Source organism: Bradyrhizobium sp. LA6.8, assembly GCF_040547935.1.
Classification (GTDB): domain Bacteria; phylum Pseudomonadota; class Alphaproteobacteria; order Rhizobiales; family Xanthobacteraceae; genus Bradyrhizobium; species Bradyrhizobium barranii.
Genome location: NZ_JBEPQQ010000003.1, coordinates 729,949 through 785,280 on the forward strand (window position 1 = coordinate 729,949; position 55,332 = coordinate 785,280).

56 protein-coding genes and 1 tRNA gene (2 of these 57 cut by a window edge) are annotated in these 55,332 nt (G+C 64.4%); 23 read left to right on the top strand and 34 right to left on the bottom strand.

Features of this window, described 5'->3' with window-relative positions; all coding sequences use genetic code 11:
- The 4 genes from ABIA90_RS17100 to ABIA90_RS17115 form a co-directional block, all read left to right on the top strand.
- On the top strand, window positions 1–207 hold the final stretch of the coding sequence (locus ABIA90_RS17100; protein WP_354118004.1) for an enoyl-CoA hydratase. The gene continues 618 nt to the left of window position 1, outside the view; 207 of the gene's 825 nt are visible here — the last part of the coding sequence; its start codon lies off the left edge, out of view; it ends in the stop codon at window positions 205–207.
- A 123-nt stretch (window positions 208–330) separates the two neighbouring features.
- The gene (locus ABIA90_RS17105) at window positions 331–915 is read left to right on the top strand and encodes a CoA-binding protein (RefSeq protein ID WP_354118003.1); all 585 of its coding nucleotides are present in this window, start codon (window positions 331–333) and stop codon (window positions 913–915) included.
- Between the two features lie 138 nt (window positions 916–1,053).
- Window positions 1,054–2,334 carry an O-acetylhomoserine aminocarboxypropyltransferase gene (locus ABIA90_RS17110; RefSeq protein WP_354118002.1) on the top strand — a complete coding sequence of 427 codons (1,281 nt, stop codon included), beginning with the start codon at window positions 1,054–1,056 and terminating at the stop codon, window positions 2,332–2,334.
- A 201-nt stretch (window positions 2,335–2,535) separates the two neighbouring features.
- On the top strand, window positions 2,536–2,880 hold the full coding sequence (locus ABIA90_RS17115) for a hypothetical protein (protein ID WP_063982941.1): 345 nt from the start codon (window positions 2,536–2,538) through the stop codon (window positions 2,878–2,880).
- Window positions 2,881–2,885: 5 nt separating this feature from the next.
- On the opposite strand, the gene ABIA90_RS17120 is transcribed toward ABIA90_RS17115, so the two are convergent.
- The gene (locus tag ABIA90_RS17120) at window positions 2,886–3,962 is read right to left on the bottom strand and encodes a COX15/CtaA family protein (protein ID WP_354118001.1); all 1,077 of its coding nucleotides are present in this window, start codon (window positions 3,960–3,962) and stop codon (window positions 2,886–2,888) included.
- A gap of 110 nt (window positions 3,963–4,072) precedes the next feature.
- Here ABIA90_RS17120 and ABIA90_RS17125 point away from each other — a divergent pair, with 110 nt between their 5' ends.
- Window positions 4,073–4,288: a DUF2842 domain-containing protein gene (locus ABIA90_RS17125; protein WP_014494810.1), complete on the top strand. Its 216-nt coding sequence runs from the start codon at window positions 4,073–4,075 to the stop codon at window positions 4,286–4,288.
- Here ABIA90_RS17125 and ABIA90_RS17130 read toward each other — a convergent pair.
- The gene (locus ABIA90_RS17130) at window positions 4,285–5,328 is read right to left on the bottom strand and encodes a polysaccharide deacetylase family protein (protein WP_354118000.1); all 1,044 of its coding nucleotides are present in this window, start codon (window positions 5,326–5,328) and stop codon (window positions 4,285–4,287) included. The two genes, ABIA90_RS17125 and ABIA90_RS17130, sit on opposite strands and share 4 nt — an antisense overlap.
- Before the next feature lie 112 nt (window positions 5,329–5,440).
- Between ABIA90_RS17130 and ABIA90_RS17135 the strand changes: the two genes are divergently transcribed.
- Entirely contained in the window at window positions 5,441–6,622 is a 1,182-nt protein-coding gene (locus ABIA90_RS17135; RefSeq protein WP_354117999.1) for a GNAT family N-acetyltransferase, read from the top strand.
- A gap of 195 nt (window positions 6,623–6,817) precedes the next feature.
- Here the strand turns inward: ABIA90_RS17135 and ABIA90_RS17140 are convergent, their stop codons facing one another.
- Window positions 6,818–9,100, bottom strand: coding sequence for a GumC family protein (locus ABIA90_RS17140; protein WP_354117998.1), 2,283 nt, complete (start codon window positions 9,098–9,100; stop codon window positions 6,818–6,820).
- Window positions 9,101–9,301: 201 nt separating this feature from the next.
- On the opposite strand from ABIA90_RS17140, the gene ABIA90_RS17145 reads away from it, so the two are divergent.
- The 3 genes from ABIA90_RS17145 to ABIA90_RS17155 all read left to right on the top strand — a co-directional run bounded on the left by ABIA90_RS17145 (window position 9,302) and on the right by ABIA90_RS17155 (window position 13,527).
- Window positions 9,302–10,435, top strand: coding sequence for a glycosyltransferase family 4 protein (locus tag ABIA90_RS17145; protein ID WP_166097027.1), 1,134 nt, complete (start codon window positions 9,302–9,304; stop codon window positions 10,433–10,435).
- Window positions 10,436–10,555: 120 nt separating this feature from the next.
- The gene (locus tag ABIA90_RS17150; protein ID WP_247302022.1) at window positions 10,556–12,106 is read left to right on the top strand and encodes an undecaprenyl-phosphate glucose phosphotransferase; all 1,551 of its coding nucleotides are present in this window, start codon (window positions 10,556–10,558) and stop codon (window positions 12,104–12,106) included.
- A 164-nt stretch (window positions 12,107–12,270) separates the two neighbouring features.
- Window positions 12,271–13,527, top strand: coding sequence for an O-antigen ligase family protein (locus ABIA90_RS17155; RefSeq protein WP_354117997.1), 1,257 nt, complete (start codon window positions 12,271–12,273; stop codon window positions 13,525–13,527).
- On the opposite strand, the gene ABIA90_RS17160 is transcribed toward ABIA90_RS17155, so the two are convergent.
- Entirely contained in the window at window positions 13,496–13,972 is a 477-nt protein-coding gene (locus tag ABIA90_RS17160; RefSeq protein WP_166105847.1) for a MarR family winged helix-turn-helix transcriptional regulator, read from the bottom strand. The genes ABIA90_RS17155 and ABIA90_RS17160 overlap by 32 nt on opposite strands.
- A gap of 147 nt (window positions 13,973–14,119) precedes the next feature.
- Here ABIA90_RS17160 and ABIA90_RS17165 point away from each other — a divergent pair, with 147 nt between their 5' ends.
- On the top strand, window positions 14,120–15,316 hold the full coding sequence (locus tag ABIA90_RS17165) for an FAD-dependent monooxygenase (protein ID WP_354117996.1): 1,197 nt from the start codon (window positions 14,120–14,122) through the stop codon (window positions 15,314–15,316).
- 140 nt (window positions 15,317–15,456) lie between these two features.
- Here the strand turns inward: ABIA90_RS17165 and ABIA90_RS17170 are convergent, their stop codons facing one another.
- The 4 genes from ABIA90_RS17170 to ABIA90_RS17185 are packed head-to-tail and all read right to left on the bottom strand — an operon-like array spanning window position 15,457 to window position 19,408.
- On the bottom strand, window positions 15,457–16,632 hold the full coding sequence (locus ABIA90_RS17170) for a saccharopine dehydrogenase family protein (protein ID WP_354117995.1): 1,176 nt from the start codon (window positions 16,630–16,632) through the stop codon (window positions 15,457–15,459).
- 28 nt (window positions 16,633–16,660) lie between these two features.
- Window positions 16,661–17,839 (bottom strand): saccharopine dehydrogenase family protein, encoded by a 1,179-nt coding sequence (locus ABIA90_RS17175; protein WP_354117994.1) that lies wholly within the window; start codon window positions 17,837–17,839, stop codon window positions 16,661–16,663.
- A gap of 9 nt (window positions 17,840–17,848) precedes the next feature.
- Complete coding sequence (locus ABIA90_RS17180; RefSeq protein ID WP_166342045.1) at window positions 17,849–18,631, bottom strand: DUF169 domain-containing protein; 783 nt, start codon at window positions 18,629–18,631, stop codon at window positions 17,849–17,851.
- 60 nt (window positions 18,632–18,691) lie between these two features.
- The gene (locus tag ABIA90_RS17185; protein WP_354117993.1) at window positions 18,692–19,408 is read right to left on the bottom strand and encodes a YdcF family protein; all 717 of its coding nucleotides are present in this window, start codon (window positions 19,406–19,408) and stop codon (window positions 18,692–18,694) included.
- Between the two features lie 232 nt (window positions 19,409–19,640).
- Here ABIA90_RS17185 and ABIA90_RS17190 point away from each other — a divergent pair, with 232 nt between their 5' ends.
- From ABIA90_RS17190 to ABIA90_RS17200, 3 genes are all read left to right on the top strand, one after another.
- On the top strand, window positions 19,641–20,582 hold the full coding sequence (locus ABIA90_RS17190; protein WP_354117992.1) for an acetamidase/formamidase family protein: 942 nt from the start codon (window positions 19,641–19,643) through the stop codon (window positions 20,580–20,582).
- A 200-nt stretch (window positions 20,583–20,782) separates the two neighbouring features.
- A complete protein-coding gene (locus ABIA90_RS17195; protein ID WP_007603456.1) occupies window positions 20,783–20,980 on the top strand; it encodes a hypothetical protein in 198 nt (65 codons plus the stop codon).
- A 72-nt stretch (window positions 20,981–21,052) separates the two neighbouring features.
- Complete coding sequence (locus ABIA90_RS17200; RefSeq protein WP_063982926.1) at window positions 21,053–21,556, top strand: GcrA family cell cycle regulator; 504 nt, start codon at window positions 21,053–21,055, stop codon at window positions 21,554–21,556.
- Window positions 21,557–21,824: 268 nt separating this feature from the next.
- Here the strand turns inward: ABIA90_RS17200 and ABIA90_RS17205 are convergent, their stop codons facing one another.
- Window positions 21,825–23,354, bottom strand: a complete 1,530-nt coding sequence (locus tag ABIA90_RS17205) for a porin (RefSeq protein ID WP_063982925.1) — start codon at window positions 23,352–23,354, stop codon at window positions 21,825–21,827.
- Between the two features lie 407 nt (window positions 23,355–23,761).
- Here ABIA90_RS17205 and ABIA90_RS17210 point away from each other — a divergent pair, with 407 nt between their 5' ends.
- Window positions 23,762–24,268 (top strand): MarR family winged helix-turn-helix transcriptional regulator, encoded by a 507-nt coding sequence (locus tag ABIA90_RS17210; protein ID WP_028152624.1) that lies wholly within the window; start codon window positions 23,762–23,764, stop codon window positions 24,266–24,268.
- Window positions 24,269–24,384: 116 nt separating this feature from the next.
- Here the strand turns inward: ABIA90_RS17210 and ABIA90_RS17215 are convergent, their stop codons facing one another.
- The 3 genes from ABIA90_RS17215 to ABIA90_RS17225 form a co-directional block, all read right to left on the bottom strand.
- A complete protein-coding gene (locus ABIA90_RS17215) occupies window positions 24,385–25,503 on the bottom strand; it encodes an alpha/beta hydrolase family protein (RefSeq protein ID WP_063982924.1) in 1,119 nt (372 codons plus the stop codon).
- Between the two features lie 309 nt (window positions 25,504–25,812).
- Window positions 25,813–26,784 (bottom strand): SDR family NAD(P)-dependent oxidoreductase, encoded by a 972-nt coding sequence (locus tag ABIA90_RS17220; RefSeq protein ID WP_063982923.1) that lies wholly within the window; start codon window positions 26,782–26,784, stop codon window positions 25,813–25,815.
- A 144-nt stretch (window positions 26,785–26,928) separates the two neighbouring features.
- On the bottom strand, window positions 26,929–27,837 hold the full coding sequence (locus ABIA90_RS17225) for a dihydrodipicolinate synthase family protein (protein WP_028152627.1): 909 nt from the start codon (window positions 27,835–27,837) through the stop codon (window positions 26,929–26,931).
- Window positions 27,838–28,180: 343 nt separating this feature from the next.
- On the opposite strand from ABIA90_RS17225, the gene ABIA90_RS17230 reads away from it, so the two are divergent.
- A complete protein-coding gene (locus ABIA90_RS17230; RefSeq protein ID WP_028152628.1) occupies window positions 28,181–28,420 on the top strand; it encodes a hypothetical protein in 240 nt (79 codons plus the stop codon).
- Between the two features lie 122 nt (window positions 28,421–28,542).
- On the opposite strand, the gene ABIA90_RS17235 is transcribed toward ABIA90_RS17230, so the two are convergent.
- A complete protein-coding gene (locus tag ABIA90_RS17235) occupies window positions 28,543–29,517 on the bottom strand; it encodes an alpha/beta fold hydrolase (RefSeq protein WP_354117991.1) in 975 nt (324 codons plus the stop codon).
- A 164-nt stretch (window positions 29,518–29,681) separates the two neighbouring features.
- Between ABIA90_RS17235 and ABIA90_RS17240 the strand changes: the two genes are divergently transcribed.
- Complete coding sequence (locus ABIA90_RS17240; RefSeq protein ID WP_223154007.1) at window positions 29,682–30,266, top strand: TetR/AcrR family transcriptional regulator; 585 nt, start codon at window positions 29,682–29,684, stop codon at window positions 30,264–30,266.
- Window positions 30,267–30,360: 94 nt separating this feature from the next.
- The gene (locus ABIA90_RS17245; RefSeq protein ID WP_223154006.1) at window positions 30,361–30,636 is read left to right on the top strand and encodes a hypothetical protein; all 276 of its coding nucleotides are present in this window, start codon (window positions 30,361–30,363) and stop codon (window positions 30,634–30,636) included.
- 1,372 nt (window positions 30,637–32,008) lie between these two features.
- Here ABIA90_RS17245 and ABIA90_RS17250 read toward each other — a convergent pair.
- The 7 genes from ABIA90_RS17250 to ABIA90_RS17280 form a co-directional block, all read right to left on the bottom strand.
- Window positions 32,009–32,086 (bottom strand) — tRNA-Pro (locus ABIA90_RS17250).
- Window positions 32,087–32,196: 110 nt separating this feature from the next.
- Window positions 32,197–32,781, bottom strand: a complete 585-nt coding sequence (locus ABIA90_RS17255; RefSeq protein WP_071913245.1) for a MerR family transcriptional regulator — start codon at window positions 32,779–32,781, stop codon at window positions 32,197–32,199.
- A gap of 24 nt (window positions 32,782–32,805) precedes the next feature.
- The gene (locus tag ABIA90_RS17260) at window positions 32,806–33,147 is read right to left on the bottom strand and encodes an integration host factor subunit alpha (protein WP_028152484.1); all 342 of its coding nucleotides are present in this window, start codon (window positions 33,145–33,147) and stop codon (window positions 32,806–32,808) included.
- A 134-nt stretch (window positions 33,148–33,281) separates the two neighbouring features.
- Window positions 33,282–34,262, bottom strand: coding sequence for a beta-ketoacyl-ACP synthase III (locus ABIA90_RS17265; protein WP_354117990.1), 981 nt, complete (start codon window positions 34,260–34,262; stop codon window positions 33,282–33,284).
- On the bottom strand, window positions 34,259–35,320 hold the full coding sequence (gene plsX / locus ABIA90_RS17270) for a phosphate acyltransferase PlsX (RefSeq protein ID WP_354117989.1): 1,062 nt from the start codon (window positions 35,318–35,320) through the stop codon (window positions 34,259–34,261). The genes ABIA90_RS17265 and plsX overlap by 4 nt, the downstream gene beginning before the upstream one ends.
- A 298-nt stretch (window positions 35,321–35,618) precedes the next feature.
- Window positions 35,619–36,188, bottom strand: coding sequence for a YceD family protein (locus ABIA90_RS17275; protein WP_354117988.1), 570 nt, complete (start codon window positions 36,186–36,188; stop codon window positions 35,619–35,621).
- A complete protein-coding gene (locus ABIA90_RS17280) occupies window positions 36,185–36,766 on the bottom strand; it encodes a ubiquinol-cytochrome C chaperone family protein (protein ID WP_354117987.1) in 582 nt (193 codons plus the stop codon). The genes ABIA90_RS17275 and ABIA90_RS17280 overlap by 4 nt, the downstream gene beginning before the upstream one ends.
- 98 nt (window positions 36,767–36,864) lie before the next feature.
- Between ABIA90_RS17280 and ABIA90_RS17285 the strand changes: the two genes are divergently transcribed.
- Together ABIA90_RS17285 and ABIA90_RS17290 are read left to right on the top strand one after the other, a co-directional pair.
- Entirely contained in the window at window positions 36,865–37,350 is a 486-nt protein-coding gene (locus ABIA90_RS17285) for an outer membrane protein assembly factor BamE (RefSeq protein WP_063982860.1), read from the top strand.
- Between the two features lie 117 nt (window positions 37,351–37,467).
- Window positions 37,468–38,469, top strand: coding sequence for a Bug family tripartite tricarboxylate transporter substrate binding protein (locus ABIA90_RS17290; RefSeq protein ID WP_063982859.1), 1,002 nt, complete (start codon window positions 37,468–37,470; stop codon window positions 38,467–38,469).
- 258 nt (window positions 38,470–38,727) lie between these two features.
- On the opposite strand, the gene ABIA90_RS17295 is transcribed toward ABIA90_RS17290, so the two are convergent.
- From ABIA90_RS17295 to ABIA90_RS17355, 13 genes are all read right to left on the bottom strand, one after another.
- A complete protein-coding gene (locus ABIA90_RS17295; RefSeq protein ID WP_071913231.1) occupies window positions 38,728–40,848 on the bottom strand; it encodes a sodium-translocating pyrophosphatase in 2,121 nt (706 codons plus the stop codon).
- A gap of 282 nt (window positions 40,849–41,130) precedes the next feature.
- Window positions 41,131–41,739, bottom strand: coding sequence for a hypothetical protein (locus ABIA90_RS17300; protein ID WP_166097064.1), 609 nt, complete (start codon window positions 41,737–41,739; stop codon window positions 41,131–41,133).
- Window positions 41,740–41,864: 125 nt separating this feature from the next.
- The gene (gene thiL / locus ABIA90_RS17305; protein ID WP_354117986.1) at window positions 41,865–42,863 is read right to left on the bottom strand and encodes a thiamine-phosphate kinase; all 999 of its coding nucleotides are present in this window, start codon (window positions 42,861–42,863) and stop codon (window positions 41,865–41,867) included.
- 202 nt (window positions 42,864–43,065) lie between these two features.
- Window positions 43,066–43,563, bottom strand: a complete 498-nt coding sequence (gene nusB, locus ABIA90_RS17310) for a transcription antitermination factor NusB (RefSeq protein ID WP_063982855.1) — start codon at window positions 43,561–43,563, stop codon at window positions 43,066–43,068.
- 2 nt (window positions 43,564–43,565) lie between these two features.
- On the bottom strand, window positions 43,566–44,057 hold the full coding sequence (gene ribH, locus ABIA90_RS17315) for a 6,7-dimethyl-8-ribityllumazine synthase (protein ID WP_354117985.1): 492 nt from the start codon (window positions 44,055–44,057) through the stop codon (window positions 43,566–43,568).
- A gap of 184 nt (window positions 44,058–44,241) precedes the next feature.
- A complete protein-coding gene (locus tag ABIA90_RS17320; protein ID WP_166342076.1) occupies window positions 44,242–44,850 on the bottom strand; it encodes a riboflavin synthase in 609 nt (202 codons plus the stop codon).
- On the bottom strand, window positions 44,850–45,998 hold the full coding sequence (gene ribD, locus ABIA90_RS17325) for a bifunctional diaminohydroxyphosphoribosylaminopyrimidine deaminase/5-amino-6-(5-phosphoribosylamino)uracil reductase RibD (protein WP_354117984.1): 1,149 nt from the start codon (window positions 45,996–45,998) through the stop codon (window positions 44,850–44,852). Before ribD ends, ABIA90_RS17320 begins: the two co-directional genes overlap by 1 nt.
- Window positions 45,995–46,477: a transcriptional regulator NrdR gene (gene nrdR, locus ABIA90_RS17330; protein WP_007603426.1), complete on the bottom strand. Its 483-nt coding sequence runs from the start codon at window positions 46,475–46,477 to the stop codon at window positions 45,995–45,997. Before nrdR ends, ribD begins: the two co-directional genes overlap by 4 nt.
- Before the next feature lie 16 nt (window positions 46,478–46,493).
- Window positions 46,494–47,792 carry a serine hydroxymethyltransferase gene (glyA, locus tag ABIA90_RS17335; protein ID WP_028152497.1) on the bottom strand — a complete coding sequence of 433 codons (1,299 nt, stop codon included), beginning with the start codon at window positions 47,790–47,792 and terminating at the stop codon, window positions 46,494–46,496.
- Between the two features lie 253 nt (window positions 47,793–48,045).
- Window positions 48,046–48,267, bottom strand: coding sequence for a hypothetical protein (locus ABIA90_RS17340; protein ID WP_008131709.1), 222 nt, complete (start codon window positions 48,265–48,267; stop codon window positions 48,046–48,048).
- Between the two features lie 37 nt (window positions 48,268–48,304).
- Window positions 48,305–48,541: a hypothetical protein gene (locus ABIA90_RS17345; RefSeq protein ID WP_028152498.1), complete on the bottom strand. Its 237-nt coding sequence runs from the start codon at window positions 48,539–48,541 to the stop codon at window positions 48,305–48,307.
- A gap of 199 nt (window positions 48,542–48,740) precedes the next feature.
- The gene (gene ldtR, locus ABIA90_RS17350; RefSeq protein ID WP_011087797.1) at window positions 48,741–49,259 is read right to left on the bottom strand and encodes a transcriptional regulator LdtR; all 519 of its coding nucleotides are present in this window, start codon (window positions 49,257–49,259) and stop codon (window positions 48,741–48,743) included.
- Window positions 49,260–49,786: 527 nt separating this feature from the next.
- Window positions 49,787–50,290 (bottom strand): DUF6163 family protein, encoded by a 504-nt coding sequence (locus ABIA90_RS17355; RefSeq protein WP_028155097.1) that lies wholly within the window; start codon window positions 50,288–50,290, stop codon window positions 49,787–49,789.
- Between the two features lie 138 nt (window positions 50,291–50,428).
- Here ABIA90_RS17355 and hemB point away from each other — a divergent pair, with 138 nt between their 5' ends.
- The 3 genes from hemB to ABIA90_RS17370 all read left to right on the top strand — a co-directional run bounded on the left by hemB (window position 50,429) and on the right by ABIA90_RS17370 (window position 53,212).
- Window positions 50,429–51,490 carry a porphobilinogen synthase gene (gene hemB, locus ABIA90_RS17360; RefSeq protein ID WP_247302108.1) on the top strand — a complete coding sequence of 354 codons (1,062 nt, stop codon included), beginning with the start codon at window positions 50,429–50,431 and terminating at the stop codon, window positions 51,488–51,490.
- Window positions 51,491–51,765: 275 nt separating this feature from the next.
- Window positions 51,766–52,305, top strand: a complete 540-nt coding sequence (locus tag ABIA90_RS17365; protein ID WP_063982851.1) for an RDD family protein — start codon at window positions 51,766–51,768, stop codon at window positions 52,303–52,305.
- 130 nt (window positions 52,306–52,435) lie between these two features.
- On the top strand, window positions 52,436–53,212 hold the full coding sequence (locus tag ABIA90_RS17370; RefSeq protein ID WP_014494765.1) for an arginyltransferase: 777 nt from the start codon (window positions 52,436–52,438) through the stop codon (window positions 53,210–53,212).
- 130 nt (window positions 53,213–53,342) lie between these two features.
- Here the strand turns inward: ABIA90_RS17370 and ABIA90_RS17375 are convergent, their stop codons facing one another.
- Window positions 53,343–54,695 carry an Nramp family divalent metal transporter gene (locus ABIA90_RS17375; protein WP_063982850.1) on the bottom strand — a complete coding sequence of 451 codons (1,353 nt, stop codon included), beginning with the start codon at window positions 54,693–54,695 and terminating at the stop codon, window positions 53,343–53,345.
- A gap of 166 nt (window positions 54,696–54,861) precedes the next feature.
- Here ABIA90_RS17375 and ABIA90_RS17380 point away from each other — a divergent pair, with 166 nt between their 5' ends.
- Window positions 54,862–55,332, top strand: partial view of an MFS transporter gene (locus ABIA90_RS17380; protein WP_354117983.1) — the beginning only. Its footprint extends 774 nt past the window's final position; the window shows 471 of its 1,245 coding nt (coding positions 1–471); it begins with the start codon at window positions 54,862–54,864; its stop codon lies off the right edge, out of view.

The window sequence follows — 55,332 nt, forward strand, 5'->3', positions numbered from 1 at the left end:
ATTGCCCTCGCCGAACAGGTCGCGCTGAAGTCGGCCTACACCGTCAAGCTCGGCAAGGAGGCGTTCTATCGCCAGGCCGAGATGAGCCTTGCGGACGCCTATCGCTATGCGGCAGAGGTGATGACCGAGAACATGATGGCGCGCGACGCCGAGGAAGGCATCGGCGCGTTCATCGAGAAGCGCACGCCGACATGGCGGGATGAATAGTCAACTCCTCATCCTGAGGAGCCGCGGAACGCGGCGTCTCGAAGGATGGAGGCCCGACTGTGGCCTCATGGTTCGAGACGCGCGGGCCGCGCTCCTCACCATGAGGGTCAGAGAAAGAAAAAGATGAACCACGACGCCTATCCCGACAATTACATCCGCGGCATCCTCAACAGCGTGAAGTCGATCGCGATGGTCGGCGCCTCGCCCGTCAATGTGCGGCCGAGCTATTTTGCGTTCAAATATCTGGCGCAGCGCGGCTATGACATGATCCCGGTCAATCCCGGCCATGTCGGCAAGGATCTGCTCGGAAAGCCGTTTGTCGCCTCGCTCTCCGACATCGGCCGCCCCGTCGACATGATCGACATCTTTCGCAACTCCAGCCACATCATGCCCGTGGTCGAGGAGGCCATGACGCTCGATCCGCTGCCGAAGGTGATCTGGATGCAGCTCGGCGCGCGTGACGACGCGGCAGCGGCGAAAGCGGAATCGGTCGGTATCAAGGTCGTGATGAACCGCTGCCCGAAGATCGAATATGGCCGCTTGTCGTCGGAGATCTCCTGGATGGGCGTCAATTCACGCACGCTGAGCTCCAAACGGCCGCCGGCGCCGACGCAAGGCATGCGGCTATCCCTCAATCGGATGAGTGTCGGCGGCGGCGATACCGCGGCATCGGATCGCGCCGCAAAAAACAAGAACGAACAAAGCTGACGCAATCGCGAAGGATTCATTTCGCTCACGCGACAACGCGTAGCACGATCGCTCCGATGTGACGCGGCGCCTTGACGGCGGGCGCGTCGCCGATCAGCATGCCGCGCGATTTCAGATCACAAGAACAGGACGCCCTCAATGAGCGATCGCCTTCCGGGATTTTCAACCCTCGCCGTGCATGCCGGTGCACAACCCGATCCCACCACCGGTGCGCGCGCGACCCCGATTTATCAAACCACCTCTTTCGTCTTCAACGACGCCGACCACGCCGCCTCGCTGTTCGGCCTGCAGGCATTCGGCAACATCTATACCCGCATCGGCAATCCCACCAACGCGGTGCTGGAAGAGCGTGTTGCCGCACTCGAAGGCGGCACCGCCGCGCTTGCGGTCGCCTCGGGCCACGCCGCACAGGTCGTGGTGCTGCAGCAATTGCTCCAGCCCGGCGACGAATTCATCGCCGCGCGCAAGCTCTATGGCGGCTCGATCAACCAGTTCTCGCATGCGTTCAAGAGCTTCGGCTGGAACGTGGTGTGGGCGGATTCCGATGACATCGCAAGCTTCGAGCGCGCGGTGACGCCGCGCACGAAGGCCATCTTCATCGAGTCCATTGCCAATCCCGGCGGCAGCATCACCGACATCGAGGCGATCTCGACGGTGGCGCGCAAGGCGGGCGTGCCGCTGATCGTCGACAACACGCTGGCCTCGCCCTACCTGATCCGCCCGATCGACCATGGCGCCGACATCGTCGTGCACTCGCTGACGAAATTCCTGGGCGGCCACGGCAATTCGCTCGGCGGCATCATCGTCGATGCCGGCACGTTCGACTGGTCCACCGGCGGCAAATATCCGATGCTGTCGGAGCCGCGGCCCGAATATCACGGCATCCGTCTCCAGGAGACCTTTGGCAATTTCGCTTTCGCGATCGCCTGCCGCGTGCTGGGCCTGCGCGATCTCGGACCCGCGCTGTCGCCGTTCAACGCCTTCATGATCCTGACCGGCATCGAGACGCTGCCGCTGCGCATGCAGAAGCACTGCGACAACGCCAAGGCCGTCGCCGAATTCCTCGCCGGCCATCCGGCGGTGGCCTCGGTGAGCTATGCGGGCTTGGCAAGCGACAAGTACAACCAGCTTGCACGCAAATACGCGCCGAAGGGCGCAGGCGCCGTGTTCACGTTCAGCCTGAAGGGCGGCTATGACGCCGGCGTCAGCCTGGTGTCGAAGCTGCAGCTGTTCTCGCACCTGGCCAATGTCGGCGACACCCGCTCGCTGGTCATCCACCCCGCCTCGACGACGCACAGCCAGCTCGACGACGCCGCCAAGGTGAAGTCCGGCGCCGGCCCCGACGTGGTGCGGCTCTCGATCGGCATCGAGAACAAGGAAGATCTGATCGCAGATCTGGAGCAGGCGCTGGGCGCGTAATTGCCATCGTCATTCCGGGATGGTCCGAAGGACCAGACCCGGAATCTCGAGATTCTCAGGTGCGCATTGCGCACCTGAGTTCGGTCCTGCCGGACCGCCCCGGAATGACGGCGGCCGTTTTGGCCGCAGTCAGTTAACAGTCATTAACCATATCTGCCGCATACATCGTCCTTGGATCGCCCCTTTGATTCGGAGCCGACGATGCTGCGCTGGATGGTACCTGCCCTTGCCGCCATGCTGACGGTCTCAGCTGCCGTTGCCGCCGATCTGCCGGCCACAGCGAGACGGCGCGCTGCCGTGCCGCCGCAGGACCCGCCACAGGTCTATGTCGAGACCGATCCGGATGCGCTGATCTCGCCGGCCTATGGCATCGGCAGCTACATCCGCAACCTGCCGGGCACGCCGCTCCTGCCCGGCTCCAGCACCTTGCCGGGCTATTATGGCCGGCCCTGGAGCTACGATTATCAGGGCCCGTACTACGGCGGACCACAGGTCGGCTATTTCTGGCGCCTGCCCTACGCCTGCGGCGTCTACGGCTATTGCTGACCTGATCAGCCGGCCTGACCGACCGGAACCGCGCGCGGCTGCGCCTGTGCAGATTGTCGCGAGGCCAGCCGCTCCACCTGCATCACTGCAAGCGCGAGCACCACGATCGCAACCGCTTGGTGCGAAAGCGCGAGATCGATCGGCACCTGGTTGAGCAGCGTGAGGATCCCGAGCACAGCCTGCAGGCTGACCGCGGCGAACAGGCAGAGCGCACCGCCGGCCGCCGCGCGCGAGCGCACCGCATCGAACGCGTGCAGCGCCGCCAGCACGAACAGCGCATAGGCCGTCATGCGGTGCTCGAACTGCACCGTCAGCACGTTGTCGAACATGTTGCGCCACCACGGCGTCTCGAACCAGAGCCGGTCGCCCGCGGGAATGAACGCGCCGTCGATCTGCGGCCAAGTGTTGTAGGCACGCCCGGCGCGCAGACCCGCGACCAGCGCACCGAAATAGATCTGGACGAAGGTCACTATGAGCAGCAGCACGCTCGTGAATTTCAGCCGCGCGGGCGCAATGATCTGCGGACGCTCGGCGAGCCGCCGCACCGTCCAGACGATGCCGGCGAAGATCAGGAGCGCGAGCACCAGATGCGTCGCCAGTCGATATTGCGAGACCTCGACACGTTCCGTCAGGCCCGAGGCCACCATCCACCAGCCGACGGCGCCCTGGAGTCCGCCAAGCGCGAACAGCAGCCACAACCGCCGCTTCAACTCACCCGACAGGCCGCCGCGCCACAGGAAGAACAGGAACGGCAGCAGATAGGCCACGCCGATGAAACGGCCGAGCAGCCGATGGCTCCATTCCCACCAGAAAATCTCCTTGAACTCGGACAGGCTCATGCCCGCATTGAGCTCGCGATATTGCGGAATTCTCTTGTAGGCCTCGAAGGCCTCGGTCCACTGCGCCTCCGACAGCGGCGGCACGCTGCCCGTGACCGGCTTCCATTCGACGATCGACAGGCCGGATTCCGTCAGCCGCGTCGCGCCGCCGACCAGCACCATCAGCGCGATGAGGGCGGCCACGGAAATCAGCCACCAGCGCACGGCGCGATGCGGGTTGTTCGGAGCGAAAATCATCGTCATTTCAAGGGCAAAACCAAGCCTTGTTGCAAAGAGACTTGAACCGGACTGCGTGCCCCTTATAGTCCCCCGCTCCCGCAGCGCAAGTTACGCGAAGGCCGCAGCATTCCGCCATGACGATCCGCACCCGCAAGTTCCTCGGCGCCATCCTGCTCCTGGTGCTGGCCACTGTTTGGGCCCTGCTCGGCATGGCGCTGGCGCAGATGCCGTGGATCGCCGAGTCCGGCTGGCGGCAGGCGATCTACTACGTGGTGGTCGGCATGGGCTGGGTGCTGCCGGCGATGCCGATCGTGAGCTGGATGCAGCGGCCGGATCGCGTCAAATCTTAATTCGTAACGCTGCCGGTCGGTTTCACCGGCGCGAAGGCAACACCGGACACCAGCACGCGCAGCATGCGCAGTGATTGCGTCCGGCCGTCCCAGGAAATCCGTGGCAGTGCGCGCAGATTGGTGCGCCCCTCCGCGTCCACGATGCCCGGGATGGTCGAGACGGCGCTGGCAAAGCCGGCCTCCTCCGCCATGACGACATGGCTGCGCCGGAAAGACGAGCGATCGCCGAACGGAAAGGCCAGATGCCTGATCTCGCGATCGAAGGCCGCTTCCGCGACCGCCTTGCCCATCGTCATCTCGCGCAACGCGGCGGCGTCCTTCATGTTGGCGAGAACGGGATAGTTCACCGTCGCGCTGCCGACCGTGACCAGCGGATCCGCCGCAAGCTTTGCCAGATCCTCCCAATCCATCGACGCTTCGCGCGAGAGCGCGGCGAGGTCGACCCGGTAGCGCGTGCAGAGATCGGCGATCGCAGCCGACACATCCGCCGGCGGCAACGAACGCAGCCAGCTCTCGACGAACGAAAACAGCGCCTGCTTCTCGGCGTTGCCTGTGACGGTGAAACGCTGCTCCTTCTCGCCCATCATCAGGTTGATGCGGCTCTCGCGCGCGATCATCCGCTCGAGCCCGAGCCACCAGGCCTCTCCGACTCCATCGGGAAACGCGGTGGGCACATAGATCGTGAACGGCACGGCGTGGCGCGCCAGCACCGGATAGGCGAAGCTGATCAGGTCCTTGTTGGCGCCGTCGAAGGTCAGCGCCACGAAGCGCCGCTTCTCCGGCAGCGTCACCGCGCGGCGGCAGACATCGTCCATGCCAAGGAAGTCATATCCCCACCGCTTCAGCTCGCCAACGGCGCGATCGAGGAATTGCGGACTGATCTCGCTTTCACGCAGCGGCTGAAACGCGCCGCGCCGCCGCGGCCGCACGTGCTGAAACCGCAGGATCGCGCCGGCGCCGCGGCTGCGCAGCACAGCCTGACCGGTGAACCAGGCCAGCTCGAGCCGCAACCGCTCCAGCCATCTGTCGTCGGATGCCAATATCCCACCTTCGCGTTCGCCTGATTGTCATTACCCTTTGTTGACATTTCTTTGCAAAGGTCGGGCACAGGCCGAAATACGCAAATTTTTCGTTTCTCGACAGGTTTCGTGAATGACCATGGCTGCGGCGATGCAAAGCCGGACGGCAGAATCGCCAGCGCGGTCGAAAGCGAACCGTATCGCGCATGTCGATATCGTCAGCGATCTGGCCGAGGCCGAGACGGTCTGGCGCGCGTTCGAGGAGAGCGGCCACCTCTTCACGCCCTACCAGCGCTTCGACCTGCTCAGCCCATGGCAACGGCTGGTCGGCAGCCACGAAGGCGCCAGTCCCTTCATCGTCATTGCCCGCGACGCCGAGCGCCAGCCGCTCCTGCTGCTGCCGCTCTCGCTGCGGCAAGGCCACGGCGTGCGCACGGCCTGCTTCATGGGCGGCAAGCACACCACCTTCAACATGGGCCTGTGGAACGCCGAGTTCGCCGCCGAGGTCGCCATCGCCGATCTCGACGCGCTGCTTGCGCCGATGCGGGAGCATGCCGACGTGCTCGCGCTGACGCAGCAGCCGCTGCGCTGGCACGACCAGCACAACCCGTTCGCGCAGCTGCCGCGGCAGAGTGCGATCAACGGCTGCCCTCTCCTGGCGATGGAGCCGGGCGGGCCGCCCGCATCGCGGATCAGCAACTCCTTTCGCCGCCGCCTCAAGAGCAAGGAAAAGAAGCTCCAGGCGCTTGCCGGCTATCGTTATCACCTCGCCACCACGGATGCGGACGTCACCCGCCTGCTCGACTGGTTCTTCCGGGTCAAGCCGGCGCGGATGGCCGAACAGAAACTGCCCAACGTCTTTGCCGAGCCCGGCGTCGAAGCGTTCATCCGCAGCGCATGCCTGTCGCCGCGCGGCGAAGGCCGCGTCATCGACATCCATGCGCTCGAGTGCGACGACGAGGTGATCGCGATCTTCGCCGGCGTCGCCGACGGCCAGCGCTTCTCGATGATGTTCAACACCTACACGATGTCCGAGCACGCCCGCTACAGCCCCGGGTTGATCCTGATGCGCTACATCATCGACCGCTACGCCGAACGCGGCTACCGCTCGCTCGATCTCGGCATCGGCTCGGACGATTACAAGCGCATGTTCTGCAAGGACGACGACGACATTTTCGACAGCTTCGTGCCCCTGACCGCGCGCGGAAAACTCGCGGCGATGGCGATGTCCTCGCTGAGCCACGGCAAACGGCTGGTGAAGCAGAACCAGATGTTGTTCGATCTGGCGCGACGGCTGCGGCAGGCGTTCGGGTAGGCGTCACAGCCTCTGGTCTCGTAGGGTGGGCAAAGCGAAGCGTGCCCACCACGTCTCCCGCAATCGTTGAAAGGTGGTGGGCACGGCGCAAATGCGCCTTTGCCCACCCTACGATTCCGAGCTCGTGGAGAAAGACCACTCACCCGGCTTCGCTTTCGCGAAGCCACCCTCTCCCGCAGGGGCAGAGGGCGAGAATTACGCCGCCACCACGCGCGGCGTTTCCACAGCATCCGACGGCTGCACCGGCTTGCTCAGCATCGTCACCTCGCTGAAGCCGACCGCCTTCAGCTGCTCGCACATCAGCGTGCGGGCATCGGCGGCCATCGAGGCATCGGGCACCACGACGGCGCGGGCATGCGCCGTCAAGAGTTCCGCTGGGAGGTCCGAGGCGCTGCCGGCGTCCACCAGCACGTGGTCGTAGGCGCGGAGCAGCGCATCGATCGCGAGCGTCACCCGCGGCGATTGCAGCAGGCTGCGGTCGAAGCCGGGACGGCCGGCCATGACCAGATGCAGCCGCGAGAGCTTGTCGCGGGTGATGATTTGCGCGAACGACGCCTCGCCCTGCATCAGCTCGGCAAGGCCGGGAGCCGAAGCATCGACGGACACCGCGGCGATGGTCGGCGAGGATGCGGCGAGATCGACCACAACGACGCGCGCATCGCGCGCCAGGTGCCGGGCCAGCGTCAGCGTCGACAGCGTGATGGCTTCGCCGGCCGCGGTGCCGAGCACCGTGACCTTCTTCGCCGCCGGTCCCGCAGCTCGCAGGCTGTCGGCCAGATGCTCGATCTCGGCGAATTCAGTGACGTCGGCATCGGCCGTCATCTCGGGCTGAAGCGGCGCAAGGTCTTCCACAACCGGATCGAGCATCGGCTCGGCCACCGGCTGGACGACCGGCTGGACTACCGGCTCTTGGCGCACCGGCGCCTGCGTTTGCGCCGGCGTGAACACCGCCACCGCACGCGGCGCGGTCTGGCGCAGCAGCTCGCCGGTGACGACGACGCCGGACGAGAGCAGCAGCGTCGCGATCGTCGCGATCAGCACGATCGGCAGCTTCTTCGGATAGGCCGGCGTATTCGAGACGATGGCGCGCGAGATGATGCGGCCCTCGGCCGGCGCGGTATCGATGCTCTCGCGGGTGCTGGCCTCGCGATACTTCCCAAGATACGTCTCGAGCAGGTCGCGCTGGGCCTTGGCTTCGCGCTCCAGCGCGCGGAGCTGGACGTCCTGACCGTTGGTCGAGGTCGCCTGCTTCTTGAGCTGGTCGAGGCTCGCCGTCAGGCCGTCGACCCGGCCACCGGCGATCCGCGCATCGCTTTCGAGCGAGCGCGAGATCTTGGCCGCCTCGTCGCGAATTTGGTTGTCGAGGTCGCCAAGCTGCGCCTTCAGCTCCTTGATCCGCGGGTGATTGCCGAGCAGCGTGGACGATTGTTCGGCAAGCTGCGCCCGCAACGTCACCCGCTGCTCGGACAGCCGCCGCATCAGTTCGGAATTCACCACCTCGGACGCTTCGATCGGCTTGCCGCTCTGGAGCATCTCTTTGATCAGCCGCGCCCTGGATTCAGCATCCGCCCTCATCGAGCGCGCGTTGTTGAGCTGGGTATTGACCTCGCCCATCTGCTGGTTCGAGAGCGTGGTGTTGTTGGTGCCGACGAACAGCGACGACTTGGAACGGAAGTCCTCGACCTTGGCTTCGGCGTCGGAGACTTTCTTGCGCAGATTTTCGATTTCGCCCGAAAGCCACTGGCTGGCGCTGCGGGCCTGGTCCTGGCGCGCATTCTGCTGGAGCACGAGATAGCCGTCGGCGATCGAATTGGCGACGCGCGCGGCAAGGTCGGGATCGGCGGACTGGAATTCGACCACGATCACGCGCGACTTGTCGACGGCGTAGGCCTGGAGCCGCTCGTAATAGGCATCCAGCACCCGCTCTTCCGGCGTCATCGAGAACGGATCGCGGCCGATGCCGATCAGCGCCGCGAGCGACTTCAGCGGCGAAATGCCTTGCAGCACCGGATCGAATTCGGGGCGTTCCGCGAGCTTGTTCTTCCTGATGATCTCGCGCGCGAGATCGCGCGACAGCACGAGCTGCACCTGGCTGGTCACCGCCTCGGGATCGAGCGACTGCCGCTCTTCGGTGCTACGGTCGCTGCTCGGCCGCAAGAACACGTTCTCGCGGCCGTCGATCAGGATGCGGGATTCCGACTTGTAACGCGGGGTGACGAGATTGACGGCGGCGATCGATGCGACGAGCGCGAGCACCGTCGGCACGATGATCCAGCCGCGCTTGCGGGCGAGCACCGCGCCGAGCGCGTGCAAATCGATGTCGCCGGATTCGGCTTGTGCCTGCTTCGCAGCAACGGGCGCAGGCTTTGCCTCAATCTCGGGCGCGGCTTCGATCGATTTGGCTTCGGCTTTGGGCTTCGAAATAGCCCGCTCGACCACCGCCTTGTCCTTGCCGGCACGCCAGAACGCTAAACGCATCGAACACTCCCGCAGGGCAACGCTGCGACTCTACCTCAACCGAGGCGATTACACTCCATTAAGGTTGCTGCTGGGTTAATCGCGCCCTGCCGCGACCGGCGCGCACCGCGCCGACACCGTTTGTTAACCACGAGGGCTCTTAATCCATCTCGATATTTCGAGAATTGTTCGAGCATTCGCCGTCGAGCGCTGGTTCTGATCATGCCCCCCTCTCCCGACCGGCCGCTCCGCATCCTGCACGCCGTGCGCGCTCCCGTGGGCGGCATCTTCCGCCACATCCTCGATCTCGCCAACGGTCAGGTCGATCGCGGCCATCACGTCGGGATTCTTGCCGACAGCCTCACCGGCGGTGAGCGCGCGGACAAGGCGCTGGCCGAGCTCGCGCCGCGGCTGAAGCTCGGCGTGCACCGGCTGGCGATCCGCCGCGAACCGTCACCGGACGATTTTCTGGTGTGGCTGCGGATGCGGCGCCTGATCGCCGCGCTCAAACCCGACGTCACGCACGGCCACGGAGCCAAGGCCGGCGCCTTCGTCCGCATGCGGAGGCGATCCAACGACGCCATCCGCATCTACACCCCGCATGGCGGCTCGCTGCACTATCCCCTCAACACCTTCAAGGGCGAGTTTTACGCGCGGCTCGAACGCACGCTGATGGACGCGACGGACCTGTTCCTGTTCGAGAGCGCGTTTGCCCGCGACACCTATCAGCGCATCGTCGGCACGCCCAAGGGCGTGGTGCATTGTGTCTTCAATGGCGTGACGCCGGAAGAATTCGAGCCTGTTAGCATCGCCGACGATGCCACCGATCTCGCTTATGTCGGCGAGTTCAGGCACATCAAGGGCGCGGATTTGCTGGTCGATGCGGTGGCGCGCCTGCACGAGGGCGGCAAGAAGGTCACGCTCACGCTCGGCGGCGACGGCGAGGAGACGGCGGCGCTGAAAGCGCAGGTCGACAAGCTCGGTCTCTCCAGCGCCATCCGCTTCATCGGTCACGTCAAGGCGCGCTACGGCTTCTCCAAGGGGCGGCTGCTGGTCGTGCCCTCGCGCGGCGATTCAATGCCGTACGTCGTTATCGAGGCTGGAGCTGCCGGCATTCCCATGATCGCGGCCCGCGTCGGCGGCATCCCCGAGATTTTTGGGCATGACAGCCCGGCGCTGTTTGCGCCGAGCAACGCCGAGGCCATGGCCGAAGCGATCGCGGCCGCACTCGACGATCCGCAAGGAACCGCGCAGCGTGCGGTCGCCTTGCGCGAGCGCATCTCCGCGCATTTCTCCCAGCAGGCGATGGTTGACGGCGTGCTCGCGGGTTATCGCGACGCATTTGCCAATCATTAACCATCCTTAAGACCGCTTTAGAGAATCTTCCGATTTGTCCGATAATCGACGTGCCAGGGGATGCTCGCCCGGGGCGCAACGCTGCGACCCGCGGGTTTTTTGGAATGGACGTGGACGCCCGTGGAACCGCTCAACGCACGCTCGATGCTCGACGCCGCCACAAGCGCCGCGGCGAAGCCGGCTGACCAGCCGTTTGTGGAGCGCCGTCGCCGGCTCTCGCCCGCCGCGCTCGAAGTCGTCAACCAGAAGGTCGCCCGCGCCTATTCGCCGATCGTGATCACCGGCTTCGTCCGCCTGGCCGATTTCGCGCTGCTCAGCCTCGTCGGCATCGCGCTCTATGTCGGCTATGTCATGCCGCTCGCCGGCTCCTTCAGCTGGGTTTATCCCGCGCAGATCATCGCCGTCGCGGTCGCCGCCGTGGTCTGCTTCCAGGCCGCCGACATCTATCAGGTGCAACTGTTCCGCGGTCAGCTCCGGCAGATGACGCGGATGATCTCCTCCTGGTCGTTCGTCTTCCTGCTGTTCATCGGCGTATCCTTCTTCGCCAAGTTCGGCAGCGAAATGTCGCGGCTGTGGCTTGCCGCCTTCTACTTCCTCGGGCTCGCCGCGCTCATCTCCCAACGTCTGGTGCTGCGCTCGCTGGTGCGCGCCTGGGCACGCCAGGGCCGGCTCGACCGCCGCACCATCGTCGTCGGCTCCGACAGCAACGGCGAGCAACTGGTCGAGGCGCTGAATGCCCAGGAGGATTCCGACATCCACGTGCTCGGCGTGTTCGACGACCGCAACGACAGTCGCGCGCTCGACACCTGCGCCGGCGCGCGCAAGCTCGGCAAGGTCGACGACATCGTCGAATTCGCCCGCCGCACCCGGGTCGATCTCGTGCTGTTCGCGCTGCCGATCTCGGCGGAGACGCGCATCCTGGAGATGTTGAAGAAGCTCTGGGTGCTGCCTGTCGACATCCGGCTCTCCGCGCACACCAACAAGCTGCGTTTCCGTCCCCGCTCCTATTCCTACCTCGGCGAGGTGCCGACGCTCGACGTGTTCGAGGCGCCGATCACCGACTGGGACCTGGTGATGAAGTGGCTGTTCGACCGCATCGTCGGTGGCCTCGCGCTGCTCGCAGCCCTGCCGGTGATGGGACTGGTGGCGCTGGCGGTGAAGCTCGATAGCCCCGGACCGGCGCTGTTTCGTCAGAAGCGCTTCGGTTTCAACAACGAGCGCATCGACGTCTACAAATTCCGCTCGATGTACCACCATCAGGCCGACCCGACCGCCTCCAAGGTCGTGACCAAAAACGATCCGCGCGTCACCCGCGTCGGCCGCTTCATCCGCAAGACCAGCCTCGACGAGCTGCCGCAGCTCTTCAACGTGGTGTTCTCAGGCAATTTGTCCCTGGTCGGCCCGCGTCCGCATGCGGTCCAGGGCAAGCTCCAGAGTCGCCTTTTCGACGAAGCCGTCGACGGCTATTTCGCTCGTCACCGCGTCAAGCCCGGCATCACCGGCTGGGCCCAGATCAACGGCTGGCGCGGCGAGATCGACAATGAAGAGAAGATCCAGAAGCGCGTCGAATTCGACCTCTACTACATCGAGAACTGGTCGGTGCTGTTCGACCTCGTCATTCTCCTGAAGACGCCGGTCTCGCTGCTGACCAAGAACGAGAACGCGTATTGAGTTTTGTCGTACCCGAGCCTCACTGTCATCGCCCGGCTTGACCGGGCGATCCAGTAATCGCCGGCAGTAGAAACTGCCACGAACGGCTCGGAGTACTGGATGCCCCGCTTTCGCGGGGCATGACGTCGGAAGTTGTGTGCGTGTACGAGTAGCGTGAGCATGTGATGGCGTATGCGGCAACAGCCGGGGAGATGAATGCAGCGGTTCGCGCTGCGCCCGGCGTGCTGGCCATCCAGCGCGCGCTGGTGTGGCTGGCCGGCGCCTCCGGAGCCATCGTCTTCATCGAGCCGAGCCCCTACGAGATCGTGACGCTGCTGGCCGCGGTCACCTTCTTCGCGACCGGCCTGCGCCTGCGGCTCGTGCTGATGCTGCTGATCCTGATGCTGGTCCTGCTCAATGTCGGCTACACGATCAGCGCGGTCCCGCTGTTCGAACAGTCCGAGGTGGCGAGCTGGATTGCGACCTCCTGGTACATGGCGGTCACCGTCGTGTTCTTCGCGATGGTCACCTCGGAAGACACCGCGGCCCGGCTCGACATGCTCCGCCGCGGCCTCGTGGTCGGCGCGATGGTCGCCTCGCTGTCGGCGGTCGCCGGCTACTTCCATCTGGTTCCCGGCGGAGACGATCTCCTCACACTCTACGGGCGCGCGCGCGGCACGTTCAAGGATCCGAACGTGCTCGGCGCCTTCCTGATCCTGCCGGCGCTATTCGCGCTCCAGAGCGTGGTCTCCGACAAGTTTGCCAAGGCGTTCCGCAACGTCATCGCCTTCGGCATCATGTCGCTGGCGATCCTGCTCGCGTTCTCCCGCGCCGCCTGGGGCGGATTGGTGCTGACCTCCGCCTTCATGCTGGCGCTGATGGTGCTGACCAGCCGCACCAACGCGCAGCGCTCGCGCATCGTCGTCATGGCGATCGTTGCCGCGGTGCTGGGCCTCGCGCTGATCGCGGTGCTGCTGTCATTCGATTCCACCGCCGAGATGTTCAAGCAGCGCGCAAGCTTCGACCAAAGCTATGACGAAGGCCGCTTCGGCCGGTTCGGCCGGCACATCCTCGGCGCGGAGATGGCGCTCGACCTGCCATTCGGCATCGGCCCCCTGCAATTCCACCGCTACTTCCCCGAGGACACCCACAACTCCTATCTCAACGCCTTCATGTCCGGCGGCTGGCTCTCCGGCGTGTGCTATCCCGCGCTGGTCTTCACCACCGTGATCATGGGTATCAGGCACATCTTCGTCCGTGTGCCCTGGCAGCGCGCTTATCTCGCGATCTTCTCCGCCTTCGTCGGCACCGTCGGCGAGAGCTTTGTGATCGACACCGACCACTGGCGGCACTTCTGGATGATGCTGGGCGCGATGTGGGGCATGATCGCGGCTGCGCAGGCTTACAAGATCAAGTCTCGCGACGAAGCTTCTTCAACTTGAGATCGGGACGCTTTTCCGGCGGCGTATCGAGAAGTCCCTTCAGCGCCTCGGTTGCAGCGAGCACGCCCTTGTAGCCCTCGGTCGCGAAGCGCAGCAGCAGGCGCAGCTCTTCGTCGGAATAGGCGCCAAACACCTTCTCCATCGCCTGCTGCATCGGCACATAGAGCTGGCCGATCTTCATCGCAGTCTCCGGCACGACGGAAATGAAGACCTTGCGGCGGTCTTGCTCGTCCCGCTCGCGGCGCACCAGCCCGGCCTTCTCGAGCCGGTCTACCACGCCGGTGATGGCACCCGTCGTCAGCCCCGTGACCTCGGCGAGCCGGCCCGCGGTAACGCGGCCCTCCAGATAGAGAATGTCCATGCATTCGAGGTCGGAATTGGCAATTCCGGCAACGTTCGCAACCGTTTGGCCATAGAGCACGCCCTGCGCGGACGACCGCCGCATCGCCTCCTCGAGCTCCTGCAACAGCGCCGCGCGCGCCTTCGTCCTTGACAAGGCCGACCTCATATCTTAGTCGATATATATCTTAGCTACTAAGAGATTTAGCAACCGTAATTCCTCCTAGCACCACGGAAACGTCGGGAGCAAGCCATGTCCAACCGTCCCCGCAAGGCCCTGATCATCGGCGCCGGTATCGCCGGGCCCGTCACCGCGATCCTGCTGCGCCGCGCCGGCATCGAATCCGCAATCTACGAAGCCTGGCCCTATTCGAAGGGCATCGGCGGCGGCCTCCAGATCGCACCGAACGGCATGCATGTGCTGGACGAGATCGGGCTCGCGAACGAGCTGATCAGCCGCGGCTCGATCGCGGAATCCTTCGACTTCTATTCGCAGAGCGGCGAACGGCTCGGTTCGATCAACCGCGACATGGTGCGGCGCTTCGGCCAGCCGGCCGTCAATGTCTGCCGCGCCACGCTGAACGAAATCCTGATCGACAAGGCCTGGTGCGCCTGTGTCTCGCTCTATTTCGAGAAGCGCCTGATCAAGATCGAGGACCGCGGCGACCAGCCGATCATCGCCTACTTCTCCGACGGCACCACGGCAGAAGGCGACTTCCTGATCGGCGCCGACGGCGTGCACTCGGTCGTGCGCCGCCAGGTCGTGCCGGACGGTCCGCAACCGTTCGACACCGGGCTGATCGGGTTCGGCGGCTTCGTGCCGCACGCCGTCCTCGATGGAAGGCAGATCCGCCGGCACGTCGAGACCACGTTCGGCAAGAGCGGCTCCTTCGGTTACGGCTATTGCAGCCCGGATCCGAACGACGGCGTGATGTGGTGGAGCACGCAGCCCGCGCACGGCATGGACGCGGCGATGTTCCGCGCGCTCGACCACGCGACGCTGAAACAGCATCTGCGCGGCTTCCATCACGGCTGGCACGATCCGATCCCCGACATCATCGACGCGGCCGAGAACATCGTGGTCACCGACACGCTCGACGTCGCGACCTTGCCGACCTGGTCGCGCAAGCGCTCGCTGCTGATCGGCGATGCCGCGCATGCGACCAGCCCTCACGCGGGCCAGGGCGCTTCGCTCGCGCTCGAGGATGCGATGCGGCTCGCGCGGCTGATGCAGGAGGGCCAGGAGCTCGGCGCCACCTTCCAGGCCTTCGAGGCCGAACGGCGGCCGCGCACCGAGAAGATCGTCGCGATGGCGCGCCGCAACGGCAACAGCAAGCGCGAGTTCAGCGCCACCGGCGCATGGGTCCGCAATCAGATGATGAAATGGCTATTGCCGCTGGGATCGAAGAGCATGGAGTTCATGTACGCGTATGATGCGCGGGCGGCGTAGCGGCAATCTCACTGTCATCGCCCGCGAAGGCGGGCGATCCAGTACGCCGCGGCCTCTCGATTCAACAACACTGTCTCTGGAATACTGGGTCGCCCGGTCAAGCCGGGCGACGACACCGTCATTTAGGCACGCAAAAGCGCCTATCTCTCCACCTCAAACCTCAGCCCGGCGTGATCGACCAGCCGCTTGATCAGCTTGTGCTGCATCGCTGCGCCCGGCGTCCAGAGACCGGCCGGGACATCAGGCGTGTCGCGCAGCAGGCAGATCGCGCATTCGGAAACCATCTTCGCCGTTGAGGCATAGCCGGGATCGAGATCGCCCTTCACCGCCGCGCGAACCTGACGGCCGTCGGGCGCGATCGCGACATAGAGCACGTCGTAATGACCGTTATCGCGCTCTTCCTTCGACGGCCCCTCGCCGGGCTTGAGCGCTTTGGGGCCGGTCTTTTCGCTATTGGCGGCCATGACGAGCTTCGCGTTGGCCTGCCCTTCGTCCCCCGTCCCCGTCAGCACCATCTCGTCGTAGACGAAATCCCGGCCATACGGGAATCCCATCAGCATGTTGGAGCGATGGACGTTGCGCGTGTTCAGCGTCGCCATAGCAAACGGGGCGGACCAGGATTGCAGGTCTTCCTCGAAAACGGGCTTGTTGCCGCGCGGCTGTTTCGGCCCCTCGAAGCCGGGCGTGAATGCGAAGGGGTCCTTGAGGATCGACACCAGGCTGAGATCCTGCGCGACTGCTTCGAAGGTGACCCTCGCGCTCGCCGAGGTGCCGCCGGAGAACTTCCAACTGAGGTCGCGGACGCGCCCCTTGACGCGCGGCGCCGGCGCTCCGAACACGCGACGGGCTTCCTCCTGCACGAAGAACGCACCGAGCTCGAACGGGATGGAATCGAAGCCGCAGGAGAACATGATGCGCGCGCCGCTCGCCTTCGCCGCCGCGTCATGCCTGTCGATCATCTGCTTCAGCCAGATCGGCTCGCCGCAGAGATCCATGTAGTCGGTGCCCGACGCGACGCAGGCGGCGAGCAGATCGGAACCATAAAGCTGGTAGGGACCGACCGTTGTGACCACCAGCTTCGCCTGATCGACCATCGCGCGCAACGACGCAGGATCGGCCGCGTCCGCCACGATTAGCGGCGTGTCAGCGGGTGCGCCGATCGCATCGCGAACGGAGGCGAGCTTGTCCCTGCTGCGCCCGGCCATCGCCCATGTCGGCGCGCCGTCACCGGCGTAGCTTGCAGCGAGATATTCGGCGACGAGCTGGCCGGTGTATCCGGTCGCGCCGTAGACGACGATGTCGAACTTCGCGGACACGGATCACGCTTCCCTGAGGCCGTGGGCCTTACGCTTCCACCTCGAACGTCAGCCCGGCATTGTCCCGCAGCCGCTTGATCAGCTTGTGCTGCATCGCCGCGCCCGGCGTCCAGAATCCGGCCGGGACGTCTGTCACATCGCGCAACAGGCACATTGCGCATTCGGAGATCATCTTCGAGGTCGAGCCGTAGCCGGGATCGCGGTCGCCGGTGACGCCGGCGCGAACCATGCGGCCGTCGGGCGCGATCGCGACATAGAGCAGGTCGAAGCGACCGTTCTCCCGCTCTTCCTTCGACGGCCCCTCGCCCGGCTTCGGCGCGTTCGGACCGGTCTTCTCGGCGTTGGCGGCCACCACGCGCTGCGCGTTGGCTTCGCCCTTCTCGCCGGGACCCGTCAGAACCATCTCGTCGTAGACGAAGTCCTGGCCGTAGGGAAAGCCCATCAGCATGTTGGAGCGGTGGACATTGCGCGTGTTGATCAGTGCCATCATGAACGGCGCGGCCCAGGATTGCAGGTCCTCCTCGAGCAGCGACCTGTTGCCCTTCGGCTGCTTCGGGCCGGTGAAGCCCGGCGTCAACGCGAACGGATCGTTCAGGATCGCGATCAGGCTGATGTCCTTTGCGACCGCATCGAAGGTCGCCTTCGCGCTCGCCGCGGTGCCGCCCGAGAGCGTGCCGCGCATGTCACGCACGCGACCTTTCACACGCGAGGCCGGAGCGCCGAACACGCGCTTGGCCTCTTCCTGAACGACAAACGCGCCGAGCTCGAACGGCACGGAGTCGAAGCCGCAGGAAAACACGATACGCGCGCCGCTCTCTTTGGCGGCCGCCTCGTATTTGTCGATCATCTGTCGCATCCAGATCGGTTCGCCGCAGAGATCGAAATAATCGGTGCCGGTGGCGACGCAGGCCGCGAGCAGTTCCTCGCCATAGAGCTGATACGGGCCGACGGTGGTGATCACCGACATCGTCTGCTCCGCCATCGCCTTCAGCGAGGCCGCGTCCGCCGCATCCGCGACGATTAGCGGCGTATTCCCGGGCGCGCCGATCGCGTCGCGTACCGACTTGAGCTTGCCGAGGCTACGGCCTGCCATCGCCCATTTGAGCGCGTGGTCGCCCTTGTAATGCTGAGTCAGATATTCGGCGACGAGCTGGCCGGTGAAGCCGGTCGCACCGTAGACGACGATGTCGAATTTCGCTGAGCTCATGGTCGACCTTTATTTCTTCGCGTAACTCACGCCCATGCCGGCGCGGACGTCGCTTTGAATCCCATAGGGCGGAATCGGATAGCGCAGGCCGTTCTTGGCCAGCGCCTTCATGCCCTCGATCGCCTTGGCAAGATGCGAGGGCTTCAAGGCCATCAGCATCTCCTCGTCCGGCACGCCGCCATAGCGCCGTTCGGCATAGCATGGCAAGGACAGGCTGGGCTCGCCGGTTTTCAGCGCCCGCCCCCAGGAATCCGCGCAGGCGGTCTCACCGACCACCCCCCATTCGAACTTCTTGTAGCCGGTATATTGCAGCCCGTTGATCAGGATGATCATCTGCCCCGGCGTTGCATAGACCAGGCAGATGTCGGGCGGATCGAGCCGCCCGCTCGCGAGCGGACTGACCGCAAGCGCCTGATACTGCCCGAACGGAACCACGTCCAGCGCCTCCTGGCGCTTGCGCGCGTCCTCCGCGGTACCGTGCCAGACCCCGACATAGTTTTCGCCGGCGAGCCATTTTTCGTCCTGCGGCGCAAGCCCGATCACGGCGCGACACTGCGCACCGACAAGATCGTCGGCGGTGATACCGACCGTCCAGCCCAGACGTGCAGCCATGCTGACGATCTGGTCGGTGGTGTGGACCGCGTTCGGCCGCCGGATTTTCGGGATCGCCTCCATGTCGGCGGCGCTCGCGAACAGCTTCATGCCGATCACCGTCGTCTTCAGCCGCAGCAGGCTGTTGAGGTCGGCGACGAGGCCGGCAAGATCGATCCTGTCTGCGCTCTGCTGCTGCATGGCGTCCTCCCGACCGGCGATCGCGCGCCGGTACTCTGTTCTTGTTTTGCGACTCCCGTTTTAGTCCTTGCCCGGTCCCGGAAGCAACTCGCCGGTCCGCCCCGTGATGCGATACGCCAAAAGGCCGATCCATTCGCGCACGGCGACGTCGGTCTTGCCGAGACCATCCGCCCCATTGCGGGTGAAGGCGAAGAGCCCGTCGCGCCCGCCCATCCGCCAATCCACCGGATAGGCTTCGACATCAAATCCAGCCTTGCGGAAAATCCCCATCGCGCGCGGCATGTGGAAAGCCGACGTGACCAAAAGCCAGCGTTCGCCCGGCTTCGGCGTCACCAGCTGCTTTGTGAAGATCGCGTTCTCCCAGGTGTTGCGGGAGTCGCGCTCGAGGATCAGACGCTCCTTCGGTATGCCCAGGCTTTCCAGGATCGGCGCGGTATAGTCGGCCTCCCTCGCCTCCGTCGCGACCAGGTTCGGCGAGCCGCCGGTGAAGACGATACGCGCGTTCGGATAGCGCCGCGCGAGCTCGGCCGGCGCCAGCATGCGATCGGCCGCGTGCGCAACCACGGGCGTGCGATGCGCCGCCGACAGATCGGTGTCGATCGAGCCGCCGAGCACGATGATGCCGTCGGGGGCGCCCCGCGACGGGTCCCACGCCGGGAAACGCGACTCCAGCGGATAGAGCAGAAGATTGCCGATCGGCGAGAACGCGACCAGCGCCAGCAGCACCAGCGTGGTCACCGCGAGCTTGCGGCCGACCGCAGCAAACCGCGTCGCCATCAGCAGCAGCGACAGGATTCCGAGCTCGATCAGGAGATTGATCGGCAGCAGAGCGGTGCCGAGGGTCTTGGAAAGAACGAAATACAGGGGAGCCTCGCTGGAATGATCGTGCCGGGCTTGACCGGCCCGTCCATCTTCAGAAATCTTCTTGAAAGAGGATCGATCGCCGGGTCAAGCCCGGGCATAACAGGTTCTCATGACGAGTTCTGATGAAACCGATTGGACGCGGCCAATGACCCATCACCACCTGCATTCAAGCCCCGAGACCTGCCATTGGGGCTTCTTCGAAGCCGCGCTCAAACCCGTCCTCACCGTCAAAAGCGGCGATGAGGTGACGGTCGACACCATCAGCGGCGGGCCCGACATGCTGCCCGACCGCACCAAATTTCACATTCCGCCGGAGATGTTCGAGGTTCACGCCAAAAACGAGCGCATGCTGCCCGGCCACATCCTCACCGGTCCGATCGCGGTCGAGGGAGCCGAGCCCGGCGACGTGCTGACGGTCGAGATCCTCGACGTCCAGCTCCGGCAGGATTGGGGCTGGAACATGATCAAGCCGCTGTCCGGCACCCTGCCCGACGATTTCCACGAAACGCGCATCCTGAACATTCCGCTCGACCGGTCGCGGATGGTCGGCCGCATGCCCTGGGGCCTCGATCTACCGCTCAAGCCGTTCTTCGGCGTGATGGGCGTCTCGCCGCCGCCGGCCTGGGGCCGCATCTCCTCGCTCGTGCCGCGCGCGATGGGCGGCAATCTCGACAACAAGGAGCTCGGGGCCGGTGCGACGCTCTTTTTGCCGGTGTTCGTCCCGGGCGCGATGTTCTCCTGCGGCGACGGCCATGGTGTGCAGGGCGACGGCGAGGTCTGCGTCACCGCGATCGAGACCGCGCTCCAGGGCCGCTTCCGCCTGACGCTGCGCAAGGATCTCAGGTTCGACTATCCGCGCGCCGAAACGGCGACGCATTACATGACCATGGCCATGGACCCCGACCTCGACCAGTGTGCGGTGCGCGCGCTGCGCGACATGATCGTGCTGCTCGGCGAGACGCGAAACCTGTCGCGCGAGGACGCCTACACGCTGTGCAGCCTGGCCGCCGACCTGCGGGTGACGCAGACCGTCAACGGCTGCAAGGGCATCCATTGCATGATCGAAAAGGCGATCGTGCACGGCTAGCCACACCCGCCTGCCCGGACCCGTCTCCACTCCGCCTCCGCTCGGCATCCCGCGCGGCGCGCGGAGCTGCGCCTGATTTCCCGAGCGATTCCAATGAGCTGAAACACCGGTCTTGCCCGGATTTGACTCCCACCCCTGAACCTAAATAGAGTCTTAATCGTTACTTTTATGTACCCGAGTAAGAGGCTAGCGTTCGGGCCATGGCCACCGAAAAAGCCGAGACTGACCGCATTCCCGTAACCTTGGCGCTCTCGACCATCACCTATCTGGAAAAACTGGTGAGACAGGGCACCCACGGCACCAGCGTTCCCGGCGTCGCACGCACTCTGATCGAGGAAGGCATCCGTCTCGCCATCAAGGACGGCCTTTTGTCGATTCGCGACAACGGCAGAACGTGAGGGCGCGCCGGACGTGAGGCGGACGGATCTCGAGAGGCGGATGGCCGACATCTGCAACCTGGGACCGTTACAATGCCTGTTCTCTCACCAACTTCTTCACCGACTGCTTCTTCACCGACTTGGACCAACGAACGAATTGAGCTTCTGAAGCAGCACTTCGAGGCCGGCCTCACCTGCAGCGAGATCGCTGCCGACATCGGCGTCAGCCGCAACGCGGTGATCGGCAAGCTGTCCCGGCTCAATCTCACGCGCGGCAGGACGAGCGACGAGCGCAAGCTCGAGCGGAGCCTCGCGCCGCGGCGCGGGACGAGAGCCGTACCGCGGCTGCAATATGAGATGCTCGCCACGATCTACGGCGACACCGACACACCTGTGGTCGCGGGTCCGATCGACGATGCCAACCGCTGCTCGCTGCTGGAGCTCGCCGAGAATCGCTGCCGCTGGCCGATCTCGACGCCGGGCGCAGACGACTTCTGCTTCTGCGGCAATACCGCGCCCGACGGCCAGTCCTACTGCGTCGGCCACAGCCGCCTCGCCTACCGGCCGAACTCGCGCGCCCGTGTGATGCGCGGCTGAAGGAAAATCCCAAAACGAAAAACCTCCGGCGGGGCATCACCGGAGGTTTCTGGAGGCTTAGCATGAAGCTAAGAGCCGTGACTTTCGTAATCGGCTGAAAACAAGATAGCTGATCAACTCAGGTAAGTAAATAAGTTTGAGGACGATCGATTCGCATAGCTCGTCTTCGTCGTTTGCAACGTGTTGCCGGATTTTCCGAAGGCCGCTTTCATGAAAAAGCCCCGGCGGTTTCCCGCCGGGGCTCTATCAGATCGGAACGGTCTTCAGCTTACCAGTTGCGCTGGGCGCGCAGCAGCAGGCTGTAGGTGTCCTGGTCCTTCAGCTCGTAGGTTGCCGCAGGCTTGGCAACCGACGCCAGCGCCGGGGTGGTGATCACGCCCGAGTACTTCTGGTCGAGGTGGCTGTAGACGAAGTCAGCCGAGAAGGTCAGGTTCTTGACCGGCGTCCAGCGGGTGATGACGCCGATCTGGCCGATGTTGAAGTCCGGGTTGCAGGTGCCGGTCAGCGAGGCGAACGCAGCGCTGCCGCAGATCAGGCCCTTCGCCGTGCCGCTGTAGTTGACCGCAGCCCACGCGCCGTAGAGCGCCGTATTCCAGTACGGGTTCCAGTTGTGGGTGTAGGCACCACGGAAACCGTAGGTCTTGGTCAGCTCGAGCTGGCCGTTGGGACCGAACACCGCGTCAGACACGCCGGCAAAGCCGATGCTCTGATACGCGCTGCCCGAACCGCCGAACATCGAGTAGCTGGTCGCCGCCAGCGACTGGAAGTTGTAGCGGCTCGCGCCGTCGGTATAGACGCCCGAGATGTTGATCACGTCGCCAGCACCGGTCGGGATGTTCTTGATCTGCAGAGCTAGCTGAACGGCCCAGCCCCACTTGTCTTCCGGATGACCGGTGACTTCGGACGCGCCGTAGTAGGCGACGTGGTTGTCGTGCGCAGCCACCGACGCCTGGAACAGGCCCCAGGCCTGGTCGACACGAACCATGCCGACGATGTCGGGCGACCTAGTGCCGCCGATATCGTTCGAGCCGTAAGCACCGCCGAGGACGCCGCTGGTGGACATGCCGGCGGTGTTCCAGATGTTGGTCGTGAAGAACTGGGTCTGGTCCTGCGCCGAAACGGTCGCGGTCACGCCCTGGCCGAAATCGGCCGTGTAGGTGAACTGGGCGACGCCGTTCACGGAGCCGCTGCCACCGACGAGCTGGTCGAAGTTGTTGCCGGGATAGTTGGTCCAGGGCGCGTCGAACTGCGACACGGACTTACCCATGGTGAAGCCGGCGAACTGGATGAACGCATAGTAGACGCCGAGCGTACCACCCGAGATCGTGCCCGAGCTTGCGTTGTTCGGCGCAGACACGCCCGTGCTTCCGAGTTGCGAGTAAACGGTCGCGCCTGTTGCCGAGCCGCTTCCCGTATAGTTATCGGTCGTCCAGGTGAACACCGCGTCAAAGTAAGTGCGAACCACCCCGTACTCAGTCGCGGTACGGGTATCGATGTTGAGGTCCTCGCGAGCGCGCGCCAAATAGTAGTTCGACAGGCGGTTGTTCGCGCCGGAAACACCGTTGTAGGCGGCGCTGTAGTTGCCGCCGGCATTGAGCGCGACTTCAGCACGCAGATAGCCGCCGAGCTTGATGCAGGTGTCGGTGCCCGGGATGTAGTAGAAGCCCGCGCCGTAGAGCGAGCAGATCTTGACGTACTCGACCGCCTTGGCCTTGACCGGAAGATCGGCCGCTTGTGCTCCGCCGACGGCGATCAGACCCGCCGCAGTGCCGAGCAAAAGGCTCTTCACCACTTTCATATAAAACCTCCAAGTTGCTCATTTTACGGAGACCGGACCGTGAGGCCCCCCAGATCCCCGTCTTTTCAAATCCGCTCGGCCGCTTCGCGCTTTTGGACACACCCGCATCGACGCGAGGGACGTGAGCGAACCACCTGCAACGGGACGATTGAGTACCCCCCACCGTCACGGGCCAATATGCCTGCGCCGTTCCGCTAATCAAAATAGTTTATTTAGTCAGCTTTGTTGTTTCACTAAACCTGTGCCCCGCGCGCAACACCGCGAGTGAGGGAATATGCTGAGCTGATCATCTTTGTAGTTTTAGTGACAAAATTACCCTGCTCTGCACTTGCGTCAGGGCAGGCTTGCGTGGACTATGGCCGTGCAAGACACCGGCCGGAAAAGAATCAGATCACGGGAGTGACGCAGTGTCAGCGACGAGGAAGGAAGGAGCGCGCCTCCGCTCCATCGGCAATCTCGATATCATCAGGCGTTTCACCTGGGAAATATCGTCGATCAACATGTATCTGGAGGAGTTGCGTCAGTTCTGGGCGAGAACGCTGGGCATCAGCGGTCCGCAATGGCTGATCCTGATGGCGATCTCCGACCTCGACAAGGACGACGGCGTGCCCGTCAACGTGGTCTCCAAGCTGCTCCACGTCGATCCGTCCTTCGTTACCACCCAGTCCAAGCTGCTGGAGAAGAAGGGCCTGCTGCGGCGACGGCCCTCGCCGACCGACGCCCGCGTGGTGCGGCTGTCCCTGGTCGAGAAGACGCAGAAGCACATCGCAAGCCTCAACGAGCAGTACAAAACGATCCGCGAATTCGTCTTCCAAGAATTCGACGAGAACGAACTGACCGAATTCACCGGCAAGCTCGCGACGCTGAAGACCCGGCTCGAAAAGGCCTGCGTCAGGATATCCCTCGACTACTAAAACACGATCCGGAAAAGTGCGAAGCGGTTTTCCGAAAAGATCATGCCCGAACAACAACCTAAAGCGCGATGACGATCCATCCCAATCTCATCGCGCTTTAAGGCAGCAGGCGGCGTTCAGATCCGCCGCCCCGTGGCGCCCAGTTGCGATTCCAGCCAGTCGAAGATGTATTCGTTGGCAAGGCTGGGATTGTCCGCGTGGGCCTGTGCCGCGCCGGTCTCCTGCGCGGTGAACACCTTCAGCACGATGTCGGAGCTGCCGAGTCGCGACTTCTGCACGATCTGGCGCGCCCGGTCGGCCTTGAGCCAGCCGTCCTCGCCGAGTGTGATCAGCACCGGACAGTCGACGCTCGAGGCCATCAACGGCGCCGACGGCACCGGGACGATGCTGAGGTCGCTCATCGCAAAGCGGCTGGCGAAGAAGGATCGTTCGTGCAGGTCCCACAGACCGCCGTCGCAGACCGCCGCGGCAAGCCTCGGCTCCTGCAACACCGCGCGCGCGACGAAGGAAGAGCCCCACCCGTCGGCCACGATGGCGACGCGATCGAAATCGACGTCGCGGCGCGTCTCCAGATAATCCATGACGCTGGCAATCGAGCTCTCGAGGTCGCGGCGCTGCAGGAGCGTGTCGGTATAGTCGTCACGCTGGTCGCCGAGCAGGTCCAGCGCGAGCATCGACAATCCGCGTTCGCGCGCATGCGGCGCGAGCTTGAACAGGAATTCTTCCTTGCGGTGTCCGGGCTCGCCGATGCAGATCACGGTCGGAGCCCGCTTGCCGGCCGGGGACGCAGGCAGGAAATAGCCTTGCAAAACGTGTCCGTCATCGGCCCAGGGAATCGTGACGACCTCGCCAGCCGGACCGCGCGCAGTGAGGAAGCGGCGCGCGCATTCCTGCATGGCGAGCACCGCGACCCAGCGGCGCTCGTCGGCCTGGTCCAGCGGCATCGCGGCCGCGCCGTAGTAATTCATCGCCCGCAGCCAGTTGCGCTGCGCGGTCGCCATGTGGCCTTCCGCGAATGCCGCTTCGGCTCGCTGCCGGTTGGCTTGCGCCAGCCGCTTCCACTCGCGGTGCCAGGACTGCTCGCCGCCCTGCTTGAGCTGCCGCGCGATCATCAGGCACTCTGCGATGGTGGCGCCACCCTCCTGCGCCGCGGTGAGGAGCCGCGTGAATTCAGCGGAAATATCCTCTCTCTCCGGGCAGAGGATCCAGTCGTCGGAGAGGCATGCGGGTATCATCGGAGCTACGCTTTATGATGGCGTTACCCCTGATGGACTAAACTATTTTGGTTCACCAACCAAGCTGCCGTGCGCCGAATGAGACCCGTTTCACATCACCATCGCTTGAACATTCCTTGAACGACGGAGCATGTCGCATGCGTGACATTCCAAATCGTCATAAGGCGTCGGAAAGTGGCAAGAGGTGGCACGTAAAGTTACCTGCGTAACATGTAAATTACCTGTGTAATAATACGTCCGCACCTCTTGCCATGATGGTCGTCATACCTACATACGCGGACGTTCGTTGACAGTCTCAGCCAAACCGAATCAACCGAGCCGCCAGCCAACTTCCTGCGTAAAGCTTTCATAGAAGGCGCGGTCGTAGGCCTGCTCCGGCGTTGCGCGCACGCGTTCGTCAAGGCGCTTTGCGTCTTCGCCCACAAGAATGCGCCACCGGTCCGCCTTGACCCCGTCGAGGATGATCTTCGCGGCCTGCGCAGCCGTCGTCGGCGCGTCCTCGAGGAAGCTGCGGGCGCGTTCGGCGAACGCAGCCTGGATGTCCTCGTCCGACATCTTGTCTGCATCCGGCACGCCGGCCGCGACCATGCGCTTGCGGGTCAGCGCGACCTCGTCGGCATTGAGCCGCTCCGACCCGTCGGCGCTCTGCACCTTGCGCGAATTGGAGACGATCGAGGTGCCGATATGGCCGGGCATCACCACCGAGCATTTGACATGCGGCGCGTGCAGGCGGAGGTCGTTGATCAGCGCTTCGGTAAATCCCTTCACCGCGAACTTCGCTGAGCTGTAGGCGGTGTGCGCCTGTCCCATGCCGATCGAGGCCCAGAAGCCGTTGACGCTCGCCGTGTTGACGATGTGGGCCTCATCGGCCGCCACCAGCATCGGCAGGAAGGTGCGCACGCCGAGATAGACGCCGCCCCAGCAGATGTTGAAGGTACGCTCCCACTGCTCGCGCGTGTTGGTGAACAGGCTGCCGCCGCCACCGATGCCGGCATTGTTGAACAGGAGGTGGATCCGATCGGTCTTCTGCTGCTCGGCGAGCTCATCGCGAAACCGCTTGAGATGGTCCTCGATCGAGACGTCGGCGACATGGGTCGTGACCCGCAGGCCCTGCGGGAGCTTCTCGACCTCGCAAAGCCGTTTGGTCTCGGCCATCGCGGCCTCCGAGACGTCGCACATCGCGACATTGCAGCCCTCGGCGACGAGCTGCCGTGCGAGCTCGCGTCCCATCCCCGTGCCGCCGCCGGTGATGACGGCGATCTTTCCTGCAAAATCCTTCATGGGACTTCGGTCCCTCCCCTTGTCGGTATGTTTCTTCACAGCTGGCGCCGCGCATCGCGGCGCGCGCAAAATGTAGCAGCGCCGCATCCGCAGGTAAAAGCGGATCGGCGCTGCCATTCGACATCGATAATTTCGGCCGGCGGACTATTCGGCCGCTTCGACACGCACCCCGTTCAACGCGCCGAGTGCCTCCAGCGCCTTGCGGGTGGCGGCCTGCTGCGCCGGCGAGGCCTCCGGCATCGGTGCGCGCGGATAGGTCCTGGGCAAGCCCTGGAGCGTCTGTGCGTAACGCGTGCAGGCCGGCAGATTGTCGGCGATAACGGCGTTCCACAGCGTCAACAGCTTCTTGTGCAGATCGAGCGCGCGCGGATGGTCGCCCGCCTTCACCGCATCCCACAGCGCGACGGAGGCATGCGGCGCCGCGGTCAGGATCGCGGCGATCGAGCCATGGGCGCCGAGCGTGTAGGACGGATACATGAGGGCATCGACCGCGCTGTAGATCAGCTTGTCCGGCGCCATCATCATGAGATCCGCGAACAGCTTGAGATCGCCCGCGCTCTGCTTGACGCCGACCACCAGCGGCACCTCGGTCATGATCCGCACCAGCAGCGCCGGCGACAGATAGGACCACGGCACCACGTTGTAGATGATGATGGGCATGCCGGTCTCATCAGCCATGGCGCGGAAGTGCGCGACCATCGCCTCGTCGTCGGGCTTGAACAGATAGTGCACCGGCGTGACCTGGAGCGCTGCGACATTCATGTCGCGCACGAGCTTGCCGCGGCGGATCGCATCGCGCGTGGAGTCCACGATGATGCCGGCGATCACGGGAATGCGTCCCTTCACCGCCTCGACCGTCGCGGCCATCAGGTCGCGATACTCCTCGTGATCGAGCGTGTGTCCCTCGCCGGTCGAGCCGCCGGCCGCGACGCCATGCGCGCCGGCGCCGATCATCCAGTCGACCTGGGGCGCCACGAGCCCAAGATCGATCTCGCCGTCCTTCCGGAACGGCGTCGTCATCGGCGGGATCACGCCGGTCGGTCGTGCCTTCATGGTCTGCCCTCGCGTTTCCTTTGGTCCTGTGGCGGTCCCGCTCTCTTGACGAGTATCCGCCCGCTTCCGAGCCTATCGGCTGCGCGGGCCTTGTGAAGGGGCGGTTCGCGCGGCGCTGCCCCCACAATCGCTCATTCCTGCGATCCTTCCTCGCCCTTTTTCCTTGGGGATTCCCCGTATTTTCCCGGCTTCGGTTTAGGGGCAATTTTTTTACAATCCGAATCATCAAATGAGGTTGGACGCTGGGTCGAGTCGGCCAGATCAGCGTGTTGTTTGTGTCACAGGCTCTGGCACTCCGCTTGCATCCTCTTCGTGGTCTGAAACTACCGATGAGGTGACAGGAATGTTCGTGACCGTGGTTGCCGTGCTCTGCCGGCTGAGCGCAGCCAGCTCAGGCAGTTGCATCGAGGAAATCGTGACCGACAGCAACATGACGCCCGAGATGTCGATGATGCAGTGCGCGATCGGCGCACAGGCCCCGCTTGCCAAATGGATGGGCGAGCATCCGATCTATCACGCCAATTGGCGCCTCGAGCGCTACAAATGCGTGCCGGGTCACTACGAGATCAAGGGCCACGCCTAAGGCCCCGCAAGACTACGGATGAGGAAACGCCCCGGAGGTAGCCTGGTCTCTCCGCGCGGGCACCGCTAGCGCCAGACCCCATTGCGGCGGCGCGCCCCTGTGACGACGATCACGCCTTCCCTTTAAGCCACTGCACGCAGAATGATCGCACGCGCCTGTCGCCCTTCCGGCGTCGGCATCAGCGCGAAATTGTGCGGCTGGTCACGGAGCAGATGCAGCTCCACCGGCACGCCCGCCGCCCTCGCCCGCTCCGCGAGATCGACGCTATCGGGATAGAGCAGATCGCGCGTGCCCGAGAAGATCGTCATCGGCGCGAGCGAACGGAAGGCGCCGTTAAGCGGGCTGACGAAGGGATGGCCGATATCGAGCTCGCCGGCATAGAGCCGCCCCGCCTCAAGTATCCCCGGAATGTCCTGGATCGGATCGCGGCCTGCGATCTCGACCTGCTCCGGGCGGCTGACCGAGGCATCGGCCGCGGGCGAGATCAGCATCAGCCGGCCCGGCTGCCGATGCCCGCGATCGCGCAGCCACTGGCATGCGGCGAGCGCCAGGCTAGCTCCGGCGGAATTACCGACCACCGTGACCTTTGCGGGCCCGACATCCTCCAGCAGCATCCGCAACAGCTCGGCCGTCGCCGGCACGAGATCCTTGGCGGTGACACGCGGCGCAAGCGGATAGATCGGCACGACGCAGACGACGCGCGACTTGCGCGTCATCTGGCCGACGAAGCGCCAATGCGCCGGCACGATCTCGTTGATGAAGCCACCGCCGTGCAGGAACATGACGTGGTTGCAGCCCTCATGGCCCGAAGATGGCGCCGTGTAATAGACCGGCCATCCGCCCATCTTGGTCAACGTCACCTCGACGCCGCGGCCCAAACCCGTCGGCTCGTAGGAGGCCGGCTGCAATGCAAGTTTCTGCACATGCGCCTGCACGGCCTCGGCCGAGGCAAGGTGCTTCTTGAACGGAAGCTGCCGCAACAGCGCGTTGAAGCAACGACTCTGCAGGCTCGGCGCGGGATCGCCGGATGGCCGCATCCCCAACAGCCGGCCGCCCGGACAGAACTGGAAGGCCGATGCGATCTTTGCAACGCTCATGGCAGGTCTCCTCCAGACCGGGCTCTCTGTATGGGCGACGAAAAGGCTTGTGTCGACCGCCGCCACATGCGGTTATAATGCGAGCATTCGCTCGCTTTTCCTACTCGCATTCGGATCGCAGGCCCATGGCGCGCAAACCGCCGACAAAACCCCGGAAAAATGCCTTGCAAGCGCGATCGCGCGCCACCGTCGACGCGCTGGTCGAGGCAACCGCTCGCATTCTGGTCCGCGAAGGCTTTGAGAAAGCCAGCACCAACCGGATCGCCGAAATCGCCGGCGTCAGCGTCGGCTCGCTCTACCAGTATTTTCCCAGCAAGGAGGCGCTCGTCGCCGCCGTGATCGACCGTCACAACGAGGAGATTATGGGCATCGTCCGTGCCGCCCTCACCGAGGTCGCCGACCTGCCGATCGACAAAGCCGTGCGCCGCCTCGTCACCGTCGCGATCGAAGCCCACCGTATCGATCCCAAACTACATCGGGTGCTTGCCGAGCAGATCCCGCGCACCGGCCAGCTCAAGGACGTCGAAGCCTTCAACCGCGAGGTCCACACCCTCGTGCGCGCCTATCTCGAAAGCCGCCGCAAGGAGATGCGCAAGATCGACCCGGGACTGGCGACCTTCATCTGCGTCAGTGCGATCGAGGCGGTCGCGCACAACACGGTGCTGAACCAGGCCGAGATGCTCTCGGAGAAGATGGTGCGGACGCTGGTGGACGAGACAACGCGGATGGTGGTGGGATATTTGAGGTAGTTTGCGAAAACGTCGCCTCATGCCCGCTCTACGCGGGAGAGCGGGCATCCTGCTAAGCAGTTGATTTATCTGCGGGCTGCATTGAGCCGAGCCCATGGCCATGAGTTTTCCATTTTTGATGGCGATCAATTCAGCTTTCCTATTGAGGACAAAACATATGCCCAAGAAAAATTGCCTGATAGTCCATGCCGCCGGAAGACAGCTCGACCTACTGCGCGGAGAGGCTTCCCGCATTGCGAAGGCGAACAAGGTCGACTGGTGGATCGATCGTGCCGACGTCGGCACACTTTTTTGCTTTGAAGACGCAAATGCTACAGATGCCTTCGCTCGCACCTGCGACAACTTCGGAGTCCGATGCCAAGACGGCTAGCTCAAAAACCCCGCCGACTTTGTGAGCCGGCGGGAGTTGAGTGAATACCTACGAAAACCGGCCCATCGCCAAACGCGCGTCGGACGGTGGGGCCGTTCCGGGTGGATGGCGAGACCTTGAGGAGGTCCAGATTCGCCACAGACCGATTTTTCAATCTCTCCTGGAGAGTCGTTCCTCAGACGCCGCGATGCCAATATTTTTGTGATCTGGCGCAAAAGGAAGGCCCCAGCCAATGGGGAAGACCGGGGCCTTCACAGGCCTTGCGATGGATCACACGCAAGACCGATCGCAGGATAGCTACAGGAGCGCTCGTTCCTCCTGCGGAACCAATCTCGACCCAAGTTGGCTGCAACTCCAGATGAGTCGCGAGAGCCAGCATTCCAGCAGCCAAATCGGGGCTAGAGTGTGTCCGAAGTTGAACTAGACGCGGGCGAAACCAACGTGCTGAAGCCGCGATCCAACTCGAGTGTTTCGCAAATCATCGTTTCTTCGTAGGCCGAACCCGCGGCGAACGACTAGGGCGCGTGGGTGAAGATATCCACTCGTCGATTTCGGCTGGCTCTACTCGCCACGAAGGCGAGACGCCATCGGCTGTCCGGGCTGTGACACGGTATCGGCGCTTGCGGAGCTTGGCTGCCAAATTCTTCGCGCCATCTTCGTCTCGACATTCAATAGAAAAATTACCGTAACAAACAACCCAGCGCTTTCGACTTACTTTTCGTTTGGATCGCGCTGAACGCTCCATCTAAGGGACCCCGTGAGTCCCCAAGCCCGTCCCAGTATCAAGACTCCATTCTTACCAAACCGTTTAAACCTGTCCGCGACCTCGCCAAGGGCAGCGGGCTACCTACCCATCCTAGCAACCCCCGATGCAAGACATGAGGTCTGGTGAACTTCATCAGCAAGATGTCATTCAATCACCTCGTCTGCGCGGCTCAGAACGGAAGTTGGAAGCACCAGGCCGAGCGCCTTCGCAACCGGGAGGTTGACTACCGTGAAACTCGCGCGGCGCGCACGCTACTTGCTTGCCGCCATGACAGGTTACACATCATAGCGCGGGGAGAAGACAACTCCGCTCCGGACGTCGCGCCTCCCAAGTCCCTGCGACGCAATGCATTGAAGCAGCTGTCGTGAATATTCCCCCGTCCAACAGGCTGGCATGGTGACATCATGCCCCTGTTTTGCCCGACGCGTCAAACCACTTCGGAAAAACATAATTCTCCAATGGGTTCGCTACTGTGCATGGGGTTGTTTTCGACATTTTAATTTTCCGCCCCCAGAAGCAGCCGCCCGCAACCGGTCGTCGCGCATGCGTCACGCAGCGGGAGCAGGCTCCACGCCGACGGTCAATCCACCGATGAGTTGGAAAAAATGGTCGGAGCGAGAGGATTTGAACCTCCGACCCCTAGTCTCCCAGACTAGTGCGCTAACCGGGCTGCGCCACGCTCCGAACGTCGTTCCATTAGCTAGGATCGCCGCTTTGCGCAAGGCGAGGTCGCAGCATTTTGGCGTCCGTGCCCACAGCCCCGGAACTGCCGGCCAAGCTCGCGAAAAGCGCCCCTAGCCGTCCTTCAGCGCCTGATCCAGCATTTCCCGGCACGCGACAAGGTCGGCGAGCACCCGTCCGAGCCGCTCCCGGTCGATGGCGCTGGGCCCGGCAGGTGCGGCGGGAGTGCCGCCCTTGCGGAAGGTGGTGAGGATGTCCTCGTCGTCGACCTCCGTGAAGCGGAAGTCGATGCCTTCCTCCTCGTCGCCCTGGTAGTCGTCTTCGTCGGCATCCGTGACGCCCTTGATGGGCGCCTCGTCGTCGTCGTCGGGCTCCATCAGGCTGGCGCCGATGGCATCCTCAATGGCCCCGAACGAGACCGCGGCCGCGCCGTCGGCGAGGCCCTGCACCGACTTGACGCCGTGCTCCTTGAGGATCCGCTGCACCCCGCGGATGGTGTAGCCCTCCCCGTAGAGCAGGCGGCGGATGCCCTTGAGCAGATCGACGTCGTCGGGGCGGTAGTAGCGGCGGCCGCCGCTGCGCTTCATCGGCTTGATCTGGGAGAATCGGGTCTCCCAGAACCGCAGCACGTGCTGCGGAATGTCGAGTTCCTGCGCTACTTCGCTGATGGTTCGGAACGCATCCGGCGCCTTGTCCAAATGCCTAATCCTTCGCGCAGGCGGTTAAGCCTCGGGTTGAGCCTTGCTGGCGTCGCCATTGCCGCGATGCTGGGTGTTGATCCGCTGCTTCAGGATCGCCGACGGCTTGAACACCATGACGCGGCGCGGCGAGATCGGCACCTCGGTGCCGGTCTTCGGGTTACGGCCGATACGCTGACCCTTCTTACGGACCATGAAGGAGCCGAAAGAGGACAATTTCACCGTCTCGCCCTTCTCCAGGCAGTCGGTGATCTCCTTCAGGACGAGTTCCACGAAGGCGGACGATTCCGTGCGCGACAGGCCCACCTTCTGGTAGACGGCCTCGCACAGATCAACACGCGTTACGGTTTTGCTTTGGTCGGTCATCGCCCTGCCCCACATCACGGCGAACAATTGTTGTCTGAAATTATGAGGTTACGATACGCCGGTCAACAGCGCTCATCAATGCAGGCGCATCGATAATGGCGGCTAATTCCGGCAAAATTTTATCGAATGTGGCGCTACCAGCGCACCAGCGCGGAGCCCCAGGTGAAGCCGCCGCCCATCGCCTCCAGCAAAACCATGTCGCCGCGCTTGATGCGGCCGTCCTTGCGCGCCACCGACAGCGCCAGCGGGATCGAGGCCGCCGAGGTGTTGCCGTGGCGGTCCACCGTCAGCACCACCTTCTCCGGCGCGATGTGGAGTTTGTGGGCGGAGGCGTCGATGATTCGCTTGTTGGCCTGGTGCGGCACAAACCAGTCGATGCTGTCGGCATTGAGCCCGGTGGTCTGGAAGGCGTCGACGATCACGTCGGTGATCATGCCGACCGCGTGCTTGAAGACCTCGCGGCCCTCCATGCGCAGATGGCCGACGGTCTGGGTCGAGGACGGACCGCCGTCGACGAACAGCTTTGCCTTGTGGCGGCCGTCGGAGCGCAGGTGAGTGGTCACGATTCCGCGGTCGGTCGCGGCCTTGCCCGGCTGCTCCTGTGCCTCCAGCACCACCGCGCCGGCACCGTCACCGAACAGCACGCAGGTGCCGCGATCGTTCCAGTCGAGGATGCGCGAGAAGGTCTCGGCGCCGATCACCAGCGCGCGCTTGAAGGCGCCGGTGCGCAGGAAATTGTCGGCGGTGGCGAGCGCGAACACGAAGCCCGAGCACACCGCCTGGAGATCGAACGCCGCGCCATGGTTGATGCCGAGCGCGTGCTGCACCGCGACCGCGGTTGCGGGGAAGGTGTTATCAGGCGTCGAGGTCGCCAGCACGATCAGCTCGATCGACTGTGCATCCACGCCGGCGTCGCTGAGCGCAGCCTGCGCCGCCTTGATCGCCAGATGCGAGGTGAACTCGCCCTCGGCCGCGATATGCCGCTCGCGAATGCCGGTGCGCTGCACGATCCATTCGTCGGACGTATCGATGCGCGCCGCCAGCTGGGCGTTGGTCACCACCTGCTCCGGCAAATAAGAGCCGCAGCCCAGCACGACCGAACGAATTTGAGTCACGAAACAGCCTCCTGCGCGGTCTGCACGGAACTAAGTGCACCACCCTCGCGGTTGAGCATCTGATTGATCTTGTTCAGGAGATCGTAGTGAGCCATCTCATAGCCAACATCGATCGCATAGGCAAAGCCTTCGGAGCTGATTCCACCATGGCTCTTGACCACGATCCCGTTCAATCCAAGGAACACGCCGCCGTTGGACTTGTTCGGGTCCATCTTGTCCCGCAGGGCCTTGAAGGCGCTGCGCGCCAAGAGGTAGCCGAGCTTGGACAGCCAGCTCCGCTGCATCTCGCTGCGGAGTAATTCCGCCATCTGCCGTGCGGTTCCCTCGGCCGCCTTGAGCGCGATATTGCCGCTGAAGCCTTCGGTGACGATGACGTCGGCCAGCCCTTTGCCGATACCATCCCCCTCGACGAAGCCGAGATAATCGAGCTCCGGCAGGTTCACCGCACGCAGCCTGTCCCCGGCCTCGCGGATCTCCTCGTGCCCCTTGATCTCCTCGGTCCCGATATTGAGCAGGCCGACCGTGGGCCGGGGCTTGTCGAACAGGACGCTCGCCATCGCGGCGCCCATGACGGCGAGCGACACCAGATGGTGTGCGTCGCCACCGATGGCGGCACCGAGGTCGAGCACGACCGATTCGCCGCGCTTGGTCGGCCATACCCCGGCAATCGCCGGGCGGTCGATGCCCGGCAGCGTGCGCAGGTGGAAGCGCGACATCGCCATCAGCGCGCCGGTATTCCCGGCGGAGATCACGACATCCGCCTCGCCCTTCTTCACCGCGTCGATGGCGAGCCACATCGAGGAGGTCTTGCGGCCGCGCCGCAGTGCCTGGCTCGGCTTATCATGCATGGCGACGGCGACGTCGGTATGGATGATCTTCGAAGCGGCCTTGAGGGCGGGATGCTTCTCGAGCTCGGGCTCGATCTTGGCGCGGTCCCCGACCAGCAGGAATTCGATCTCGCGATGCCTGTGAAGCGAGATGGCGGCGCCTGGAATGACCACGGCGGCGCCGACGTCGCCCCCCATGGCGTCAAGCGCGATGCGAACCTTGCTTGGCATAAAAGTCCTGGAAACCTGGTCTGGTGCGGTCTTGAACGAGCGGTGCCGCAAAATGGGTCCGCCATGGACATGGCGACCGGTCAGGCGCCACGCGGCGCCCGGACCGGGGCGCGACAATAGCGTTTTGTTATCCCGAAACAACCTCTTGCCCCCAGCCTTTTGCATTCGGGGCGACCCGCGGGCGGCGGCGAAAATTCACAATAAGCGCATTGAAATCAAACAGATATAAGCTCCTTTCAAAGCATCCGGACAGGCATCTCACGCCCCCCGCAAAGCGATCCCCACCGGGAATGCCCAGCTATTTGCCTTTCTTCTTGTCCTGGAGCGCCTTCAGCGCCGCGAACGGATGGTCCTCGGGGTCCAGCGCGGTGACCTCGGCCTCGAACTTGACGCCCGGCTTGCGCGGATAGGGATCGACCGCCAGGAACAGGGCATCGGTGGCAATCCGGCCGAGATCGATGATGCCGTTCACGATTGCCTCCGGCGGATCGATCACCTCCGGCGGCTCCGCGTCGTCCTGCCCCTCCTCGATCAGGTCGGCCATCTTCCGAACCTCGGCTTCCGGGGCAAACACCAGGTCGACGTCTTCCTCGATCTCGCTCTCGATCGGATCGAGGGTGACGACGCAGGTCTGGCCGATCCGGGCGCGGACGTGCCCCGTAACCTGGATCCGGCCGCCGCTCTTGGGCACAACGTCGAAAGCAGCCTGGGCGGAGAGCACCTCCCGCAAGCCGCCGACCTCGGCGATGGCCTGCAGCTCGGCGACTGAAGCCTCGAGCTTGCGGTGCAGGCCGGTGTCGGGGATCTGCGCGACGATGACGGGGGACCGCCAGGGATCGGGTCGGGATTCGGCGTTCGGTCGGCTCATCGCGTGATGTCCTCAGTGAGCGCTGGGGGATACTTGAAAGATGCGCGCAGCAGCGTCGCCTCGTCGGTCCGGCCGAGGTCGGCCTCGGTGGCCCGGGCGTAGGTCGCAAGCTGCCGCGCCCGGTCCATGCCGGTCCCATTCAGGATATTCTTGCAGATGGCGGCCGCCAGCGCCTCGCCGCCGCCATCGATGGCCTGATCGTAGGCCTGGACACGGCCGTAAAACGCCTCGCCGAAGGCCCGCATCCGCTTCGGCACAGTCTGGTCGCCTATCCCCATCTCGCGCAGATTGTCGTCCATGTCCTCGCAGAAACGGTCGAACAGCGCCTGCGACAGCTCTGTGGCGCCTTGGCCCTGGTTGGCGGCTTGGTTGACGCCCTGGACCGTGCGCAGGCGTCGCAGCAGCAGCCAGAGATGCAGCAGCAACAGGTCGAAACGCCCGTTAACCGTATCGGGCACGCCCAAGTCGCGGTAAAATATGGGTTCTCGCGCCTGCGTCACGATCATGCCATAGATGGCTTCAATGGTGCCGCGCGGGGCTTGCCGGGGTTTCCTGAAGTGATTGAACGGCCAAACCATTGTGGGTTCCGCAAGCGGGCGTGCGCGTGTTGCAATTGCAGTCTCCGCCCGGTACTTCAGCGCCTCGCGCGACGCAAGGGGACGGAATCAGTTCCACGATGACGATAACGAACCAGACCAGCCTGCGCGCCAACAAGCCGCGCGGCCTTCATGCACGCTGGCGCGGTTTGCGCATGCTCGCGGCCGTCGCCCTGGTCGGCGCCGCCCTTGCCGGCTGCACCGGCGAGCAGTTCCAGAAGGGTTACATCCTGCCGCCCGGCGCGCTGGAGCAGATTCCGATCGGCGCGAGCCAGGACCAGGTGCTGATCGTGATGGGCACGCCCTCCACGGTCGCAACCCTCGACGGTGAGGTGTTTTACTACATCTCGCAGCGCTCGGAGCGGATGGTCGCCTTCATGAACCAGAGGGTGGTCGACCAGCGCGTCATCGCGGTCTATTTCGACAAGAATCGGCGCGTGCGCCGGCTGGCGAATTACGGCCTTCAGGACGGCAAGATCTTCGACTTCATCAGCCGGACCACGGCGACGTCGGGTCAGGAGATGAACTACCTCACGCCGCTGTTCAAGCTGCTCAGCTTTAACTGAGTCTTCAGCCTGCGGCGTCGTGCCGCCCTCCGCGCGGCACTTGCCGTCGCGTGCGGCTTGCCGTTGCGCGCCCGGTTTCATACGCTCCCTGCAAAACAAGAAGCAGGGAGTGGATTCGTGCCCAAGACTTTGTTGTCCCGCCGTCGCGTGCTCGCCGGTGCTGCCGGCCTCTCGGCCGCAGCGATCCTGCCGCGATCGAGCCTGGCGGACTGGAAGCCCACCGAAAACGTCCGCATCATCGTGCCGGCTGCGGCCGGCGGCTCGACCGACGTCATGGGCCGGCTGCTGGCCGCGCATCTGCAGACCGCCTGGGGCCAGTCGGCAGTCGTGGAGAACCGCTCCGGCGGCGGCGGCACGATCGGCACGGCCGAGGCCGTCCGCGCCAAGCCTGACGGCCACACCATCCTGATCGGCAACCCCGGGCCGAACGCGATCGCCTACAGCATCTTCAAGAACCTCACCTACAAGCCGGACCAGCTCCAGCCGGTCACCAACATGATCCGGATCCCGAACATCGTCTCGGCGCATCCGAAGACCGGCATCAAGTCGGTCGCCGAGCTGATCGCGTATCTGAAGACCAACCCGGACAAGCTCAGCTACGCCTCGTCCGGCGTCGGCCAGAGCCCTCACCTCACCGGCGCCTGGTTCCTCCAGCTCACCGGACTGAAGATGACGCACATCCCGTTCCGCGGCGCGGGCCCCGCGCTCCAGGCTGCGCTGGCCGGCGACATCCAGATTCTGTTCGACAATCTCTATCCGAGCCTGCCGCAGGTGCAGAACGGCACCCTCACCGGCCTCTGCGTCACCACGACCGACCGCAGCGACCTCGCGCCGAACCTGCCGACCATGCGCGAGAGCGCGCCGGAGCTGGCCAATTTCGACGTGTCGTCGTGGTTCTCGGTGTTCCTGCCGAAGGGTGTGCAGCCCGCCGTGCTGGAAGCGCTCAATCTTCAGGTCAAGGCGATGCTGGAGCGCGACGACATCAAGAAGAACATCGCCGCCATGGGCGCCCGCGCCGACTACGGCACGCCGCAGCAGTTCGCCGACTTCGTGGACGCCGAGACGAAGAAGTTCGCCGGCATCATCCAGAAGGAAGGCCTGCAGATGGACGTGCAGTAGGCGTTCACACGAGCCGTTGGCGCGGGGGATAACGGCCGCACCTACTGCTGTCATTCCCCGCGAAGGCGGGGAATCCAGTACGCCGCGGCTTCTCCGCATTACGCCGCTGTCTCTGGAATACTGGATCGCCCGCCTTCGCGGGCGATGACAGCGAGGGTGAGGCCGCTATCGGAATGACGCGTTGAGAGGCTCCGGCCCACCAAAACAAAAACCCCGCGGCTCGCGCCGCGGGGTTTTGTCGTGTGTCGCTTGCGCCGTTCAGTGCGCGAGGATCGCCAGCAGCAGCAAGGCCACGATGTTCGTGATCTTGATCATCGGATTCACTGCCGGTCCCGCCGTATCCTTGTAGGGATCGCCGACGGTGTCGCCGGTCACGGCCGACTTGTGGGCATCACTGCCCTTGCCGCCGAAATGGCCGTCCTCGATGTACTTCTTGGCGTTGTCCCAGGCGCCGCCGCCCGAGGTCATCGAGATCGCGACGAACAGGCCCGTCACGATCACGCCGAGCAACATCGCGCCCACCGCGGAGAACGCAGCCGACTTGCCGGCCGGGCCGCCACCCGCGATCGCATAGATCACGAAGTAGACGAAGATCGGCGACAGCACCGGCAGCAGCGAGGGGATGATCATCTCCTTGATCGCCGCCTTGGTCAGCAGGTCGACCGCCTTGCCGTAATCCGGCTTGTCGGTGCCCTGCATGATGCCCGGCTTTTCGCGGAACTGCCGGCGCACCTCCTCGACGATCGCGCTTGCCGCGCGACCGACCGCAGTCATGCCCATCGCGCCGAACAGATACGGCAAGAGGCCGCCGAACAGCAGGCCGACAACCACGTAGGGGTTGTTGAGCGAGAAGTCCGGATTGACGCCTGCGAAGTACGGATGGTGCGCGGAGTCCGCAACGAAGAACTTGAGGTCCTGGTTGTAGGCCGCGAACAGCACGAGGGCACCGAGACCGGCGGAACCGATCGCGTAGCCCTTCGTCACCGCCTTGGTGGTGTTGCCGACCGCATCGAGCGCGTCGGTCGACTTGCGCACCTCCTTCGGCAGGCCCGCCATCTCGGCGATGCCGCCCGCGTTGTCCGTGACCGGGCCGAAGGCGTCGAGGGCGACGACCATGCCGGCCAGCGCCAGCATGGTGGCCGTCGCGATCGCGATGCCGAACAGGCCCGCCAGGCTGTAGGTGACCAGGATACCGGCGATGATGACGATCGCGGGCAGCGCGGTCGCTTCCATCGAGACGGCGAGGCCCTGGATCACGTTGGTGCCGTGACCGGTCACCGACGCCTGGGCGATCGACTTCACCGGCCGATAGTCGGTGCCGGTGTAGTATTCGGTGATCCAGATGATCAGCGCGGTGACGACGAGGCCGACGATGCCGCATTGGAACAGCGACATGCCGGTGTAGTCGACGCCGTCGAGCTTGCCGAAGCCGATCAGATAGTAGATCACGCCGGCGATGCCGATCAGCGACAGGATGCCGGTTGCGATCAGGCCCTTGTAGAGCGCGCCCATGATCGACTGGCTCGGCCCGAGCTTCACGAAGAAGGTGCCGATGATCGAGGTGATGATGCAGATGCCGCCGATGGCGAGCGGCAGCGTCATCATGTTCATGAGGATCGGCGTCTTGGCGAAGAAGATCGCCGCGAGCACCATGGTGGCGACCGCAGTCACCGCATAGGTCTCGAACAGGTCGGCAGCCATGCCGGCGCAGTCGCCCACGTTGTCACCGACGTTGTCGGCAATGGTGGCCGGGTTGCGCGGATCGTCCTCGGGGATGCCGGCCTCGACCTTGCCGACGAGGTCGCCGCCGACGTCCGCACCCTTGGTGAAGATGCCGCCGCCGAGACGGGCGAAGATCGAGATCAGCGAGGCACCGAAGCCGAGCGCCACCAGGGCGTCGACCACGAGACGGCTATCGGGCGCGAGTTTCAGCGAGTGCACCAGGAAGCCGAAATAGAGGGTCACGCCGAGCAGCGCGAGACCCGCCACCAGCATGCCCGTGATGGCGCCTGCCTTGAAGGCGAGCTCGAGGCCGCCGGCAAGCGACGTGGTCGCTGCCTGGGCGGTGCGCACATTGGCGCGAACCGAGACGTTCATGCCGATGAAGCCGGCCGCCCCCGACAGGACGGCGCCGATCAAGAAGCCGATGCCGACGTAGAGACCAAGGAAATAGACAAGCAGGACGAAGATGACGACGCCGACAATACCGATCGTCGTATACTGGCGCCGCAGATACGCCTGTGCGCCTTCAGCGACTGCGCCTGCAATTTCCTGCATGCGCGGTGACCCCGCATCCGCACTCAACACCGAAGACGTCGCCCAGATCGCGTAGACGATGGAAAGCACTCCGCAGAGCACTATCAACCATAATGCTGTCATGTGATTTTTGCCTCAGATCCTTGATGTACGTACCCCCGGCGCCTTTTGTTTTTCCGTCATGCGGTTGGCGCCCTTATGTTGAACAGGGCCGCCCCTTGCACGAAGGTGTGGCCCTGGTCGGTCACAAGCTTGCCAAAATCAAATTGAGGGTGCAACGCCGGATGAGGCCGAAAAAGCCGATCTCGGCAAGTATTTAGACCTAATCCCGAGTGCTTGGCCGCCGGCCTGGCGCAGCACCGGGAAGCGACCTCAGAACCGGGCGAGGCTTGGCCTGGGCCACGCCTAGGCCATCGCCCTCACGGGATGGCGAGAGGCTGACGCCATTTCCAGGGTCTGCCCGTCGGCTGTTGTACGCCGGTTGAAGATCTTGACCTCGTAGACGCCGCCATTCGGGCCGACCTCGTGCGTCACCGAAACGACCTGCTCGCGTGTGAGGCTGCCGAGCTGCACATCCTGGTCGGGCAGGATGAGCGTCGCCAGCTCATTGACGAACACCACCACGAGATGGCCTTTCGGCATGTTGCTCTTCGACAACAAGCGCAACTGGCCGTGATAAGGCTGCCGCGTCCAGGCCGATGGCAGGCCGGGATCGACCACGACCTGGATGTTGTTGGTCTCGGGGTGCAAAGTGAGCACCATCTTCGACTGATCGGGCTTCCATTGCATGGACATCGTCGGCTCGGTTTTCCAGAGACAATTGAACGCCGCGCACTCGCTCGGCAGTTTGTCGTGGATCGTGCAGCCTCGGCCGGGCTTGCAATGCGAGCACCACTTGCCGGCGGCCTTGCCGAGCTCGACCACGTTGTAAACCTTGCAGCAGAGCGTGCAGCTTCCGCACTCCTTCCCGGAAACAGTCCGCGCCTCGCTCAAACTCGAAACGGCCGCCGTCATCGAATCATGTCCATTGGCTGCTTTGGTAGCTATGGCGCTGATACAGCCGCTTGCTGTCGCCAGGGTTGCGCCAACCCGCGACCGGGAAAAGCCAGGACAGATCAGGGTTTGGGGCGGACTTGAATTCAGAAGTGGCTGTAAGACAGGCGCCTCAAGGTCAGTTCCTGGCCTTGCCCGTCCAAAAAGCGCGGCCGCTCATGGCCCGCGACGATCGTACCGATCGCCGTGACGGCCACACCCGCCGCCTGCCCCGCAGCAATCAGCGCATCGGTTTGCGCCGGCGGCACCGTGCACAGCACCTCGTAGTCGTCGCCCCCAGCGAGCAGCGTCTCAACGCAAATAGCGTTGCGCGCGATCAGGCCGGCCGCAGCAGCCGAGAGCGGCACGTTCGCGACGTCGATCGTGGCCGAGACGCCGGACGCCGCACAGAGTTTCGTCAGGTCGCCGGCGAGCCCGTCGGACACGTCCATCGCGGCGGTCGCGAGGTCCCGCACGGCCTGCGCCAGCACATTGCGCGGCTGCGGCACGCGATAGCGTGAGACCAGCATCTCCTTCGCTTGCGGTTCGGACGCGAGCACCCCGGCCGCGGCGCCGCCTGTGAGCACGTCGAGGCCGAGCGCGGCGTCGCCGATCGTTCCCGTTACCAGGATGAGGTCGCCGGGCCGCGCGCCGGTACGGCCGACCATCCGTCCCTTCGGCACGCGGCCGAAGGCGGTGATTGAGATCATCTGCGGCCCCGGCGTCGACACCGTGTCGCCGCCAAGCAGCGGGCACACGAAAGCCCTGCTGTCCTCGCCGAGCGCATCGGCGAACGGCCTGAGCCAGGCATCCTCCTTGCTGCGCAGCGCCAGCGTCAGCACGAAGCCGGCGGGCGCCGCGCCCTTGGCGGCGAGATCCGACAGGTTCACCCGCAGCGCCTTGCGCGCGATGGTGTCGGGCGGATCGGTGGCGAGATAATGCACGCCTTCGACGACGGCGTCGGTGGTGACGACGATGTCGTCGCCGGACGAGGACAGGACCGCGGCATCATCGACCAGCCCGAACGCGCCGGGATCGGTCGCCAGCGGCTTGAAATAGCGCGCGATGAGGGAGTCTTCGGCGGAGGGGTTTTGAGAGTCTGCCATCGGCCTTAGCCACACCCAATGCTGTCATCGCCCGGCAAAAGCGCGAAGCGTGTCTTCAAAGAAGACACCGGGCGATCCAGTATTCCAGAGACGGTCGTGTCAAATCGATAGGCCGAGGCGTACTGGATCACCCGCCTTCGCGGGTGATGACAGCGGAGTATGGGGCAGCCGCATCGCATCTCTTCACCGCCCTCGTGGATAACTACCCCCGCCCGAACTCGTCGCCGCGGAACTGGCGGCCGATCTGGTCGAGCACGGCGTTGACCATGCCGGTCTCCTCGCGGTCGACGAATGCATTCGCAACGTCGACATATTCTGACACGACGACGCGGCCCGGCACGTCCTTGCGATGCTGGAGCTCATAGGCCCCTGCCCGCAGCACCGCGCGCAGGATGGCCTCGATCCGCTTCAGCGGCCAGCCCTTTGACAGCGCCTCGTCGATCAGGGGATCGAGCATCTTCTGGTCGCGCACGACGCCGGAGACCACGTCGCGAAAGAAGGCCGCTTCGGCCGGCAGGTAAGTATCGCCCTCGACCTCGTTGCCGAGCCAGTGGCTCTCGAACTCGGCAAAGATGTCGTTGATGCCGGCGCCGGCGATGTCCATCTGGTACAGCGCCTGCACGGCCGCGAGTCGCGCCGCACCGCGCCGGTTCGCTTTCTTCTCGGTGCCAGCCGGCGGCTTTTTGCTGTGATCGGCCATGATCAAGCCCGCGCCAGCCGGCGCTTGATGCGCAGCATCGCAAGGGCGGCGCGCGCGGCATCGCCGCCCTTGTTGAGCTCGCTGGCGCGCGCCCGCGCCCAGGCCTGCGCCTCGGTGTTGACGGTGAGGATTCCGTTGCCGAGCGGCAGCTTTCGCAAAACCGCAAGATCCATCAGCGCGCGCGAGGATTCCTGCGAGACGATCTCGAAATGGATGGTATCGCCGCGGATCACGCAGCCGAGCGCGATCACCGCGTCATAGGGCTTGCCGTTCGCCGCCGCGGCATCGATCGCGATGGCGACCGCCGCCGGGATTTCCAGCGCGCCGGGAACCGTGATGATGTCATGCGTCAGACCGGCTGCCTTCAGCTCGGTCACCGCGCCGTCCAGAAGCGCATCCTGGAGATCGTCATAGAACCGCGCCTCGACAATCAGCGCGCGTGCGCCGGAAATGTCGGTCTGGTCCTTCAGGGGTGCGCGTCGCGCGTCTGCCATCGTCTAAATCCGTTCTACAGAGGTCGGCGCTATGTAGTCGCCGGACGCATGTAAGCCAAGTTCAAAGACACTGTCATTCCGGGGCGATGCGAAGCATCGAGCCCGGAATCTCGAGATTCCCCGGTGCGCAATTGCGCACCTGTGGTCTGGTCCTTCGGACCATCCCGGAATAACGGCTCCGCCGTCACTTCATTTCCGTCAGCCGCGCGGCATAGCGGGCCATCAGGTCGACCTCGATATTGACCTCGGCGCCCGCTTTCCAGCCGCCGATCGTCGTGACCGTCAGAGTATGCGGGATGATCAGCACCGAAAAGGTCACGTCTCTCACCGTATTGACCGTCAGCGAGACGCCGTCGAGCGTGATCGAGCCCTTGGTGGCGATGAAGCGCGCGAGCTCCCGCGTGGTCGAGAGCTCGAACCGCGCCATATCAGGCAGGTCCTCGCGACTGACGAGGGTGGCGACACCGTCGGCATGGCCGGCGACGATATGGCCGCCGAGCTCGTCGCCGATCTTGAGCGCACGCTCGAGATTGAGCCTCGTGCCGACCTTCCAGTGCTTTGCAGTTGTCAGCGCCAGCGTCTCGGCGGCGGCATCGACGTCGAACCAGGTTCTGCCGCCTTCGACGCCGGAAGCAACCACCGTCAGGCAGACGCCGCTGCAGGCGATCGAGGCGCCGTCGGCGATGGTGGTCTGATCGTAGCGGCAAGCGATGCGCAGCCTGTGCAACTGGCCCTGCGCAGTCGGCGTGAAGCCGACGATCTCGCCGATATCGGTGACAATGCCAGTGAACATTACGAGCGCTCGTAGATGGTGAGAGTATCCTTGCCGAATGTCTCGCTAGCATGAACCTTATAGGCCTGCGACTGCGTGATTTTCGACAGGGGCGATGCATCGAGCGCATCGACGCCGCCTGGGCCGACCTCTTCCGCTCCGCGGAACAGCCAGATCTCGTCGGCGAGGTCGGCCGCGACGAAGGACGCCGCAACGCGGCTGCCGCCCTCGACCATCAGCCGCGTGATGCCTTTCTCCGCCAGCATGTGCAGCACGGCCGAAAGATCAAGCCCGGAAGCGTTTCCTGGCGGTACGCGGATGATCTGAGCGCCGGCCGCTCCGAGCCGCGTGGCGGCGGCAGCCTCAGCAAGCTCGGAGCCGATCACCCAGAGCGGCGTCTCCCGCGCGGAACGACCAAGCTGGCTCGCGGCCGGAATACGCAGATTCTCGTCGAGCACGATGCGTATTGGAGAACGTGCTTCCATGCCCGGCAGGCGACAGTTGAGCTGCGGATCATCCGCCAGCACCGTGCCGATGCCGACCAGGATGGCGTCGCTTTGTGCGCGGAGCAGATGCACGCGATTGCGCACAGCCTCGCCCGTGATCGCAAGCGGCTTGCCGCCAGGCGCACCGATCTTGCCGTCAGGCGAGACTGCGAGCTTCAGGATCACATGCGGGCGCTTGTCACGGATGCGGCGAAAATGCCCGGCATGGTCGAACGCGGCCTCCGCCGCGCACAGACCCACATCCACCGTGATGCCGGCGGCGCGCAAGCGCGCATGACCCTGGCCCGCGACTTCCGGATTGGGATCCTCGATCGCCGCGACCACCCGCGTGATGCCGGCGGCAATCACCGCGTCTGCACAAGGCGGCGACTTGCCGAAATGCGAGCACGGCTCCAGCGTGACATAGAGCGTGGCGCCTCGCGCGGCCTCGCCGGCCCGGCGCAGCGCTTCGGGCTCGCCATGCGGTCGCCCGCCTGGCTGCGTCCAGCCGCGGCCGATGATGACCCCGTCTTTTACGATGACAGCGCCCACGGCAGGATTGGGCCAGGTGCGCCCCTGCCCGCGCTTACCCAGCGCCAGCGCAAGCTGCATGAAGCGGCGATCGGCGTCCTTGGACTCGCGGGCCTTCTGCGCGAACTGATCCTCCAGGATCCGAAAGATCATTTGCGGATCGCGGCGAGCCGCGCTTCCTCCTCACCGGAGAGCTCGCCGAGCACGTCGGCGAAATCCTTGGCCTCGCGGAAATTGCGATAGACCGAGGCAAAGCGCACATAGGCGACGTCGTCGAGCGTGCGCAGATGCTCCATCACGGTCTCGCCGATCACCTCGGAGGAGATCTCGGCCTCGCCGCCGGTCTCGAGCTCACGGACGATGGTGGAGACCATCTTCTCGACGCGCTCCGGCTCGACCTGCCGCTTGCGCAAGGAGATCGACACCGAGCGCATCAGCTTGTCGCGGTCGAACGGCACGCGGCGGCCGTTGCGCTTGATCACCGTGAGCTCGCGCAACTGCACGCGCTCGAAGGTGGTGAAGCGGAAATTGCAGGCGACGCACACGCGCCGCCTGCGGATCACGGAAGAGTCCTCGGTCGGACGCGAGTCCTTTACCTGCGTATCGAGACTGTTGCAGTTCGGGCAGCGCATCCGTTTACCCTTGACCTTACTGATAGATCGGGAACCGATCGGTGAGCGCCTTGACCCGCTCCTTGATCGCGGCTTCGACCAGCGGCGCCTTGCCGTCGTCGGACTGCGCGATCGCGTTGAGGACCTCGGCGATCATGCCGCCGACCTGCTGGAATTCGGCGACGCCGAAACCGCGGGTCGTCGCCGCCGGGGTGCCGAGACGCAGGCCCGAGGTGACGAAGGGCTTTTCGGGGTCGAACGGAATGCCGTTCTTGTTGCAGGTGATGGCGGCGCGGACCAGCGCCTTCTCCGAGACGTTGCCCTTCAGGCCCTTCGGCCTGAGGTCGACCAGCATCAGATGGTTATCGGTGCCGCCGGAGACAATATCGAACCCGTGGCTCTTCATCGCCTCGGCCAGCGCCTTGGCGTTCTCGACGACGTTCTTCGCATAGATCTTGAAGTCCGGACGCAGCGCCTCGCCGAAGGCGACCGCCTTCGCCGCGATCACATGCATCAGGGGCCCACCCTGCAGGCCCGGGAAGATCGCCGAGTTGAGCTTCTTGGCGAGCGCCTCGTCGTTCGAGAGGATCAGGCCACCGCGCGGACCGCGCAGCGACTTGTGCGTGGTGGTGGTGGTGACGTGGGCATACGGCACGGGCGAGGCATGCACGCCGCCGGCGACGAGACCGGCGAAGTGCGCCATGTCGACCAGGAGGTACGCGCCGACGCTGTCCGCGATCTCGCGGAAACGCTTGAAGTCCCAGGCGCGCGAATAGGCCGAGCCGCCGGCGACGATCAGCTTGGGCTTGACCTCTTCGGCCTGCTTGGCGACCGCGTCCATGTCGATGATCTGGTCCTCGCGGCGCACGGTGTAGTGCGCGGCCTTGAACCACTTGCCGCTCATGTTGACGGGCGAGCCGTGGGTGAGATGGCCGCCGGCCGCGAGGTCGAGGCCCATGAAGGTGTCGCCGGGCTGCAGCAGCGCCAGGAACACCGCCTGGTTCATCTGGCTGCCGGAGTTCGGCTGCACGTTGGCGAAGTTGGCGCCGAACAGCTTCTTGGCGCGATCGATCGCGAGGTTCTCGGCGACGTCGACCCACTCACAACCGCCATAGTAGCGCGCGCCCGGATAACCCTCTGCGTACTTGTTGGTCATCACCGAACCCTGCGCTTCCAGCACGGCACGGCTGACGATGTTCTCGGAGGCGATCAGCTCGACCTCATGGCGCTGCCGGCCGAGCTCGCCCTTGATGGCGGCGGCGATTTCCGGGTCGGCCTGGTCGAGCGAGGCGGTGAAAAACGAGTCGGGCGCGGAGGCGGTTCTGGCTGAGGTCATCTTGCGAATATCTCCACCGCCGCAGCCTTTTGGCGGGCTACGGGCGGTCTGGTGTGGCGATCGGAAGCGGCGAGCGCGATCTACCACATCACCCGCCCCCGGCCAAGTATTTGCGGGTCGAGAGCGAGAATTATGCCAGATATGGTGGGGATTGAAGGATCCGGGCGAGAGGACGGCTGCTTGAACCGTCCGCCCCGATCAGTCCTGAAGGGTCCGATTTGGACCTTAAAATCCGTGCGGGCCGGACCTGCCCCTAGAGCCCGGTATACCCCGCCTTCACGGGATCGACGCTGCCGTCGAGCTGGCGCAGATAGGTCAGTCCGCACACCGTCAACCTGTGGGTGTCCTTCTCGCCGGCTTCCATCAACGTATTGAGGTAGTTCGTGACCTTGGCCCGTGCCTCCGCGCTCGCCGCGGACGTGCGGTTCGCAAGCAGGTCATAAGTCTGCATGATCCGGTCGATGGCAGCTTCCATGTCACCCTCTGGTTCTGTCGAATTTTGGGAGTTTTGATCAGGCAACCGCGCGGGCCCCGGACTGGGCCTCGAACCGACCAATGGCCTTGTTAGCGAGCCTGATCTTGTTCAATTCGCCGTGCTGGAGCAGCTTGATGATGATCTCGAGCAGGCTTTCGTTGGTGACCAGCGTGTCGGGAATCGCGCCGGAGCGGCGGAGGTAATTCGCTGCGATGGCATAGGCGTCGCTCACGAGTTCGACGTTCATTGCCTGAAGCCCGCGCTCGACCAGCATCGCATCCTCCGATCCGCAGTAACAACTGCGGTGCGGGGAACTGGTTCCGCCTGGCCGGCAATTATTTCGCAGTCGCGAAACGACAAAACGCACCGGTCCGGGGCAGAGCCGGGCCGGCGCGCTTGGGGAGGTCAGGCACGTTCGGGAGGCTTGCCGGTCTTGTTGCGGGCCGGCTTGGCCAAGTCCCGTCGCAAAGAACTCAGAGACGATACAGGATCTGGTCGGTCCAGAACCGCTCGAGGCGGTGCAGCGACTTGTTGAGGGTCGAGAACTCCTCGCCCGAGATGCCGCCGACCTGCTCCACCGTCTTGACGTGCTTCTGGTAGAGGGAGTCGACGATGCGGCGGACTTCCTGGCCCTGCGGGGTCAGGCGGATGCGCACCGAGCGGCGATCAACGCGCGAGCGCTGATGATCGAGGAAGCCGAGCTCGACGAGCTTCTTCAGATTGTAGGAGACGTTGGAGCCGAGATAGTAACCGCGCGTGCGCAGCTCGCCCGCGGTCAGCTCCTTGTCGCCGATGTTGTAGAGCAGGAGCGCCTGGACCGAGTTGATGTCCGCACGGCCGCGGCGATCGAATTCATCCTTGATGACGTCGAGGAGCCGGCGATGCAGCCGCTCCACCAGAGTCAAAGCTTCCAGATAGAGCGACTGCACCGAACCCTGCTGGCCGGAGACGCGCTCTGCGGTATCTGCCGCAGTTGCGACGGCTTTCATCATGACACTTCCCCTGTTGTCGTTTTTATCGACACTCATTCGACGAAACTTGTGCTCCGTCTGATAGGTGCAACTTAAGGGGGGCGTTTGAAGATCGGCTTAAATAAGAGAATAAAGAGATCATGAATTTAAGACAGTGAATTGCGGATTAAGCCTGTGTCACAAGGGCTTTTCGCAACCGTCTGTTGACCCTCGCAAGGTCCTGTTCACCCTCCGTCCGCCACCTCTGTCGCATTCCAGTACAGGGCCGCCCCGTTTCGAAACGGGCGCGTAAGAGCTGTGGCGGAACGCACGGAGTCAATGAAAAGTTACCTCGAATTTTAGGCAACGAACGGTCAACCAAGCCACGACTTCGGAAATGCCGCTCTCGTGTCCCGGACAAGCGCAGCGACGCGGAGCGCAGAGCCGGGACCCAGAAGCCGCAAACGAGATCGTGGAGAGCTGGGCCCCGGCTCAGCAGCGCAACACTGCGTGCTGCGCTGCGTCCGGGGCACGAGAGAGTGTGAGTGTGCGTTGAAATCGTAAGCGCGCTACGGCGGCCGCTCGCGCGCGGCCATCCAGGCGAGCGCGAGATAGGCGGCGAGCATGAAGGCTTCGACACCGACAACGATCAGGCTGCCGCCGTAGATGCCCGGGAACATCAGTTCGATCACCGCCATCGACACCACGGTCGTCAGCCAGACCACCGCGCCCCAGGGCGTCGCAAGCCAGAGGCCGACCGCGGCAACGAGCTCGATCACGGCGAAATAGACGGTGGCGGCCTGCCAGGCCATCGACTGGTTCTCGAACGCCTCGTCCTCGCCGCCGACGAAGCCGGTGACCTGGGCCCAGTGATAGAGGCCCTTCAGAATCGACAGCAGCGCCATCACGCGCAGGAACAGCACGAGCCGGCGCGTCCAGACATTGTCGTCGGACTCGGGGCGCTCCGACGAGATCGCCGCCACCGACATCGCGTTGTCTCTGGCGTTGTCTCTGGCGGCGTCCCTGGCACTGGCGCCGTCGCGGGCCGCATCGCGGGTGGAAATTTCGGACATGGTCCCCTTCTGGCTGCTTCGCCCCGCAAAATCAATCGGCTGCCCGATTGACCTCAATTTTGCCTTGCGGCAGGTCAAGCCGCGGTGACGGGAACCATGCGAGCTGGTATAAGAATAATTCCAGCCGGAGGAAGAATGATGGCGATCAAATACGGACGTCCGATCGAATTGCGCGAGGTTTCGCGCCGGGATGGCGCCAGTGCCTCCCCTGCCCTCGATCTGACCGTCCGCCCGCGCCGCAACCGCAAGGCCGAATGGGCCCGGCGCATGGTGCGCGAGAACGTGCTCACCACCGACGATTTGATCTGGCCGCTGTTCCTGATCGACGGCGACAACAAGCGCGAGCAGATCGCCTCGATGCCGGGCGTCGACCGCCTCAGCGTCGACCAGGCCGTGCGCGAGGCCGAGCGCGCCATGAAGCTCACCATCCCCTGCCTCGCGCTGTTTCCCTACACCGACCCGTCCCTGCGCGACGAGGAAGGCTCCGAGGCGACCAATCCGAACAACCTGGTCTGCCAGGCGGTGCGCGCGATCAAGAAGGAGTTTCCCGACATCGGCATCCTCTGCGACGTCGCGCTCGATCCCTTCACCAGCCACGGCCATGACGGCCTGATCTCCGACGGCAAGATTTTGAACGACGAGACGGTCGCGGTGCTGGTGCGTCAGGCGCTGGTCCAGGCCGAAGCCGGCTGCGACATCATCGCGCCGTCCGACATGATGGACGGCCGCGTCGCCGCGATCCGCGAGGGGCTGGACCGCTCAGGCCTGCTCGACGTGCAGATCATGGCCTATGCGGCAAAGTACGCCTCCGCCTTCTACGGCCCGTTCCGCGACGCCATCGGTTCGGCCAAGACGCTCACCGGCGACAAGCGCACCTACCAGATGGACAGCGCCAACACCGACGAGGCGCTGCGCGAGGTCGACCTCGACATCTCCGAGGGCGCCGACATGGTGATGGTGAAGCCCGGCATGCCCTATCTCGACGTGGTCCGGCGCGTGAAGGACACTTTTGCGATGCCGACCTTCGCCTACCAGGTCTCCGGCGAATACGCGATGATCGCAGCGGCCGCCAACAATGGCTGGCTCGACGGCGAGCGCGCGATGATGGAGAGCCTGTTGGCGTTCAAGCGCGCCGGCGCCGACGGCGTGCTCAGCTATTTTGCGCCGAAGGTGGCGGAGAAGCTGCGGAGCCAAACGTAAGGTATCGCGGGATGGACCAAGCGGCTTGTCCGCCGTAGCTCGAAGAGCGAAGGCGGAAGCGTGCCCACCATGCCAGCTAGCGATCGCGGAACGATGGTGGGCACGGCGCTAACGCGCCTTTGCCCACCCTACGACGCCTTCCCTGAACGACAGCGGTAACAGCCCCGCCCCCGAATTGCCGGAATATTTCGGCTTGTTGACGCCCGCACGCCCTTGGCACGGGGATGACTTGCTCCCATGTCCTGCCACGGGAGTTTCCCTTGGGAGAACGGACTATGTCGTATTCGGACTCGGGCAATGCCTGGCGCAATGACGGCGCCATGCAACCGCACGCCTTCGATCCCTATCTGCACCCGGAATTGTTCCGTGGCGTGGCAACGCGGCGGGCGTTCGCGTTCCTGATCGACATGGTCGTGATCTCCGTTCCCGTGATCCTCGGCTACATCTTCATCGCGCTGTTTGGCATCGTCACGCTCGGCATCGGCTGGGCGCTGTTCTGGCTGGCCTGGCCGGCCTCCGTTGTTTGGGCCATCGTCTATTACGGTGCCTGCATCGGCGGTCCGTCGTCCGCGACGATCGGCATGCGCCTGATGGATCTGGAGTTGCGCACCTGGTACGGCGCGCCCGGCTATTTCGTGCTCGGCGCCACCCATGCCGTGCTGTTCTGGGTGACGGTCTCGTTCCTGACACCTTTCGTGGTGCTGGTTGGGCTATTCAACGGCCGCCGGCGCCTGCTGCATGATGTCGTGCTGGGAACGGTCGTGATCAACAATTCCGTCCGCGCGCCCGTGCCGCAGGCCGCAAGGACCTACTGAGAGCCTGATGATCAAGAACCTATCAACCAGGACCGACTAAACTGACTGATCTGATCTGCCGAGTAGACCGATTGACCGGGGGCCTTCGTAGCGCGATGTTAATGCCCACTTTGGAGGCCCACGACGTCCCTTGACCCAGCACTCGCGCGACACCCCCCAATTTTACCTCACGGCGCCCTCTCCCTGCCCGTATCTGCCGGGCCGGCATGAGCGCAAGGTGTTTACGCACCTCGTGGGGGAGCGCGCAGGTGACCTCAACGACCTCCTGACTCATGGCGGGTTCCGCCGCAGCCAGTCGATCGCCTACCGGCCGGCCTGTGACCAGTGCCGCGCCTGCGTCTCGGTCCGGGTGGTCGCCAACGAGTTCCGCCCCTCCCGCAACTTCCGGAAAGTCATCGCGCGCAACGCCGACATCATCGGCGAGCAGCGCAGTGCGGTGCCGACCTCCGAGCAATATTCGGTGTTCCGCGCCTATCTCGACTCCCGCCACCGCCATGGCGGGATGGCCGACATGACCGTGCTCGACTACGCCATGATGGTCGAGGACAGCCATGTCGAGACCCGCATCATCGAGTACCGCAAGCGCGGCCCCGACAGCGGCATCACCGGCCGCGGTGAGGAGCTGATCGCGGTGGCGCTGACCGATGTGCTCAGCGACGGCCTGTCGATGGTCTATTCGTTCTTCGAGCCGAGCCAGGTCAGCCGGTCGATGGGCACCTTCATGATCCTCGACCACATCGCCCGCGCCCGCCGCCAGGGGCTGCCTTACGTCTATCTCGGCTACTGGATCGAGGGCTCGAAGAAGATGGACTACAAGGCCCGCTTCCTGCCGCAGCAGCGCCTCGCGCCGTCAGGCTGGCTGCGCATCGACGCGCAAGGTGACGCGACGTCAGAGCCGCAGGATTAGCTCGCGGTCATGCCCCGGCTTGACCGGGGCATCCAGTACGCCGCGGCTTCTCGGCTCAATCACAACCGTCTCTGGAATACCGGGTCGCCCGGTCAAGCCGGGCGACGACGGCGGTGTGTTGGGCGAACACTCACCCGAACAGCGTATCCACCAGCAACTTCACGTTCAAAATCACGATGATGCCCGCGACGATCCACGCGATCGCGGCGACGTATGGCGGTATCGCGAACTTGCCCATCTTGCGCCGATCCGAGACGAAGCGGACCAGCGGGATCACGGCGAAGGGCAACTGCATCGATAGCACGACCTGGCTGAACACCAGGAGATCCGCCGTGCCGCGCTCGCCATAGATCGCGGTGACGACGATCACCGGCACGATAGCGATGCCGCGCGTCAGCAATCGCCGCGCCCAGCTCGGCAGGCGCAGGTCGAGAAAGCCCTCCATCACGATCTGGCCGGCGAGCGTCGCCGTCACCGTCGAGTTCAGGCCCGAGGCGAGCAGCGCAATGGCGAACAGCGTCGAGGCGATACCGAGGCCGAGCAGCGGCGACAACAGCTCGAAGGCCTGGCCGATCTCGGCGACGTCGGAATGGCCGCTCTTGTGGAAGGTCGCGGCTGCCACGACAAGGATCGCCGCATTGATGAACAGTGCCAGCATCAGGGCGATGGTCGAGTCCGTCGTCGCCCATTTGATCGCCTCGCGCCGGCCGGTGTCGTTGCGCTCATAGGCGCGCGTCTGCACGATTGAGGAGTGCAGATAGAGATTATGCGGCATCACGGTCGCGCCGATGATGCCGATCGCGATGTAGAGCATTTCCGGATTGGTGAAGATCTCGGTCTTCGGCATGAAGCCGTGCAGGACTTCCGCCATCGGCGGCGCCGCGGCCACGATCTGGACCACGAAGCAGACCGCGATCACGACAAGCATCGCGATGACGAACGCTTCGAGGAAGCGAAAGCCGCGGTTCATCAGGAGCAGCAGCAGGAACGCATCGAGCGCGGCCAGCAGCGCACCGCCGATCAGGGGAATGCCGAACAGCAGTTTGAGCGCGATCGCTGTGCCGATGACCTCGGCGAGATCGCAGGCGATGATCGCCGCCTCGCAGGCGAGCCAGAGCAGGAAATTCACCGCCGGCGAATAGGTCGCGCGGCAGGCCTGCGCGAGGTCGCGGTCGGTGACGATGCCGAGCCGCGCCGCCAGCGACTGGAGCAGGATCGCCATCAAATTCGAGAGCAGGATGACCGAAAGCAGCGTGTAGCCGAACTTCGACCCTCCGGCGAGGTCGGTCGCCCAGTTGCCGGGGTCCATGTAGCCGACCGAGACCAGATAGCCGGGGCCGACAAAGGCGAGGAATCGCCGCCACCACACCCCCGCCGTGGGGATGGCAATCGTGGCGTTCACCTCGGCGAGGCTCTTGGTAGCAGGCGCATCAGTGCGCCAGCCGGCGGCATCTTGGGTCAAATCGGGGGAGCGGGCATCCATATCAGCAGAATACCGAAGTCGAAGCTTATTGCAACTCATTTGCAACTGCATCTAGCCGATGAGGTCCCGACGCGGCGGTTATCCGCCGCCCTGTCGGGAAGCGGGTGGGTTTGGCCGTCCTCGGGGGCGGATACTGGCGCCAACACGACTTTGCAGGAAATGCGCCATGTCAAACCCGCTTCGCCTCCCCGACACCTTCAACCGCCTCGCCTGGTCCAACCTGGCGGCGCAATCGGCCGAGCAGATCGCGCTGGCCGCGGCCCCGATCGTCGCCGTGCTCACGCTGGGTGTTGCGGAAGGCCAGACCGGCCTGCTCCAGACCGCCCTCACCCTGCCCTTCGTCCTGTTCGCCATTCCGGCCGGCCTGCTCGCCGACCGCATCTCCCGCCGCTCGCTGATGGCAGGTGCCGAAGCGCTGCGCGCGGTCGCGCTGGCGGCCATCGTGCTGCTGCTCACACTTGGCGCCCTCAATTTGCCGCTGCTGGCTCTGCTCGGCTTTGCCGCCGTATGCGGCACGGTCGTCTACAGCGTAGCGGCGCCGGCCCTGGTGCCCTCGCTGGTGAGCGCGGAGCTGTTGCCGTCGGCAAATGCCCGCATCGAGCTCGCCCGCACCATCGCCTTTGCGAGCGGGCCTGCG

What these genes read in the sequence shown, in the direction of transcription:
- ABIA90_RS17220 (WP_063982923.1), bottom strand. Translation starts at nt 26,784, where the DNA reads ATGAAGGATTTTGCAGGAAAGATCGCCGTCATCACCGGCGGCGGCACG.
- thiL (WP_354117986.1), bottom strand. Translation starts at nt 42,863, where the DNA reads ATGGCAGACTCTCAAAACCCCTCCGCCGAAGACTCCCTCATCGCGCGC.
- ABIA90_RS17235 (WP_354117991.1), bottom strand. Translation starts at nt 29,517, where the DNA reads ATGAGCGTTGCAAAGATCGCATCGGCCTTCCAGTTCTGTCCGGGCGGC.
- ABIA90_RS17145 (WP_166097027.1), top strand. Translation starts at nt 9,302, where the DNA reads ATGCCCCCCTCTCCCGACCGGCCGCTCCGCATCCTGCACGCCGTGCGC.
- ABIA90_RS17365 (WP_063982851.1), top strand. Translation starts at nt 51,766, where the DNA reads ATGTCGTATTCGGACTCGGGCAATGCCTGGCGCAATGACGGCGCCATG.
- ABIA90_RS17295 (WP_071913231.1), bottom strand. Translation starts at nt 40,848, where the DNA reads ATGACAGCATTATGGTTGATAGTGCTCTGCGGAGTGCTTTCCATCGTC.
- ABIA90_RS17340 (WP_008131709.1), bottom strand. Translation starts at nt 48,267, where the DNA reads ATGGAAGCTGCCATCGACCGGATCATGCAGACTTATGACCTGCTTGCG.
- ribH (WP_354117985.1), bottom strand. Translation starts at nt 44,057, where the DNA reads ATGGCAGACGCGCGACGCGCACCCCTGAAGGACCAGACCGACATTTCC.
- ABIA90_RS17115 (WP_063982941.1), top strand. Translation starts at nt 2,536, where the DNA reads ATGCTGCGCTGGATGGTACCTGCCCTTGCCGCCATGCTGACGGTCTCA.
- ABIA90_RS17175 (WP_354117994.1), bottom strand. Translation starts at nt 17,839, where the DNA reads ATGAGCTCAGCGAAATTCGACATCGTCGTCTACGGTGCGACCGGCTTC.
- ABIA90_RS17260 (WP_028152484.1), bottom strand. Translation starts at nt 33,147, where the DNA reads ATGACCGACCAAAGCAAAACCGTAACGCGTGTTGATCTGTGCGAGGCC.
- ABIA90_RS17190 (WP_354117992.1), top strand. Translation starts at nt 19,641, where the DNA reads ATGACCCATCACCACCTGCATTCAAGCCCCGAGACCTGCCATTGGGGC.
- ABIA90_RS17230 (WP_028152628.1), top strand. Translation starts at nt 28,181, where the DNA reads ATGTTCGTGACCGTGGTTGCCGTGCTCTGCCGGCTGAGCGCAGCCAGC.
- ABIA90_RS17110 (WP_354118002.1), top strand. Translation starts at nt 1,054, where the DNA reads ATGAGCGATCGCCTTCCGGGATTTTCAACCCTCGCCGTGCATGCCGGT.
- ldtR (WP_011087797.1), bottom strand. Translation starts at nt 49,259, where the DNA reads ATGATGAAAGCCGTCGCAACTGCGGCAGATACCGCAGAGCGCGTCTCC.
- ABIA90_RS17160 (WP_166105847.1), bottom strand. Translation starts at nt 13,972, where the DNA reads ATGCGGCGGTCGTCCGCGCAGGGCGTGCTCTATGGCCAAACGGTTGCG.
- ABIA90_RS17185 (WP_354117993.1), bottom strand. Translation starts at nt 19,408, where the DNA reads ATGGCGACGCGGTTTGCTGCGGTCGGCCGCAAGCTCGCGGTGACCACG.
- ABIA90_RS17225 (WP_028152627.1), bottom strand. Translation starts at nt 27,837, where the DNA reads ATGAAGGCACGACCGACCGGCGTGATCCCGCCGATGACGACGCCGTTC.
- plsX (WP_354117989.1), bottom strand. Translation starts at nt 35,320, where the DNA reads ATGCCAAGCAAGGTTCGCATCGCGCTTGACGCCATGGGGGGCGACGTC.
- ABIA90_RS17135 (WP_354117999.1), top strand. Translation starts at nt 5,441, where the DNA reads ATGACCATGGCTGCGGCGATGCAAAGCCGGACGGCAGAATCGCCAGCG.
- ABIA90_RS17320 (WP_166342076.1), bottom strand. Translation starts at nt 44,850, where the DNA reads ATGTTCACTGGCATTGTCACCGATATCGGCGAGATCGTCGGCTTCACG.
- nusB (WP_063982855.1), bottom strand. Translation starts at nt 43,563, where the DNA reads ATGGCCGATCACAGCAAAAAGCCGCCGGCTGGCACCGAGAAGAAAGCG.
- ABIA90_RS17285 (WP_063982860.1), top strand. Translation starts at nt 36,865, where the DNA reads ATGACGATAACGAACCAGACCAGCCTGCGCGCCAACAAGCCGCGCGGC.
- ribD (WP_354117984.1), bottom strand. Translation starts at nt 45,998, where the DNA reads ATGATCTTTCGGATCCTGGAGGATCAGTTCGCGCAGAAGGCCCGCGAG.
- ABIA90_RS17165 (WP_354117996.1), top strand. Translation starts at nt 14,120, where the DNA reads ATGTCCAACCGTCCCCGCAAGGCCCTGATCATCGGCGCCGGTATCGCC.
- ABIA90_RS17345 (WP_028152498.1), bottom strand. Translation starts at nt 48,541, where the DNA reads ATGCTGGTCGAGCGCGGGCTTCAGGCAATGAACGTCGAACTCGTGAGC.
- ABIA90_RS17275 (WP_354117988.1), bottom strand. Translation starts at nt 36,188, where the DNA reads ATGAGCCGACCGAACGCCGAATCCCGACCCGATCCCTGGCGGTCCCCC.
- ABIA90_RS17180 (WP_166342045.1), bottom strand. Translation starts at nt 18,631, where the DNA reads ATGCAGCAGCAGAGCGCAGACAGGATCGATCTTGCCGGCCTCGTCGCC.
- ABIA90_RS17120 (WP_354118001.1), bottom strand. Translation starts at nt 3,962, where the DNA reads ATGACGATGATTTTCGCTCCGAACAACCCGCATCGCGCCGTGCGCTGG.
- ABIA90_RS17140 (WP_354117998.1), bottom strand. Translation starts at nt 9,100, where the DNA reads ATGCGTTTAGCGTTCTGGCGTGCCGGCAAGGACAAGGCGGTGGTCGAG.
- glyA (WP_028152497.1), bottom strand. Translation starts at nt 47,792, where the DNA reads ATGACCTCAGCCAGAACCGCCTCCGCGCCCGACTCGTTTTTCACCGCC.
- ABIA90_RS17125 (WP_014494810.1), top strand. Translation starts at nt 4,073, where the DNA reads ATGACGATCCGCACCCGCAAGTTCCTCGGCGCCATCCTGCTCCTGGTG.
- ABIA90_RS17300 (WP_166097064.1), bottom strand. Translation starts at nt 41,739, where the DNA reads ATGACGGCGGCCGTTTCGAGTTTGAGCGAGGCGCGGACTGTTTCCGGG.
- nrdR (WP_007603426.1), bottom strand. Translation starts at nt 46,477, where the DNA reads ATGCGCTGCCCGAACTGCAACAGTCTCGATACGCAGGTAAAGGACTCG.
- ABIA90_RS17200 (WP_063982926.1), top strand. Translation starts at nt 21,053, where the DNA reads ATGCCTGTTCTCTCACCAACTTCTTCACCGACTGCTTCTTCACCGACT.
- ABIA90_RS17195 (WP_007603456.1), top strand. Translation starts at nt 20,783, where the DNA reads ATGGCCACCGAAAAAGCCGAGACTGACCGCATTCCCGTAACCTTGGCG.
- ABIA90_RS17215 (WP_063982924.1), bottom strand. Translation starts at nt 25,503, where the DNA reads ATGATACCCGCATGCCTCTCCGACGACTGGATCCTCTGCCCGGAGAGA.
- ABIA90_RS17205 (WP_063982925.1), bottom strand. Translation starts at nt 23,354, where the DNA reads ATGAAAGTGGTGAAGAGCCTTTTGCTCGGCACTGCGGCGGGTCTGATC.
- ABIA90_RS17155 (WP_354117997.1), top strand. Translation starts at nt 12,271, where the DNA reads ATGGCGTATGCGGCAACAGCCGGGGAGATGAATGCAGCGGTTCGCGCT.
- ABIA90_RS17245 (WP_223154006.1), top strand. Translation starts at nt 30,361, where the DNA reads ATGGCCATGAGTTTTCCATTTTTGATGGCGATCAATTCAGCTTTCCTA.
- ABIA90_RS17375 (WP_063982850.1), bottom strand. Translation starts at nt 54,695, where the DNA reads ATGGATGCCCGCTCCCCCGATTTGACCCAAGATGCCGCCGGCTGGCGC.
- ABIA90_RS17105 (WP_354118003.1), top strand. Translation starts at nt 331, where the DNA reads ATGAACCACGACGCCTATCCCGACAATTACATCCGCGGCATCCTCAAC.
- ABIA90_RS17355 (WP_028155097.1), bottom strand. Translation starts at nt 50,290, where the DNA reads ATGTCCGAAATTTCCACCCGCGATGCGGCCCGCGACGGCGCCAGTGCC.
- ABIA90_RS17280 (WP_354117987.1), bottom strand. Translation starts at nt 36,766, where the DNA reads ATGGTTTGGCCGTTCAATCACTTCAGGAAACCCCGGCAAGCCCCGCGC.
- hemB (WP_247302108.1), top strand. Translation starts at nt 50,429, where the DNA reads ATGGCGATCAAATACGGACGTCCGATCGAATTGCGCGAGGTTTCGCGC.